The 56,419-nt window shown below is 62.0% G+C and carries 53 protein-coding genes (1 of these 53 cut by a window edge); 28 read left to right on the top strand and 25 right to left on the bottom strand.

What is annotated here, in order from left to right:
• Together G6N74_RS07095 and G6N74_RS07090 are read right to left on the bottom strand one after the other, a co-directional pair.
• Positions 1 to 491, bottom strand: the 5' portion of a protein-coding gene (locus G6N74_RS07095) for a creatininase family protein (protein ID WP_165115810.1). The gene continues 313 nt to the left of window position 1, outside the view; the window shows 491 of its 804 coding nt (coding positions 1-491); its start codon is at positions 489 to 491; its stop codon lies off the left edge, out of view.
• A gap of 199 nt (positions 492 to 690) precedes the next feature.
• Positions 691 to 1,074: a RidA family protein gene (locus G6N74_RS07090; protein WP_165115808.1), complete on the bottom strand. Its 384-nt coding sequence runs from the start codon at positions 1,072 to 1,074 to the stop codon at positions 691 to 693.
• Between the two features lie 246 nt (positions 1,075 to 1,320).
• On the opposite strand from G6N74_RS07090, the gene G6N74_RS07085 reads away from it, so the two are divergent.
• The 7 genes from G6N74_RS07085 to G6N74_RS07055 all read left to right on the top strand — a co-directional run bounded on the left by G6N74_RS07085 (position 1,321) and on the right by G6N74_RS07055 (position 8,140).
• Positions 1,321 to 2,325, top strand: coding sequence for an ABC transporter substrate-binding protein (locus tag G6N74_RS07085; protein ID WP_165115806.1), 1,005 nt, complete (start codon positions 1,321 to 1,323; stop codon positions 2,323 to 2,325).
• Positions 2,326 to 2,341: 16 nt separating this feature from the next.
• A complete protein-coding gene (locus G6N74_RS07080; protein ID WP_165115804.1) occupies positions 2,342 to 3,151 on the top strand; it encodes an ABC transporter ATP-binding protein in 810 nt (269 codons plus the stop codon).
• Positions 3,148 to 3,999: an ABC transporter permease gene (locus G6N74_RS07075; RefSeq protein WP_165115802.1), complete on the top strand. Its 852-nt coding sequence runs from the start codon at positions 3,148 to 3,150 to the stop codon at positions 3,997 to 3,999. Before G6N74_RS07080 ends, G6N74_RS07075 begins: the two co-directional genes overlap by 4 nt.
• A 253-nt stretch (positions 4,000 to 4,252) precedes the next feature.
• Positions 4,253 to 5,557 carry a cytosine deaminase gene (locus G6N74_RS07070; protein ID WP_165115800.1) on the top strand — a complete coding sequence of 435 codons (1,305 nt, stop codon included), beginning with the start codon at positions 4,253 to 4,255 and terminating at the stop codon, positions 5,555 to 5,557.
• Entirely contained in the window at positions 5,557 to 6,960 is a 1,404-nt protein-coding gene (locus G6N74_RS07065) for an FAD-binding oxidoreductase (protein WP_165115798.1), read from the top strand. The genes G6N74_RS07070 and G6N74_RS07065 overlap by 1 nt, the downstream gene beginning before the upstream one ends.
• 11 nt (positions 6,961 to 6,971) lie before the next feature.
• The gene (locus tag G6N74_RS07060) at positions 6,972 to 7,553 is read left to right on the top strand and encodes an NAD(P)H-dependent oxidoreductase (RefSeq protein ID WP_165115796.1); all 582 of its coding nucleotides are present in this window, start codon (positions 6,972 to 6,974) and stop codon (positions 7,551 to 7,553) included.
• Complete coding sequence (locus G6N74_RS07055; protein ID WP_165115794.1) at positions 7,553 to 8,140, top strand: NAD(P)H-dependent oxidoreductase; 588 nt, start codon at positions 7,553 to 7,555, stop codon at positions 8,138 to 8,140. The genes G6N74_RS07060 and G6N74_RS07055 overlap by 1 nt, the downstream gene beginning before the upstream one ends.
• Before the next feature lie 163 nt (positions 8,141 to 8,303).
• Here G6N74_RS07055 and G6N74_RS07050 read toward each other — a convergent pair whose 3' ends face one another.
• The 4 genes from G6N74_RS07050 to G6N74_RS07035 are packed head-to-tail and all read right to left on the bottom strand — an operon-like array spanning position 8,304 to position 15,020.
• Positions 8,304 to 10,748: a GcvT family protein gene (locus tag G6N74_RS07050; protein ID WP_165115792.1), complete on the bottom strand. Its 2,445-nt coding sequence runs from the start codon at positions 10,746 to 10,748 to the stop codon at positions 8,304 to 8,306.
• Positions 10,745 to 11,938 (bottom strand): pyridoxal phosphate-dependent aminotransferase, encoded by a 1,194-nt coding sequence (locus G6N74_RS07045; RefSeq protein WP_165115790.1) that lies wholly within the window; start codon positions 11,936 to 11,938, stop codon positions 10,745 to 10,747. The genes G6N74_RS07050 and G6N74_RS07045 overlap by 4 nt, the downstream gene beginning before the upstream one ends.
• A 1-nt stretch (position 11,939) precedes the next feature.
• Positions 11,940 to 14,390 (bottom strand): GcvT family protein, encoded by a 2,451-nt coding sequence (locus G6N74_RS07040; RefSeq protein ID WP_165115788.1) that lies wholly within the window; start codon positions 14,388 to 14,390, stop codon positions 11,940 to 11,942.
• Between the two features lie 24 nt (positions 14,391 to 14,414).
• On the bottom strand, positions 14,415 to 15,020 hold the full coding sequence (locus tag G6N74_RS07035; RefSeq protein ID WP_205826571.1) for a helix-turn-helix domain-containing protein: 606 nt from the start codon (positions 15,018 to 15,020) through the stop codon (positions 14,415 to 14,417).
• 172 nt (positions 15,021 to 15,192) lie between these two features.
• Here G6N74_RS07035 and G6N74_RS07030 point away from each other — a divergent pair, with 172 nt between their 5' ends.
• Entirely contained in the window at positions 15,193 to 15,903 is a 711-nt protein-coding gene (locus G6N74_RS07030) for a nitroreductase (protein WP_165116777.1), read from the top strand.
• 41 nt (positions 15,904 to 15,944) lie between these two features.
• Here G6N74_RS07030 and G6N74_RS07025 read toward each other — a convergent pair whose 3' ends face one another.
• The 5 genes from G6N74_RS07025 to G6N74_RS07005 are packed head-to-tail and all read right to left on the bottom strand — an operon-like array spanning position 15,945 to position 21,579.
• Complete coding sequence (locus tag G6N74_RS07025) at positions 15,945 to 16,385, bottom strand: MarR family winged helix-turn-helix transcriptional regulator (protein ID WP_165115786.1); 441 nt, start codon at positions 16,383 to 16,385, stop codon at positions 15,945 to 15,947.
• Between the two features lie 49 nt (positions 16,386 to 16,434).
• Entirely contained in the window at positions 16,435 to 17,022 is a 588-nt protein-coding gene (gene soxG, locus G6N74_RS07020) for a sarcosine oxidase subunit gamma family protein (RefSeq protein WP_165115784.1), read from the bottom strand.
• A complete protein-coding gene (locus G6N74_RS07015) occupies positions 17,015 to 20,011 on the bottom strand; it encodes a sarcosine oxidase subunit alpha (RefSeq protein WP_165115782.1) in 2,997 nt (998 codons plus the stop codon). Before G6N74_RS07015 ends, soxG begins: the two co-directional genes overlap by 8 nt.
• Entirely contained in the window at positions 20,008 to 20,310 is a 303-nt protein-coding gene (locus G6N74_RS07010; protein WP_119816934.1) for a sarcosine oxidase subunit delta family protein, read from the bottom strand. Before G6N74_RS07010 ends, G6N74_RS07015 begins: the two co-directional genes overlap by 4 nt.
• Positions 20,311 to 20,319: 9 nt before the next feature.
• Entirely contained in the window at positions 20,320 to 21,579 is a 1,260-nt protein-coding gene (locus G6N74_RS07005; protein WP_165115780.1) for a sarcosine oxidase subunit beta family protein, read from the bottom strand.
• Positions 21,580 to 21,756: 177 nt separating this feature from the next.
• Here G6N74_RS07005 and G6N74_RS07000 point away from each other — a divergent pair, with 177 nt between their 5' ends.
• The 13 genes from G6N74_RS07000 to G6N74_RS06940 all read left to right on the top strand — a co-directional run bounded on the left by G6N74_RS07000 (position 21,757) and on the right by G6N74_RS06940 (position 37,861).
• Complete coding sequence (locus tag G6N74_RS07000; protein ID WP_312857847.1) at positions 21,757 to 24,273, top strand: mechanosensitive ion channel domain-containing protein; 2,517 nt, start codon at positions 21,757 to 21,759, stop codon at positions 24,271 to 24,273.
• Between the two features lie 134 nt (positions 24,274 to 24,407).
• Positions 24,408 to 24,671, top strand: coding sequence for a hypothetical protein (locus G6N74_RS06995; protein WP_165115778.1), 264 nt, complete (start codon positions 24,408 to 24,410; stop codon positions 24,669 to 24,671).
• 209 nt (positions 24,672 to 24,880) lie between these two features.
• Positions 24,881 to 26,320 carry a UbiA family prenyltransferase gene (locus tag G6N74_RS06990; RefSeq protein ID WP_165115776.1) on the top strand — a complete coding sequence of 480 codons (1,440 nt, stop codon included), beginning with the start codon at positions 24,881 to 24,883 and terminating at the stop codon, positions 26,318 to 26,320.
• Positions 26,317 to 27,669: an FAD-binding oxidoreductase gene (locus G6N74_RS06985; protein WP_165115774.1), complete on the top strand. Its 1,353-nt coding sequence runs from the start codon at positions 26,317 to 26,319 to the stop codon at positions 27,667 to 27,669. Before G6N74_RS06990 ends, G6N74_RS06985 begins: the two co-directional genes overlap by 4 nt.
• Before the next feature lie 117 nt (positions 27,670 to 27,786).
• Positions 27,787 to 28,215, top strand: a complete 429-nt coding sequence (locus tag G6N74_RS06980) for an EamA family transporter (protein WP_091915010.1) — start codon at positions 27,787 to 27,789, stop codon at positions 28,213 to 28,215.
• A complete protein-coding gene (locus G6N74_RS06975; protein WP_165115772.1) occupies positions 28,212 to 29,219 on the top strand; it encodes an NAD-dependent epimerase/dehydratase family protein in 1,008 nt (335 codons plus the stop codon). The genes G6N74_RS06980 and G6N74_RS06975 overlap by 4 nt, the downstream gene beginning before the upstream one ends.
• Before the next feature lie 9 nt (positions 29,220 to 29,228).
• Entirely contained in the window at positions 29,229 to 30,701 is a 1,473-nt protein-coding gene (locus G6N74_RS06970; protein ID WP_165115770.1) for an aspartate aminotransferase family protein, read from the top strand.
• Between the two features lie 24 nt (positions 30,702 to 30,725).
• Positions 30,726 to 31,916 (top strand): hypothetical protein, encoded by a 1,191-nt coding sequence (locus tag G6N74_RS06965; protein WP_165115768.1) that lies wholly within the window; start codon positions 30,726 to 30,728, stop codon positions 31,914 to 31,916.
• 2 nt (positions 31,917 to 31,918) lie between these two features.
• The gene (locus tag G6N74_RS06960; protein ID WP_246245674.1) at positions 31,919 to 32,689 is read left to right on the top strand and encodes an FkbM family methyltransferase; all 771 of its coding nucleotides are present in this window, start codon (positions 31,919 to 31,921) and stop codon (positions 32,687 to 32,689) included.
• Between the two features lie 115 nt (positions 32,690 to 32,804).
• On the top strand, positions 32,805 to 35,366 hold the full coding sequence (locus G6N74_RS06955; protein WP_165115766.1) for a GcvT family protein: 2,562 nt from the start codon (positions 32,805 to 32,807) through the stop codon (positions 35,364 to 35,366).
• A 245-nt stretch (positions 35,367 to 35,611) separates the two neighbouring features.
• Positions 35,612 to 36,454, top strand: a complete 843-nt coding sequence (locus G6N74_RS06950) for a DUF1194 domain-containing protein (RefSeq protein WP_165115764.1) — start codon at positions 35,612 to 35,614, stop codon at positions 36,452 to 36,454.
• A gap of 114 nt (positions 36,455 to 36,568) precedes the next feature.
• Positions 36,569 to 37,417, top strand: a complete 849-nt coding sequence (locus G6N74_RS06945; RefSeq protein ID WP_165115762.1) for a DUF1194 domain-containing protein — start codon at positions 36,569 to 36,571, stop codon at positions 37,415 to 37,417.
• A 99-nt stretch (positions 37,418 to 37,516) separates the two neighbouring features.
• A complete protein-coding gene (locus G6N74_RS06940; protein WP_165115760.1) occupies positions 37,517 to 37,861 on the top strand; it encodes a peptidase inhibitor family I36 protein in 345 nt (114 codons plus the stop codon).
• Positions 37,862 to 37,884: 23 nt separating this feature from the next.
• Here the strand turns inward: G6N74_RS06940 and G6N74_RS06935 are convergent, their stop codons facing one another.
• From G6N74_RS06935 to G6N74_RS06925, 3 genes are all read right to left on the bottom strand, one after another.
• The gene (locus G6N74_RS06935; protein WP_376767693.1) at positions 37,885 to 38,823 is read right to left on the bottom strand and encodes a GlxA family transcriptional regulator; all 939 of its coding nucleotides are present in this window, start codon (positions 38,821 to 38,823) and stop codon (positions 37,885 to 37,887) included.
• Positions 38,824 to 39,126: 303 nt separating this feature from the next.
• On the bottom strand, positions 39,127 to 39,270 hold the full coding sequence (locus G6N74_RS06930; protein ID WP_091915021.1) for a hypothetical protein: 144 nt from the start codon (positions 39,268 to 39,270) through the stop codon (positions 39,127 to 39,129).
• A gap of 349 nt (positions 39,271 to 39,619) precedes the next feature.
• Positions 39,620 to 39,805, bottom strand: coding sequence for a hypothetical protein (locus G6N74_RS06925; protein ID WP_165115756.1), 186 nt, complete (start codon positions 39,803 to 39,805; stop codon positions 39,620 to 39,622).
• Positions 39,806 to 39,987: 182 nt separating this feature from the next.
• On the opposite strand from G6N74_RS06925, the gene G6N74_RS06920 reads away from it, so the two are divergent.
• Positions 39,988 to 40,887: a LysR substrate-binding domain-containing protein gene (locus G6N74_RS06920; protein WP_165115754.1), complete on the top strand. Its 900-nt coding sequence runs from the start codon at positions 39,988 to 39,990 to the stop codon at positions 40,885 to 40,887.
• A 149-nt stretch (positions 40,888 to 41,036) separates the two neighbouring features.
• On the opposite strand, the gene G6N74_RS06915 is transcribed toward G6N74_RS06920, so the two are convergent.
• The 8 genes from G6N74_RS06915 to G6N74_RS06880 all read right to left on the bottom strand — a co-directional run bounded on the left by G6N74_RS06915 (position 41,037) and on the right by G6N74_RS06880 (position 48,500).
• On the bottom strand, positions 41,037 to 43,115 hold the full coding sequence (locus G6N74_RS06915; protein WP_165115752.1) for an ASKHA domain-containing protein: 2,079 nt from the start codon (positions 43,113 to 43,115) through the stop codon (positions 41,037 to 41,039).
• Positions 43,116 to 43,167: 52 nt separating this feature from the next.
• On the bottom strand, positions 43,168 to 44,142 hold the full coding sequence (locus G6N74_RS06910) for a methyltetrahydrofolate cobalamin methyltransferase (protein ID WP_165115750.1): 975 nt from the start codon (positions 44,140 to 44,142) through the stop codon (positions 43,168 to 43,170).
• A gap of 63 nt (positions 44,143 to 44,205) precedes the next feature.
• The gene (locus tag G6N74_RS06905) at positions 44,206 to 45,306 is read right to left on the bottom strand and encodes a methylenetetrahydrofolate reductase (RefSeq protein ID WP_165115748.1); all 1,101 of its coding nucleotides are present in this window, start codon (positions 45,304 to 45,306) and stop codon (positions 44,206 to 44,208) included.
• On the bottom strand, positions 45,303 to 45,893 hold the full coding sequence (locus tag G6N74_RS06900) for a methylenetetrahydrofolate reductase C-terminal domain-containing protein (RefSeq protein ID WP_165115746.1): 591 nt from the start codon (positions 45,891 to 45,893) through the stop codon (positions 45,303 to 45,305). The genes G6N74_RS06905 and G6N74_RS06900 overlap by 4 nt, the downstream gene beginning before the upstream one ends.
• A complete protein-coding gene (locus G6N74_RS06895) occupies positions 45,886 to 46,191 on the bottom strand; it encodes a virulence factor (RefSeq protein ID WP_165115744.1) in 306 nt (101 codons plus the stop codon). The genes G6N74_RS06900 and G6N74_RS06895 overlap by 8 nt, the downstream gene beginning before the upstream one ends.
• Before the next feature lie 144 nt (positions 46,192 to 46,335).
• On the bottom strand, positions 46,336 to 47,115 hold the full coding sequence (locus G6N74_RS06890; RefSeq protein ID WP_165115742.1) for a formyl transferase: 780 nt from the start codon (positions 47,113 to 47,115) through the stop codon (positions 46,336 to 46,338).
• Between the two features lie 123 nt (positions 47,116 to 47,238).
• The gene (locus G6N74_RS06885; protein WP_165115740.1) at positions 47,239 to 47,817 is read right to left on the bottom strand and encodes a DUF4893 domain-containing protein; all 579 of its coding nucleotides are present in this window, start codon (positions 47,815 to 47,817) and stop codon (positions 47,239 to 47,241) included.
• A gap of 50 nt (positions 47,818 to 47,867) precedes the next feature.
• Positions 47,868 to 48,500, bottom strand: coding sequence for a DUF1638 domain-containing protein (locus G6N74_RS06880; protein ID WP_165115738.1), 633 nt, complete (start codon positions 48,498 to 48,500; stop codon positions 47,868 to 47,870).
• 84 nt (positions 48,501 to 48,584) lie between these two features.
• Here G6N74_RS06880 and G6N74_RS06875 point away from each other — a divergent pair, with 84 nt between their 5' ends.
• Positions 48,585 to 48,722, top strand: coding sequence for an entericidin A/B family lipoprotein (locus G6N74_RS06875; RefSeq protein WP_091915040.1), 138 nt, complete (start codon positions 48,585 to 48,587; stop codon positions 48,720 to 48,722).
• A gap of 61 nt (positions 48,723 to 48,783) precedes the next feature.
• Here G6N74_RS06875 and G6N74_RS06870 read toward each other — a convergent pair whose 3' ends face one another.
• Positions 48,784 to 49,482, bottom strand: a complete 699-nt coding sequence (locus tag G6N74_RS06870; protein WP_165115736.1) for a cobalamin B12-binding domain-containing protein — start codon at positions 49,480 to 49,482, stop codon at positions 48,784 to 48,786.
• Between the two features lie 258 nt (positions 49,483 to 49,740).
• On the opposite strand from G6N74_RS06870, the gene G6N74_RS06865 reads away from it, so the two are divergent.
• A complete protein-coding gene (locus G6N74_RS06865) occupies positions 49,741 to 51,315 on the top strand; it encodes a trimethylamine methyltransferase family protein (protein WP_091915109.1) in 1,575 nt (524 codons plus the stop codon).
• Between the two features lie 379 nt (positions 51,316 to 51,694).
• Positions 51,695 to 52,375 (top strand): 4Fe-4S dicluster domain-containing protein, encoded by a 681-nt coding sequence (locus G6N74_RS06860; protein ID WP_165115734.1) that lies wholly within the window; start codon positions 51,695 to 51,697, stop codon positions 52,373 to 52,375.
• A 17-nt stretch (positions 52,376 to 52,392) separates the two neighbouring features.
• Here G6N74_RS06860 and G6N74_RS06855 read toward each other — a convergent pair whose 3' ends face one another.
• Entirely contained in the window at positions 52,393 to 52,770 is a 378-nt protein-coding gene (locus G6N74_RS06855) for a hypothetical protein (protein WP_165115732.1), read from the bottom strand.
• Between the two features lie 161 nt (positions 52,771 to 52,931).
• Between G6N74_RS06855 and G6N74_RS06850 the strand changes: the two genes are divergently transcribed.
• The 3 genes from G6N74_RS06850 (at position 52,932) to G6N74_RS06840 (ending at position 55,813) form a co-directional block, all read left to right on the top strand.
• Positions 52,932 to 53,663 (top strand): dienelactone hydrolase family protein, encoded by a 732-nt coding sequence (locus G6N74_RS06850; protein WP_165115731.1) that lies wholly within the window; start codon positions 52,932 to 52,934, stop codon positions 53,661 to 53,663.
• A gap of 168 nt (positions 53,664 to 53,831) precedes the next feature.
• Entirely contained in the window at positions 53,832 to 54,509 is a 678-nt protein-coding gene (locus G6N74_RS06845) for a FadR/GntR family transcriptional regulator (protein WP_165115729.1), read from the top strand.
• Positions 54,506 to 55,813, top strand: coding sequence for a CynX/NimT family MFS transporter (locus G6N74_RS06840; RefSeq protein ID WP_165115727.1), 1,308 nt, complete (start codon positions 54,506 to 54,508; stop codon positions 55,811 to 55,813). The genes G6N74_RS06845 and G6N74_RS06840 overlap by 4 nt, the downstream gene beginning before the upstream one ends.
• 310 nt (positions 55,814 to 56,123) lie before the next feature.
• On the opposite strand, the gene G6N74_RS30480 is transcribed toward G6N74_RS06840, so the two are convergent.
• Positions 56,124 to 56,419: hypothetical protein (locus G6N74_RS30480; protein WP_205826570.1), on the bottom strand; the 296-nt coding region annotated here is incomplete at its 5' end.

Here is a 56,419-nt window from a genome sequence, read left to right as displayed (position 1 = left end):
CGGTCTTCCAGTTCCGGGTACATGCCCTCGGGCCGGCCAAAGCGCTGCCAGCTCGTCTTCACCGCCAGCATGTCGAAGCGCACGCGCAGCTCGCGCGTGACGATGCCCATGATCTCCTCGTTGCCGCCATGCGAATTGACGACGACCAGCTTGCGCACGCCAGCCCGCGCGATGGAGACGCCGAGTTCGGTCCAGGCTTCGATCAGCGTTGTCGCCGGCAAGGTCAGCGTGCCGGGCGCATAGAGATGCTCGTTGGATTTGCCGACCGCCTGCACCGGCAGGATGCGGACGTCGAGATCGTCGGGCAGGCGCGCGATGACGGCGTCGAGCATGCCGTTCATGATGGTGGTGTCGGTGGAAACCGGCAGGTGTGGCCCATGCTGCTCGATTGCTGCGACCGGCAGCACGGCGATCGTCGCTTCGGGATCGATCGAAGCATATTCGGTGGTCTTGTAGTCGCCCCACCAGACGCGTCTTTTTGCTTGGGCCACTGGGCACTCCGAAGAACTTGATAATGGTTTGCGCTGCCCCTCACCCTTACCCTCTCCCCGTAAGGACGGGGAGAGGGGGTCGCCGGCGCTGGAGCTTCCTCCTTCTCCCCGTCACTATACGGGGAGAAGGTGCCGGCAGGCGGATGAGGGGCAGCGCCAATCTCTGGATCATTTAACGACAGTGCGAAGCGCTGTCGACTTATCCAGCCGCAACTACCTCGATCTCGACCTTGAACTCCGGGCGGGCAAATCCGGAAACGATCATCAGCGTCGAAGCGGGTGCAGGATCGGAAAACAGGCGGTCGCGTACGTCCATATAGGGTCGCAGATAGGCTCGGTCGGTGACGAAGGCGTTGATGCGCACGATATCCCTCAGCGTCAAGCCCGCTTCGCCGAGGATTGCCGCGATGTTGGCGAAGCAGAGTTCGGCCTGCGCGCCGGCATCCTCGGGGATAGTGTCATCCGGCCCAATGCCGAGCTGGCCGGAGCACAGAACGAGGCGCCTGCCAGCCGGAACTTCCACGCCGTGGCTGTAGCGCGCGAAGGGTGGTTTTATCGTTTTGGGGGTGAGGAATCTGAGCATGAAAATCTCCGGGTTGCCGTGACCCTAGATCGGTTGAGCATCCCGCTTCAAGCCGTTGTGCATGCTTTCCAACCATGATGGACAGACGCCCAGAAAATGGGCACGATGCCGGGTGAAACAGCACAAGCGCGCCGCTGGAATTGCACGATGGCGTCATCATCCCTGCAAACAGCCAATGGCATACGTCTTGCTTGAAGTCTTTATTGCCCGGCGACAATCGCGCGGGCCGAAACAGGGGTGTTGTCGATGAACAGGAAATTCTGCTTCTCCGTCGGCGTGATCGCGCTTCTTGGCGCTTCCGCATCGACCGCACTGGCAGCCGAAAAGATCACCTACATGACCAACTGGTTGGCCCAGGCCGAGCATGGCGGCTACTATCAGGCCGTGGCCGACGGCACCTATGCCGCCTGCGGGCTGGACGTCACCATCCAGCAGGGTGGCCCGCAGGTCAGCGGCCGGCCGCTGCTTCTGGCCGGCAAGATCGATTTCTACATGGGCGGCAACCTGTTGCAGGCGTTCGATGCCGTGCAGCAGAACATTCCGCTGCGCATCGTTGCCGCTTCCTTCCAGAAGGAGCCGCAGGTGGTGATGTCCCATCCGGGGCAGGGCCTCGACAAATGGGAAGACCTGAAGAACGCTGACCAGTACATCCTGGGTGACGAGGGCGCGCAGAGCTTCTTCCAGTGGATGATCACCGAATTCGGTTTCGATCCCGCAAAACGCGTGCCCTACACCTTCAATGCGGCACCCTTCATTGCCAACGCAAAGTCCATCCAGCAGGGTTATGTCACCTCGGAACCTTTCGCAGTCGAGAAGGAAGGCGGCTTCAAGCCCAACACTTTCCTGCTGGCTGATTACGGTTTCAGCACCTACGCGACCACGATCGAGGCGATGCAGGAGACGATCGACAAGCGGCCGGAAGTGGTAAAATGCTTCGTCGATGGCTCGGCCAAGGGCTGGTACAATTATCTCTACGGCGACAACAAGGCCGCCAACGAGGCGATCAAGAAGGACAATCCCGACATCACCGACGAGCAGATCGCCTTTTCGATCGAGCAGATGAAGAAGTTCGGCATCGTTGATTCAGGCGATGCGGAAAAGCTCGGCATCGGTGCCATGACCGACGAGCATATCGCAGGGTTCTACGACAAGATGGTCAAGGCCAAGGTCATTCCAGAGGGCCTCGATATCAAGAAGGCCTACACGCTTGATTTCGTCAACAAGGGCGTGGGGCTCGACCTGAAGAAGTGAGTCCGGCTCCGACGTAATGGTTCCATCGACAACAGTACCGGGCATGGAAGGCAGCGGAAAACCGCTGCTTTCGCTGCGCGCCGTCGGAAAGACCTTTTCCAACGGCGTGACCGCGCTCAGCAATGTCGACATGACGATCCGGGAGGGCGATTTCCTCAGCCTGCTCGGCCCGTCAGGCTGTGGCAAGTCGACGGCGCTGCGCATCATCGCCGGCCTGACGGCGCCGACCACCGGCACGCTGGACTGGTCGCGCAAGCCCGGCGAGGAGAGTTCCGTCGGTTTCGTCTTTCAGGAGCCGACGCTGCTGCCCTGGGCCAGCGTGTTCGATAATGTGTGGCTGCCGCTGCGGCTGAAGGGCGTTTCACGAAGCGATGCTGCACCGGCGGTTTCGCAGCTTCTTGAGCGCGTCCACCTCTCCGGCTTCGAAAACGCGGTGCCGCGCGAGCTTTCCGGCGGCATGAAGATGCGCGTGTCGATCGCGCGTGCGCTGGTGACCAAGCCGCGCGTGCTGCTCATGGACGAGCCGTTTGCGGCGCTCGACGAAATCACGCGCTTCAAGCTCAACAACGACCTGCTGGAGCTCTGGCAGGATGAGCGCTTCACCGTCGTCTTCGTCACGCACAGCGTCTTCGAAAGCGTCTTTCTCTCCAACCGCATCGTCGTCATGGCGGCACGGCCGGGCAGGGTGTTTCAGGAGGTCGAGGTTGACGCGCCCTATCCGCGCGACGAGGCGTTCCGCACATCGCCCGCTTATGCCGCCTTGTGCCGGCAGGCCTCGGACGTGCTGGTGAGCGCCATCAACTCCACACACGGAGCGGCGGCATGACCGCTGTCGAAAGCTCCGTGGCAACGCTCGATCCCGAGGAAGCGCGGCGCCTGCGGCGGGAACGGCTGGAGCGCATCGGCAGCTGGGTGCTGCCGCTGGCGATCATGGTGCTGGCGATCTGGCTGTGGGACCGCATCTGCGTCTGGAACGAGATCCCGCAATATATCCTGCCGCGTCCCGGCGTGGTGCTGCAGACGCTGTATAACGACGCCGCCCTGCTGTTCGGCTCGCTGCTGGTGACGCTGCGCATCACCTTTCTCGGCCTGCTCCTGGCGGTCGTCGGCGGCGTAGGGCTCGCCGTGCTGTTCGCGCAGTCGAAATGGGTGGAGATGTCGTTCTTTCCATTCGCCATCGTGCTGCAGGTCACGCCGATCGTCGCGATCTTTCCGCTGATCAACATCTATGTCGACAACCAGACGGCCAAGCTCCTGCTCTGCGCCTGGATCGTCGCCTTCTTCCCGATCTTGTCCAACACGACGCTCGGGCTGAACTCGGTAGACCGCAATTTGCGCGACCTGTTCCGCCTCAATGGCGCGACGCGCTGGCAGGAGCTCTGGCATCTGCGCCTGCCGGCGGCGATGCCCTATTTCCTCGGTGGCTTGAAAATCGCCGGCGGCCTGTCGCTCATCGGCGCGGTGGTTGCCGAGTTCGTCGCGGGTGCTTCCGGGCAATCGTCGGGGCTCGCCTCGCGCATCATCGAGGCGGGCTACCGGCTAAACGCACCGAGGCTGTTTGCGGCGCTGATCCTGATCTCGCTTGCCGGCATCGTCATCTTCCTCGTGCTTTCGCTCGTGTCGCATCTCATCCTGCGGCGCTGGCACGAAAGCGCGCTGAAGCAGGAGCGGTGAGGGTGGCTGTGCGGGTTGCAGAAAGAATGGGACTGTCTGCGCGCTACGTTGCCCCCCTCTGGCCTGCCGGCCATCTCCCCCTCAAGGGGGGAGATCAGCTTTCACAACTGCTTTCGCCAATCTTCATAGCTGTTGAGCAGGCGGCAGCGTTGATACTGCTAATCTCCCCCCTTGAGGGGGAGATGGCCGGCAGGCCAGAGGGGGGTGCGAAGGAACGAGGCGTTGCTGCTCATTCGCCGAGGTGGGCGGTGCAATGACGGCGATCCAGTTCCCCACATCCGGCAACTACACCCTCACCAACACCCGCGTGCATTCCTCGCTGACACCCGGCCTTGCCGCCTCCTTCGACACTGATGGCTTCGCGCTCGCCAACGTCACTGTCGCGGCCGGCAGGATTTCGAGCATTGCGCCCGCTTCACCAGCCGCCAACGCCATCGACCTCAAAGGCCGCATCATCCTGCCGTGTTTCGTCGATTGCCACACCCACATCGACAAGGGCCATATCTGGCCGCGAACGCCGAACCCGGACGGTTCCTTTCCCGGTGCGCTCATCGCGACAGGAAACGACCGCGCCGCGCGCTGGACTGCCGAGGATGTCGCCCGGCGCATGGATTTCTCCCTGCGCTCGGCCTATGCGCACGGCACCAAGGCGCTGCGCACCCATATCGACAGCGTGCCGCCGCAGGAAGAAATCTCCTGGCCGGTTTTTGAGGAAATGCGCGAGCGCTGGCGTGGCCGCATCGAGTTGCAGGGGGCCTGCCTGCTCGGCATTGATGGCGTGCGCGATGCGGCATGGTTTGAACGGTTGGCGAAGCAGGTGGCGGCTGCCAATGGCGTGCTCGGCGCTGTCGCCTATATGGTGCCCGACCTCGACGAACTGCTCGACCGCATGTTCCGCACCGCGATTGATCACGGCCTCGACCTCGATTTCCATGCCGATGAAACTGCCGATATCTCCGCAGTCGGTCTGAGGAAAATCGCCGAAGCCGCCTTGCGTCATAGCTTCGCGGGAAAAATCCTCGTTGGCCATTGCTGCTCGCTGGCGCGCCAGCCGGATGCTGACGTGCTGGATACGCTCGACAAGGTCGCGCGTGCTGGCATTGCGGTGGTGTCGCTGCCGATGTGCAATCTCTACCTTCAGGACCGGCGCCATGACGGCACCACGCCGCGCTGGCGTGGCGTGACGCTGCTGCATGAGATGAAGGCGCGCGGCATTCCGGTTTCGGTCGCCTCCGACAACACCCGCGACCCGTTTTATGCCTATGGCGATCTCGACATGCTGGAAGTCTATCGCATGGCGACACGCATCCTGCATTTAGATCACCCGGTGAGCGACTGGCCGAAGTCGGTTGCGTCGTCGCCGGCGGAGGTGATGCGGCTCGACGGAGCGGACAGCATAAGCGCCGGCGACGCCGCCGACTTCGTCATTTTCAAGGGTCGGAGCTGGACCGAGCTTCTGTCGCGGCCGGAATCGGATCGCATCGTCGTCCGCGATGGCAAGGCGATTGCGCGCGAACTGCCCGACTATGCCGAACTCGACGACCTTATGGTGAAATGATGAACATTTCGGCGCTTAAGCGCGAACTCGACGGCATGAAGATCGAAGACAATCCGGCGATTGCGCAGCAGAAGAGCCGCGATTTCTACTGGTACAGCCCTGTCCTCAAGCGCCAGCTCGAAAACGTCACCGCCGATCTCGTTGTCTCGCCCAAGAACCAGGCCGAGGTCGTGCGCGTGCTCGCCGCCTGTCACCGCCTCGGCATTCCGGTAACGCCGCGCGGCGCCGGCACCGGCAATTATGGTCAAGCCATGCCATTGTCGGGCGGTGTGGTGCTGTCGCTAGCCGAGATGAGCGAGATCACCACGATCGCGTCGGGGCGCGTCATTTGTGGGCCGGGCGCCATCCTTGCCGATATCGACCGGGCGACGCGCACGCATTCAGGCCAGGAACTGCGCCTGCACCCTTCCACCTACAACACCGCTTCCATCGGCGGTTTTATTGCCGGCGGGTCGGGCGGCGTCGGCTCGATCAATTTCGGGGGTTTGCGCGATTTCGGCAACGTCATTCGCCTGCGCGTCGTCACCATGGAGGCCGAGCCTAAGGTTCTGGACCTCACCGGTGAGGACCTGCACAAGGTCACCCACGCCTACGGCACCAACGGCATCATCGTCGAAGTCGAGATGCCGTTGACGGCGTCCTACGATTGGATCGACGTGATCGTCGGCTTCGACAGTTTCATGGGCGCGGCGCGCTACGGCAATGCGCTTGGCTGCCAGGACGGGTTGCTGACCAAGCTCATCACGCCGATCGCGGCACCTGTGCCGCAGGATTATTTCAAGCGCCACCAGCGTTTTTTCCGGTCGGGGCAGAGCATCTGCCTGGTGATGGTCGCGCCGCATTCGCTCGACGCATTTCTTGCTTTCACGCGTCGCGAGGGCGGCGAAGTCGTGATGAACGCTGCCAGCATGTCCGAGGAGGAGAAAAAGGGCCTGCCGCCGACCTTCGAGCTTGCCTGGAACCATACGACCTTGCGGGCGCTGCGCGTCGATCCCGCGATGACCTATCTCCAATCGCTATACCCATTCCCGAACCAGTTGGCTCTGGTCGAGAAGATGGACGCGATGTTTCCGGGCGAGGTGTTTTCCCATCTCGAATTCGTGCGCTTCGACGGCAACATCACCTGTTTCGGCCTGCCGTTGGTGAAATTCACCACCGAAGAGCGGCTCGATGAGATCATTCGCTTGCATGAGGAGAATGGCTGTCCGATCTTCAACCCGCACCGCTACACGCTGGAGGAGGGCGGCATGAAGCAGACGGACGATATTCAGTTGGCCTTCAAGCGAGAGGCCGACCCCCAAGGCCTGCTCAATCCCGGCAAGATGATCGCCTGGGAAAATCCCGACTACGACTACCGGTCGGGCAAGACGTTCCTATTCAAGGGTTTGCAGCGGGCGGGTTGACGGGAGCAGGCATGAACATCCTCGTCCTCTACGCCAATCCGGTGGAGACAAGCTTCGGCGCGGCAGTTCACAGCCTGATCGTCGAACGGTTGAGGACGAAGGGCCATAGCGTCGACGACTGCGACCTCTATGCCGAAGACTTCGATCCGCGCCTCACGCGCGCCGAGCGCATCGGCTATCACGATAGTCCCGCCAATATCGAAAGCGTGCGCAGCTATGTCGAGCGGCTACAGCGCGCGGACGCGCTGGTGCTTTCCTTTCCTGTGTGGAACTATGGCTATCCCGCTATCCTGAAAGGCTTTTTCGATCGCGTCTTCTTGCCCGGCGTGTCGTTCAAGCTGGTCGCTGGCCGCACGGTGCCGACGCTTCACAATGTCAAAAAGGTCGCGGCCGTCACCACCTATGGCGGCAGCCGGCTCGCTGCGTTGCTGGTTGGCGATCCGCCGCGAAAGATCATCACGCGGGTGTTGCGCGCGACGGTGAAACCGGGAGCGCCGGTTTCCTATCTGGCGCACTATTCCATGAACCTTTCGACACCCGCCTCGCGCGAAAAATTCATGGCGAAGGTCACGGCGCAGATGGACTCGTTCTGATGCGGGTGCTGGTTGTCTATTGCCATCCCGTGCCTGAAAGCTTCTGCGCGGCGGTGCGCGACGCGGCAATCGAGGCGATCAACGCCAAGGGCTGCGAAGCGCGCCTCGTCGATCTCTATGCGGAAAACTTCGACCCCGTCATGCGCGACGACGAGCGGCGATTCTACAATGACCGCCGGCCGGTGGACCCAGCACTTGAGGCGCATATCGAGCACCTGAAATGGGCGCAGGCAATCGTCTTCATCTACCCGACATGGTGGTATGGCCTGCCGGCCATGCTGAAAGGCTGGCTCGACCGGGTGTGGGCGACCGAGGTCGCTTTCGAACTGCCCAAGGGCAAGGGCGCGATCAGGCCGCTGATGACGCATGTGTCGAAGATCGCCGTCATCACCACCTGCGGTGCGCCGCGCTGGTGGTCGCATGTCGTCGGCCATCCCGGCCGCAAGACCATCTTGCGCGGCATCCGCGCGCTCTGCGCCCGGCGCTGCCGCACGATGTTCCTGGCGCATTACATGATGGACACCTCGACGCCGAAAAGCCGCGATGCGTTTCTGGGGCAGGTGAGGCGCAAGCTGGCGGCTTTTTGAGAGTGGACGTTGCGGCAGTCCTTCTTCTCCCCGTCTCTATACGGGGAGAAGATGCCGGCAGGCAGATGAGGGGCGGAGCCAGCTTTGCAAACTTTGGCGCTGCCCTCATCCGACCCTTCGGGCCACCTTCTCCCCGTATAGAGTCGGGGAGAAGGAAGAGGCGCTACATCCTGACCCGTTCCGATTTCGGATCATACATCGGCTTCAGCGACATCTCCGCCTTGAAGCGTTCGCCCGCGATTTCGATCTCGTAGGATGAGCCAAGCACATCGGCCTCGCTCTCGCCTTTCGCCGGTACATAGCCGAGCCCGATGGCGCCGCCGAGATGATGGCCGTAACCGCCTGAGGTGATGGGGCCGACGATCTTGCCGTCGCGCACGATCGCCTCGTTGTGGAACAGCAACGGCTCCGGGTCGGTGAGGCGGAATTGGACCAGCCGGCGCGACAGGCCGGCATCCTTCTTTGCCAGCACTGCGTCGCGGCCGATGAATTCGCCCTTGCCGGTCTTCACGGCAAAGCCGAGGCCGGCTTCCAGCACGTGGTCCTCGTCGGTGATGTCATGGCCGAAATGGCGGAAGGCTTTTTCGATGCGGCAGGAATCCAGCGTGTGCAGGCCGCAGAGTTTCAGGTCGAACTCCCGACCGGCTTCCTCCAGCGCCTCGAAGACATGGGCTGTCTGGTCGGTCGAGACATAGAGTTCCCAGCCGAGTTCGCCGACATAGGTGACGCGGTGGGCGCGCGCCAGCCCCATGCCGATCTCGATTTCCCGGAAGGTGCCGAACGGGTTGGTCTCATTGGAGAAATCGTTGGGGCTGATTTTCTGGATCAACTCGCGCGAGCGCGGGCCCATCAGGCAGAGCACGCTTTCCGAGGCCGTCACATCGGTGATGACGACGAACTCGTCGCGCAGATGCTTGCGCAACCATGCCAGATCGCGCTGCAAGGTCGCGCCGGGCACGACTGCGAAGAAGGCCGTCTCGGAAAGCCGCGAGACGGTGAGATCGCTCTCGATGCCGCCGCGATTGTTCAGCATCTGCGTGTAGACGATCTTGCCGGGAGCGACGTCGAGGTCGTTGGCGCACATGCGCTGCAGGAAGGCCAGCGCATCGCGGCCCTCGATCCTGATCTTGCCGAAGGAGGTCATGTCGAACAGGCCGACATTGCTGCGCACGGCAAGGTGCTCGTCGCGCTGGTTGTCGAACCAGTTCTGCCGTTTCCAGGAATATTTGTATTCGCGCTCCTGACCCTCGCGGGCGAACCAGTTGGGGCGTTCCCAGCCGGCGACTTCGCCGAACACAGCGCCGCGCGCCTTGAGATGCTCGTGGATCGGCGAGCGGCGCACGCCGCGCGAGGTCGCCATCTGGCGGTAGGGGAAATGGTCCGCATAGAGCAGGCCGAGCGTCTCGGACACGCGCTCCTTGAGATAGGCGCGGTTCTTCTGGAATGGCTGGGCGCGGCGGATGTCGACTTCCCACAGGTCGAAGGGCGCTTCGCCGTCATTGATCCATTGCGCCAGCGCCATGCCGGCACCGCCGGACGAGACGATACCGATGGAATTGTAGCCTGCCGCCACCCAATAGCCGCCGAGTTCGGGCGCTTCGCCGAGATAGTAGCGGTCGTCGGGCGTAAAACTTTCCGGCCCGTTGAAGAAGGTGTGGATGCCGGCGGTGCCGAGCATCGGCATGCGGTTCACGCCCATTTCGAGGATTGGCTCGAAATGCTCGAAATCCTCCGGCAACTGGTCGAAGCAGAAATCCTCCGAAATGCCGTTCATGCCCCAGGGCTTGGCGACCGGCTCGAAGGCGCCGAGCATCATCTTGCCGGCGTCTTCCTTGTAGTAGGCGCATTCGTCCGGCACGCGCAGGACGGGGAGGCGGCCGAGGCCCTGGATGGCTTCGGTGACGAGGTAAAAATGCTCGCAGGCGTGCAGCGGCACGGTCACGCCCGACATGGCGCCAAGCTCGCGCGCCCACATGCCGGCGCAGTTTATCACCACGTCGCTCTCGATCGTGCCTTGCTCGTCGCCCTTGGCCCATGAAACGCCGGTGACGCGGCCGTTCTTCTGGTGCACGGCGGTGACTTTTACCCCCTCGACGATCTTGGCGCCGCGCTGGCGTGCGCCCTTGGCCAGTGCCATGGCGATGTTGGCGGGATCGCATTGGCCGTCGAGCGGCAGGTGCACCGCGCCGACCACGTCCGACACGTTGAGATGCGGGTACATCTCCTTGACTTCGTTGGGTGAAATCTCGCGGACATCGACATCGAAGGCGCGGGCAAGCGAGGCCTGGCGGTAGATTTCGTGCTTGCGCTCCTCTGTTAGTGCGACGGTGATGGAGCCGACCTGGCGCATGCCGGTGGCGACTTCGGTTTCTTCTTCCAGCTTGACGTAGAGGTCGGCGGAGTATTTGGCGAGCCGCGTCATGTTCTGCGAAGCGCGCAACTGGCCGATAAGCCCCGCGGCATGCCAAGTCGTGCCGGAGGTGAGCTGCTTGCGCTCCAGAAGCACGATGTCGGTCCAGCCGAGCTTGGCGAGGTGATAGGCAACCGAACAGCCGGATACGCCGCCGCCGATGATGACGGCGCGGGCTTTTTGCGGCAGAGAACTCATGCTTGCTTGCTTTCCTTGGATGGGCTGTAGGTGGTAGCGAAGCGCTTCAGGCGCGCTGCTGCTTCAAGAAGAATTTCCTCCGGCTGGCAGAGGCTGATGCGGATATGGCCGGCGGCGGCGTCGCCGAAGCTGACGCCCGGCATGACGGCGACCTTTTCGGCGTTGAGGAACGCCCAGGCGAAGCTTTCGCAATCCGGCTCGATGGCGCTGATGTCGAGCATGACATACATGCCGCCTTCGGAACCGCGCACGGTGACATTGTTCAGCCCGCGCACCGCGTCGAGGAAAACGGCGCGTCGTGCCGTATAGCGTTCGGCGATCTCCTTGACGCCATAGGCGTTTTCCATCGCCTCGACCGCTGCGCGGCTGACGAAATCGGTCAGCCCGTAGGTGGTGACGAGATTGAGGCTGATGAGCAGGCTGACCAGTTCCTTCGGAGCAGTCAGCCAGCCGATGCGCCAGCCGGTCATGCCGTGGCTTTTCGACATGGAATTGATGACCAGCGTCCGTTCGGCCATGCCGGGCAGCGAGCGCGGCGAGACATGCTCGCCGCCGCCCAGCGTCCAGTAGACCTCGTCGGAAAACAGCCAAAGATCGTGCTTGCGGCAGATTTCCGCGATGCCTTCCAGGCTTTTGCGGGAGTAGACCGCACCCGTCGGATTGTTGGGCGTGTTGATGAGGATGGCCTTGGTGCGCGGCTGCAAAGCTGCGGCGATATCCTCGGCGCGGGGCTGGAAACCGTCCTCGGCCCGGGTCTCGACGATGGTGAATTCAGCGCCTGCCGCCCGGAAAGTTGGCGGGTAGGTGGCATAGTAGGGCGCAACGACGATGGCGTGGTCGCCTGGATCAAGTGCGGCTTGAGCGGCGGCAAATAGCGCGAGCTGCCCGCCGGGTGTGGCAATCACCTCGTCGGCGGTGGTGGGCACGCCGGTGCATTGCGTGGAGAGTTTCGCCATGGCCGCGCGCAGGCGCGGTATGCCGGGAAGCTGCGTATAATGGTGATAGCCGGCGCGCACGGCGGTGACGCAGGCTTCGACCGTTTCGGCGGGCGTGTCGAAATCGTGGTCGCCGACCGAAAGCATGATGATGTCTTCGCCTGCCTCCTTGCGGTTCATGGCGGCGAAATGGACTTCCCAGCCGTCCTTGCCGGACGGCGTGATACCGGAAATGCGGGATGAGGGTTTGGGCATCTTACGCTCTCAATCTCTCGTTCTTCGGGTCCCACAGGGGCTGGTCTTCCTGCACCACCGCGGGGAAATTCTCGCCAAAGATCTCCACCTGCACTTTCGTGCCGGGCACTGCCAGATCGGCGCGGATCGTGCCGAGCGCTATCGACTTGCCGACGCGGTAGCCCCAGCCGCCGGAGGTGGTTTCGCCGACGATCCTGCCTTCATAGAGGACGGTCGACATGTAGGGCGCATCGTGGTCGCCGGCCTCGACCACCAGCGTGACGAAGCGCTTCTTCACGCCCTGCTGCCGCTCGCTCAGAAGTGCGGCCTTGCCCTTGAAATCCGGCTTGTCCCATTTGACGAAGCGCTCGAGCCCGCCTTGCAGAACGGTGTAGTCGGTGGAGAGATCGCCCTTCCAGGCGCGGTAGCCCTTTTCCAGACGCAGCGAATCCAGTGCGAACATGCCGAAGGGTTTCAGGCCGTGCTTTTGCCCGGCAGTCCAGACGGCGTCGAAGATCGCCGCCGTGTCCTCCACCTTGCTGTGGATTTCCCAGCCGAGTTCTCCGGCAAAGGAAACGCGCACGAGCTGGCACCAATGGCCGGCGATCTGCACGGACTGATGCGACAGCCATGGCAGTGACAGGTCTGCGTCCGTCACGCTGGCCAGTATTTTTCGCGCGTTCGGCCCGGAAAGAATCTGGCACGAAAAAGCGTCGGTCATGTTTTTGAGTGAGATTTGAGTCGCTTGCGGCAGATGCTTCTGAAGCCACTCGAAATCGTGCCATTCGGCAACGGCAGCCGTGATCAGGAAGAAAAAGTCCTCCCCAAGCGCCATGATCGACATCTCGGTGACGATGCGGCCCTTGTCGTCGGCGAAATAGGCGAGCCCGATGCGCCCCGGTTTCGGCACCACGCCGGTGATCAGCGACGACAACCAGTCGCGCGCGCCGGCGCCTTCGACGCGGAAGCGCGAGAAGCCGGGCAGGTCGAGAATGCCGGCTGTGTCGCGCACGGCAAGGCATTCCTCGCGAATGCGTTTCTCCCACGGGCCGGTGCGGGCGAAAGTCTGGGTGGATTCCTCCGATGTATCGTCGCCGGCCTGTGCGAACCAAGTCGCGCGCTCCCAGCCATTATAGGCGTTGAACTGCGCGCCGAGGGCGGCGATGCGGTCGTGGATCGGCGACAGTTTTTGTCCACGGCCAGACGGCCATGCATGGCGGGGGAAATGGATGGCATATTCGTGGCCGTAGATTTCCATGCCCTTGGCCACGGCATAGTCATGGTTGGCGGCGTATGAGGTGAAGCGGCGCGGGTCGCAGGACCACATGTCCCATTCGGTCTGGCCTTGCGTCACCCATTCGGCCAGCACTTTGCCAGCCCCGCCGGCCTGGGCGATGCCGAAGGTGAAGACGCAGGCCTCGAAGGCGTTGGGCACGCCCGGCATCGGGCCGATCAGCGGGTTGCCGTCAGGCGCATAGGGGATGGGGCCGTTGATGACCTTGGAAAGCCCGGCAGTGCCGAGGATCGGCACGCGGGCGATGGCATCATTGAGATACCATTCCAGCCGCTCCAGATCGTCGGGATAGAGCTGGAAGGAAAAATCGTCGGGCATCGGATCATCGGCGGTTGCCCAGTGGGCACGGCAGTTGCGCTCATAGGGGCCGAGATTCATGCCGTTCTTTTCCTGCCGCAGGTAATACGAGCTGTCGACGTCGCGCAGCAGTGGCAGCTTGTGTCCGGCCTCCCTCGACCATGCGGCGAGTTCGGGGATTTCCTCGAACAGGATATATTGATGGCTCATCACCATCATCGGCACATCGCGGCCGAACATCTTTCCAACCTCCTGCGCGCGGTAGCCGGCGGCGTTGACGACATATTCGCAGCGGATTTCGCCTTGCGGCGTCGAGACGATCCACTCACCCTTCTCGCGGCGCACGCCGCTGACCGGGCAGAAGCGGACGATCTTCGCGCCCATGTCGCGCGCGCCCTTGGCCAGTGCCTGGGTAAGCTGTGCCGGATCGATGTCGCCATCGCTCGGATCGTAGAGCGCGCCTTGCAGCTCATGCGTTTCGATGAAGGGATAGCGCGCCTTGATCTCGTCGGTTCCGACCACCTCGATATCCATGCCCTGATAGCGGCCCATGCCCCGGGCGCGCTGGAATTCCTGCATGCGCTCCTTCGAGTGGGCAAGCCGCAGCGAGCCGGTGACATGGTAGTTCATCGGGTAATCGACTTCCGCCGCCAGCCCCCGATAGAGCTCGGTCGAATAGCGCTGCATGTTCATCAGCGACCATGACGAGGAAAAGGTCGGCACGTTGCCGGCCGCATGCCAGGTCGAGCCGGAGGTCAGCTCGTTCTTTTCGAGCAGCACGCAATCGGTCCAGCCAGCCTTGGCCAGATGATAGAGCGCAGAGACGCCGACAGCCCCGCCACCGATGATGACCACGCGCGCCGACGTTGGAAAATCAGCCATCGAACCCTTCTCCTCCTCAATTCCTCAATAGACCGGCGGCGAGATCACCCATATGACCACCGCCGGTTCTTCGCCTGAGTTTTTCCATCGGAACGGCTTGCCGTCGAACCTGAAACTGTCGCCTTCTGCGAGGCTGTGCCAGTTGCCGTCGATCTCGATGTCGAAGCGGCCTGAGACGAGATAGCCGGCTTCCTCGGTCGGCCGATGCGCCGGCGTCTTCAATTCTGCGCCGGGTGCGAATTCGGATCGCAGCATTTCGAAGCTTCCGCCAAGGTCCGGCGAAAGAAGCTCTTCCACCAGGCCGGAATCGCTTGTGCCAAGCGAGCGGCGGCGGCCCGCGCGCACGATCACGCCGCGCTCGGCCTCTTCCGGTACGTCGTGGCCGAAGAACAGGCTGACCGGCACGCCGAACAGATCGGCGAAGGCGCGCAGGTCACCAATCGAAGGCGTCGACAGGCCGCGCTCGACCTGGCTCAGCCAGCCGACCGAACGCCCAAGTTTCAGCGCAATCTCGGACAATGTAAGGCCTCGCGCCTTTCGCAGCGCGCGCAGATCCCGCGCCAGCAGCGCATTTGCTCCATCTGGAAAGGGTTTGTCCGCCGCGATGTGCCGGGATTTTTGAAGTGACATGAAAATTCCTCAAGAAATTTCATCAGATGTCATTTCGTGAAAAATTCAAGCAGAATTTCATGAGGCGCAGGTAGTGCTTGCGAGAGTTAAGAGGCTGGTGCAAATGCAGGTTTCGCGAAAGGATGATGACGAGCGTTCTTTGGATCGCAGCCGCATCGAGAAGGAATTGTTCATGCTGGCACGTGGGGCCGCAGCCAACGCCAAGGACGAAACCGCAATCGTCGACGAGGCCATCGTGTCGCGTCGTTCGGTGCGCGCTTTCCTGCCGACGCCGGTCGATGACGCCGTGATCCGGGAAATCCTGGATGTCGCCGCGCGCGCGCCGTCGGGCACGAATATGCAGCCGTGGAAGGTCTACGTCACCAAGGGCGAGAGCAAGCAGCGCATCACCGACGCCATCCTCAACTCGGGCATTCGCGCGGAAAAGGCGAACTGGGACGAGTACAAATATTATCCCGACCAGTTCTTCGAGCCTTATCTGGCACGCCGCCGTGCCAACGGCTTCGGCCTCTACAGCGTGCTTGGCATCGGCCGGCGCGAGGTCGAGCGCATGCGCGCCCAGCACGACCGCAACTTCGTCTTCTTCGACGCGCCGGTCGGCATGATCTTCACCATCGACCGCCGGCTCAACCAGGGCTCGTGGATCGACTACGGCATGTTCCTGCAGAACATCATGATCGCGGCGCGAGGCAGGGGCTTGCACACCTGCCCGCAGGCAGCATTTGCGCCCTATCACAACCAGATCAGGCCGGTTCTTGATATTCCGGATGAGGAAATCGTCGTCTGCGGCATGGCACTCGGCCATGAGGACACGACCAAGCCGGAAAGCACCTTCCGCACCGACCGTGCACCACAGGAAGAGTGGGTGACGTTTCGCGAGTGATCCTGCCGCGTCTGTGACGGACGGCTAGCGGAGCGTCATAGCTACTCGCCCAATTCCTTTTCCAGATTTGCGGTAACGCCGCGCAGCATTGCCAGATATGCCTGTGCGTCTTTTTCCCCGAGGCCGTTGAGCGCAGCCGCATTGACCGCGGCGATCGCTTCGCGCACGCCGGGTATCTTTTCCATGGCTTTTGGCGTCAGCGAGTAGAGGGCGCTCCTGCCATCGTCCGGATTGGGCGCGCGGGCGACAAGTCCATCGCGTTCCATGCGCGACAACGTTGCGGCCATGGTCGGCTGCTCGATCGCGGCTATTTCGGTCAGGGCCTTCTGCGATAGCGCGCCACCATCGCCAAGGGCGAAGAAGACGGGCAACTGGCCGGATGACAGGCCGAGTTCCTTCAATCGTCGGTCGATGGCTTTCGCAAACAGGCGCGCCGCCCAGTTGGTGAGATAGCCGGCTGATTTTTCGCGCGAAAACTTCATCTGCATAGCTTGCGATTTATATCGCATGCCACGTTCGCCGCAAGCCGCGCTACTTCACCTCGTAGCCGACCTCTTCCGAGGCATGGCACAGCGCCGTCCAGAACGACCGCGCGAAAGAGCGGAAGACATAGACGTCGAACTGCGTCGGCGCGCTGCGCTGGATCTGCGCGAAGATGTCGTGATGCACGGTCGAGCGTCCGGCGCCGACTGGAAAAGCCGTCAGCGAAAAGTCGATGGCGAAGAATTTTGCCAGCACCCATTCCGCCTTCGGGCCTGTGATGCGGATCGCGGTGCGGCCATGCGAAAGGTCGGTGACTGTTCCCGTCTCCGTCTTGACGGATTTCGCGAAGGCCGCGACCAGTCCTTCCTGCTCGTCGACGACGAGGAATTTTCCGGGTGCAAAGCCGAAAGCAGCCTTGGTGCCGGTTGCCGCCCCGCCGCCAGCGCCGTCCGGCAGCGTCAGGCCGGCGACCTTCTTGATGGCCGCAATGATCGCCTTTTCCTCACCATGCCATGCCGCAAGCTGAACGATCGAGCCCGGTGCGGTCTCCGACAGATAGACGCCGACACCGTCGGAAAAATTGCCGCGCGTACCCGGTTTCCACACCGGCTTCAGCGGTGATTCCTGCTCAACCATGCATGCGGCTCCCTTCAGGATCGAAGAAATGGTGGCTGACGATCTCGACCGGACCGAAGCGCTTGCGCAAGGGATCGGAGATGAAGGCGCGGGTGCCTTGCCGCGCCTTGCCGCCCTTGACCAGCGCCAGGCCGATATATTTGCCGAGCGACGGCGAATAGCAGGCGGCGGTGAGATGGCCGAGCGAGCCGTGCGGATTGGCCTCGTCCAGTTCCTCGACGATATGCGCGCCGCCGTTCAGTGGGCGGTTGTCGAGCGAGACGATGCCGACAAGCTGCAGCCGATCCTCGGCGACCAGCCCTTCGCGGTCCATCATCGCCGAGCCGATGAATGGCTTCTTCTTCGACAGCATCCAGTCGAGATGCAGGTCGCGCGCGGTTGTGCGGCCGTCGATCTCTGCGCCGGTGACATGGCCCTTCTCGATGCGCATGGTGCCCAGCGCTTCCAGCCCGTAGGGCACGATGGCGAAGGGCTCGCCGGCCTTAATCAGCGCTTGCCATACATGGGTGCCATGGCCTGCGCCGCTATAGACCTCATAGGCCAGTTCGCCGGAGAAGGAGAGGCGGCAGATCATCACCGGCGCGCCGTCGATCTCGCCGTAGACGATGCCCATGAAGGGCAGGGCGTCGTTGTCGACCTTGGTGCCGGTGACGCAGGCCGCCAGCACATCGCGCGATTTCGGCCCGGAGATTGCCGCACCCGCCCACTGGTCTGTCACGGAAGTGAGTTGCACCTTCAGCTCCGGCCAGACGACATCGAGCAGATATTCCAGATGTTGCATCACCTTGCCGGCATTGGCCGTGGTCGTGGTCATCAGGAAATCATGCTCGCCGAGCCGCCATGTCGTGCCGTCGTCGAGGACAAAACCGTCCTCGCGCAGCATCAGGCCGTAGCGCGCTTTGCCGATCGCAAGAGTGGAAAACATGTTGGTGTAGACGCGGTCGAGAAAGGCGCCGGCGTCGGGTCCCTGCACGGCGATCTTGCCGAGCGTCGAGACATCGACCAGCCCGACACCGCCGCGCACGGCTTTCGTTTCGCGCACATAGGCCTGCTCGACGCTCTCGCCCGACAGGCCGTAGATCATCGGGCGATGCCACAGGCCGGCGGCGTAGAATTCGGCACCGTTCTCGACGTGCCAGTCATACATCGGCGTCAGGCGCTCGGGCCGGATATCGCCATAGCGTTCGCCGGCCAGCGAGCCGACAGACACCGGCGCGAAAGGCGCGCGGAAGCGCGTCGTGCCGACATCCGGGATCGGCTTGCCCAGCGTTTCGGCCATGATGGCAAGGCCCGGAATGTTCGAGGTCTTGCCCTGGTCGGTCGCCATGCCAAGCGTGGTGTAGCGCTTGAGATGCTCGACCGAGACGAAACCCTCGCGATGAGCGAGGCGCACGTCGTCGGCCGTCACATCGTGCTGAAGATCGACGAAGGCCTTGCCCTTGGCCTTGATCTCGAAGACCGGCGCGGGGTTGGGGTCGAAGGCGTCGGCGTCGACCGAAGGCAGCTCGTCCGCCTTACCATCGGTGGCACCGGCAGCCGTGAGGCCAGCGGCATGGCCCTCGGAGATCGCTTTTTCAGTTGAAAAGCTGCCGTTGAACGCGCCTGCGCCGACCCAGTTCTGCGTCGGTTTCGGCGGCAGGAACGCCTGCAGATCATTGTCCCATTCGGGTTTGAGCCCGGCCTGGCTGGCGAGGTGGATGGTTGGGGACCAGCCGCCCGACACCAGCAGGCAATCGGCATGGATGCTGCGCGGATCGCCGGATAGCGCGCCCGTCGCGGCATTGATGCGCTGGACCTTGATGCCTGACACCTGCGCGCCGCCTTCGGTGGCGACCACGGCGTGGCCGGCAAGATATTCGCCGCCGACCTCGCGCGCGATCTCACGACCCGCGACCGACGTGTCGTCACGCACATCCACCATGGCGACGATCTCGGCACCGGCCTTTTTCAGGGCCTCAGCCGTGTGATAGGCGCTGTCGTTGTTGGTGAAGATCGCGATCTTCTGGCCCGGCAACACGCCATATTGGTTGACATAGCGAAGAGCCGCACCCGCCAGCATCACGCCCGGCCGGTCGTTGCCCGGAAACACCAGCGGTCGCTCGAAAGCGCCGGTCGCCAGCACCACTGATTGCGTGCGGATGGTCCAGTGGCGGTGACGCGGCTCGCCCTTGGCCGGCGTGTTCCTGTGGTCGGCCACGCGCTCGACTGCCGACAGCGTGTTGCCATCGTAATAGCCCCAGACGGTGGTGCGCGGCAGCACACGTACATTTTCGCGCGCCTTCAGGTCGCGTAGCGTCTCTGCCGCCCATTCGGCGGCTGGCAGGCCGTCGATCGTTTCGCCGGACCAGTTTGCCGAGCCGCCGGGCGTGGCATCAAGTTCGGCAAGCATCACGCGCGCGCCGCTGTCGCTTGCCGCCTTCGCCGCTATCAGCCCGGCGGGGCCGGAGCCGACCACCAGCACGTCGCAGAAGGCGTTCATGCGCTCGTAGCGCGACGGGTCCTTTTCCAGCCCGGCGCTGCCGAGGCCGGCGGCGCGGCGGATGAACCATTCGCAGAACATCCAGAAGCGCGTGCCTTTCAGCGGGCCGATCACCGGTCCCATGAAGGTCTTGTAGTAGAAGCCCGCGCCCAGCACCTTGCTGCCGAGCTGGTTCAGCGCGCCGACATCATAGGCGAGCGAGGGAAAGCGGTTCTGGCTGGCGACGTTCAGCCCGTCATAGATCTCGAGCATCGTTGCCGGAATATTGGGCTCGCGCACCGCGCCGCTCAGCACCGTCACCAGCGCATTGGGCTCGTCGATGCCGGCAGTGAGAACACCGCGCGGGCGGTGGTATTTGAACGAGCGGGCAAACAGCGTCACGCCATTGGCAAGTAGCGCCGAGGCAAGCGTGTCGCCGGCATGGCCGGTGAACGGTCGTCCGTCGAAGGTGAAGCGGATAGTGCGCAGGCGGTCGATCCGCCCGCCGGAAATGGCACGGCGCGGGCTCATGCCTTGGCTCCGGTCTTGCGGCGGCTGTCGGATTTCTTGTGGCCGGCGTCGCGGGCGAAGGAAACGCTGCTGACGACATGCGTCAGAGTGTTGCGCGTCACGGCAAGATGCGCGCGGCAGCCGCCGGAATGCTGCCAGATCTCATGGTGCTCGCCCGCCGGATTGAGCCGGTCATAGACATAGGCGTTCCAGACCTCCTGGTCGGTCGAGGCGGGATCCGGCCGGGTTCGGTTGCCGTCACCCTGATAGGTGTATTCGGAAACGTCGCGCGGGCCGCAATAGGGGCAGGTGATCAGCATCTGGGTTCTCTAATGCAGCCGCGGGGTCGAGCCCTGGCCCTTGTCGTCGATGATGGTGCCGCGTTGGAAACGGTCGAGCGTGAACGGCGCGTTGAATTCGTGCGGCTCGTCGCGGGCGATGGTGTGGGCAAAGCACCAGCCGGAGGCGGGCGTCGCCTTGAAGCCGCCATAGCACCAGCCGCAGTTCAGATACATGCCGGGTAGGGGGCCGGTGGTGATGATCGGCGAGCCGTCCATCGACATGTCGCAGACGCCACCCCAGGAGCGCAGCACGCGAACCCGCGCAAGGCTCGGGAACAGTGCCAGCATCTCGCTCATCACTTCCTCGACGATCGGCAGGTTTCCGCGTTGGGCATAGCTGTTGTAGCCGTCGAGGTCGCCGCCATAGACGAGACCGCCCTTGTCGGATTGCGAGGCATAGAAGTGCCCCATGCCGAAGGTGAGAACGGTGTGGAGAAAGGGCTTCAGCGATTCCGAGACGAAGGCCTGCAGCACATGGCTTTCGATCGGCATCGTGTCGATGCCGGCCATGCGCATGACGTGGCCGGTATGTCCGGCGACTGCGACGGCCACCTTTCCGGCGCGGATTTCGCCGCGCGTTGTATTCACTCCAACGACCCGGTCGCCGTCCTTGATGAAACCGGTGACTTCGCAATTCTCCAGAATATCGACGCCGCGGCGGTCCGCGCCGCGCGCATAGCCCCACGCCACAGCATCATGACGGGCCGTGCCGGCGCGCCGCTGCATAAGGCCACCGATGATCGGAAAGCGCGCCGAGGCGGAGACGTCGAGCCCCGGCACCAGCTTGGCGATCTGCGCCGGGGTCATCAGTTCGGCATCCACACCTTCGTGGCGCATGGCATTGCCGCGACGGGCATAGTCGTCGAGCTGGCCCGGCGTGTGGGCGAGGTTGAGGCAGCCGCGTTGTGAGAACATGACGTTGTAATTGAGTTCATGGGAGAGGTTCTCCCACAGCTTCATCGAGTGTTCGTAGAAGCGGACATTTTCCGGCAGGAGATAGTTGGAGCGCACGGCGGTGGTGTTGCGGCCGACATTGCCGGAGCCGAGATAGCCCTTTTCCAACACCGCGACATTGGTGATGCCGAATTCCTTGGCGAGATAATAGGCGGTTGAAAGGCCATGGCCACCGCCGCCGATGATGATCACGTCGTAGGCAGGCTTCGGCTCCGGCTTGCGCCAGGCCGGCTTCCAGTCCTGATTTCCGGTGAGCGCATTTTTCAGCAGCGCAAAGGCTGAGTATTCCGCCATTATGTCATTCGTCCAGTTAGGAAGGCGCAGACTATAGAGCAGGCGCGACCTGCAAGGCCAATATTGCGCCACGGGCTTTCGTATGGCCGACTTTGGCCTGCCGGATCAAGGCGGCTTGCCCCGCTGTCGCGCCATCTTTATCACTGTGCGACTTTTCACAACCGGTTCTGGAAGCTAGTGAGTCGCCCGATCAATCTCTTTTCCGCACTCTTGCGACGCTTTGCCGTCCTGATCCTGCTGGCCGTTCTGACGGCTGCCGGGCCCGTTGTCGCGGTCGCGCAGCCCTCTGACACGGTTGCCGATGCGGTGCCGGCTGCGATCGGGATCGTCGCCAGCCAGCGCGCGAAGATCGATACAATCACCAAGCAGGTCGACGATCTTGAAAAGAAGGTCGATGCCAGCGCCGACGACGATCTTGGTCTCGTCGAAATCCGCAGTGAACTGGAGCCGGTCGACAAGGCTCTGCTCGAAAGTGGCGTGGCCTTTCGCCCGCGCCTTGGCGAAATCAATGCCCGCATCGAGCAGCTTGGCGCGCCGCCTGCCGAGGGCCAGCCGCCTGAACCAGAAATGGTTTCCACCGAACGCCGCGCTTTGACAAACGAGAAAGCCGAAATAAACGTCCTGCTCGGCAAGGCGGAAGACCTGTCGGTTCGCGTCAACGGGCTGGCCAACAAGATCCAGACCATGCGCCGCGACCTGTTCGCCAACATGCTGACCAAGCGCTACCAGCTTAGCCAGGCATTCAGCGGGGAGGTCGGTCAGGAGATTCAGACCGAATTCTCGTCCTTCAACAGGTCGATTTCGTCCTGGCTGCGCTTCGCCTTCCAGTTCAAATTTCAGGCAATGGTCGGCGCGACCTTCTTTGCGCTGCTGGCTGCCGCCTTGTTGCAGTTCGTCGGCAAGCGGCTGGTCAGAAGGGTTATCGACCGCGATCCGACGATCGAGGATCCTTCCTATCTTGCGAGGTTGACGGTCGCATTCTGGTCGACGCTGCTGCCGAGCGTTGCGCTCTCGGTTTTCCTAAGTTCGACGATAGGGCTGTTCAACTATTTCAACGTCTTGCGCGGCGATATCGGTAGTTATCTCAACGGCCTTGTCGGCGTCATCTTCCTGACCTTCTTCGTCTACCGCCTGAGCCATGCGGCCTTGTCGCCGGACATGCCCAACTGGCGGCTTATCCCGATCGAATCGCGGCCTGCCCGTGTTCTGGTCTGGCTGATGACGGCGATGGCGCTCGTCGTCGGCCTCGACTATTTCATGGGGCTTATCAGCGAAACGCTCAGCTCGCCGCTTTCCGTCACCATCCTGAAAAGCCTTATCGCCGCCGTGATCGTCGGCGTGCTACTGGTTCTCATCGGCAGTGTCAGGCCGTTCGTCGATGTGCAGGGCGCGCGGCGGCGCTGGCCGGCGACCTTGCGTTTCCTGCTCTATTTTCTCGGCGCTGCCACGGTTGTTGCCGCACTGCTCGGCTATATCAGCTTCGCCCAGTTCATCTCGCAGCAGATCGTCGTCACCGGCGCGATGCTGGCGACGGCCTATATAGGCTTCCTTGCCGCGCGTGCGGTTTCGGAAGAGGGCAGCTTCAGCAACACCTTCATCGGAAGGCGCCTCAAAGCTCGCTTCGAGACCGAAGACACGACACTCGACCAGCTCGGCCTTGCGGCCAGCGTCTGCATTAACATCCTGATCGTCATCGTTTTCCTGCCGCTGGTTCTGTTCCAGTGGGGATTCCAGCCGGGCGACATCGCGACATGGCTCAACAAGTTGGCGACCGGCTTTCAGATCGGCACCTTCTCGTTCTCGCCATTCGCCATCGTTACGGGTCTAGTCGTCTTTGCGATCGGCTATTTCATCACACGCTGGTTCCAGAGCTGGCTCGACGATTCAGTCATGGCGCGCGGCAAGGTCGACACCGGCGTGCGCAACTCCATCCGCACGGTGGTCGGCTATGCCGGTCTGGCGCTTGCAGCACTGATCGGCATCTCAGCAGCCGGCATCAATCTCTCCAGCTTTGCCCTTGTCGCCGGCGGTCTGTCCCTCGGCATCGGTTTTGGCCTGCAGAATATCGTGCAGAATTTCGTCTCGGGTCTGATCCTTCTGGCCGAACGTCCGTTCAAGGCCGGTGACTGGATCGTCGCAGGCGCCACTTCGGGCACGGTCAAGAAAATCAGCGTGCGCGCCACCGAGATCGAGACGTTCCAGCGCCAGACCGTCATTCTCCCCAATTCGGAGCTGATCAACAGCGCGGTCGGCAACTGGACGCATCGCAACAAGCTCGGCCGCATCGAGATCAAGGTCGGCGTGGCCTATGGCTTCGATGCCAAGCGCGCGCATGAGATACTGCTTGAGATCACGCGCAACCATCCGCTCGTGCTCAAGAACCCGGAACCCTTCGTTTTGTTTGCCAATTTCGGCGCTGCCGCACTCGAGTTTGAGGTCCGTGCCTTCCTCGCCGATATCAACAATGGCAGCATTGTCCAGAACGATATCCGTTTCGCCATCCTTGACGCCTTCGGCAAGGAAGGCATTCCCATTCCGTCCACGGCGCGCTTCATCGAGCCGCCACCGGAGGAAAACTGGCCGATCGACGACGACAAGCTGGAGGCCGAGCACTATGAAAAGGAACAGGTCAAGGCCAAGGCAGCGGTCGAACGGGCGACCAAACGCAGGCCCAAGCGGCCCGATCCGGATTGAGATTGCGGCGCGGCCAATTGTGGCATGAACGTGTCATTCAGTTGCTGTTCAGGTTGGAATTCCTATAAGGTTGCTGCAAGGGGCAGGTGCGCCTTGCAAATGGCAACAGGGGCGGTGGAAACACCGACAATGCAATGATGAAATCTCTTCTTGCGGCCACGGTGCTTCTTGGCTTGGGCAGCGCTGCCTTTGGCGCGAGTGCCGTCAACAAGGATGCCGAGCCCCGCACGCTGATCGTGACGGAAGGCGGCAGCAAGTCCGAATTGTCGCTTGCCGGCGGCGAGACCGTGGAATTCTGCTCGAGCGGCTGCTTCGTCACCATGCCGAATGGCGATCGCGAGGCGCTGACCGGCAGCGAGACGATCGAAATCTCGGGCGGAGTCGCTCGCATCAAGTAATCGCTCCTCAAAGGGCGAAGGCGGAAGGCCGGGCGATCTGCCCGGCCTTTTATCGTCCGAGGTAGCGCAATCTTAACGATGACAGGCGAAATCACTGCCCTTTGGCGGCCTGAAACCTGCCCGTTTAACCTTCCGTAGCGCTATGCTAGTTATACCCCGCCCAAAACGCCCACAAATGGCGTAATGCGGAAACGGGCGGGCTACGCAAAATGGATGCGCGATCGGACAACAATGCGATACCGCTTGCAGTCGACCTCGACGGTACGCTGATCGCCGGTGACCTGCTCTGGGAGGGGCTGTTTCTCCTCATCCGCAAGAACCCGCTCTATCTCTTCTGCATTCCGTTCTGGCTGTCCAAGGGACCGGCCGGCCTGAAGCAGGCGATCGCGGCGCGTATCGACATCGATCCGGCTTCGCTTGCCTATCGTGACGTGCTCGTTTCACGTCTGCGCGAGGAACGCGCGAACGGGCGCAAGATCGTTCTTGCGACAGGCACACCGCGCAAGTTCGCCGACGCCGTCGCGGCGCATCTAGGGCTCTTCGATGCCGTGCTTGCGACCGATGGCCTCGAAAACCTGACTTCGGGGCGCAAGCGCGCTGCACTTGTCGCGGCCTATGGCGATGCGGGCTTCGACTATGTCGGCAACAGCCGGCACGACCTCAAGGTTTTCGACGCATCGCGCGAGGCGATCGTCGTCGCACCGGACCGTCACGCAGCGCGCTGGCAGGCAGCGCATGGCTGCGAGATCGTCGAGACGCCGAAGCCGACGCTGAAAACCATCCTGAAGATGCTGCGCGTGCATCAGTGGCTGAAGAATTCGCTGATCGCGGTGCCGATGGTGCTGTCGCATGAGTATTTCAACGAGGATATGCTGCTCGCCTGCGTGCTCGCCTTCATCTCGTTCAGTGCGGCGGCATCGGCCATCTATATCATCAATGATTTCTTCGATCTGGCGCTGGATCGACGTCATCCGACCAAGCGCAATCGGCCTTTCGCCAGCGGCCTGCTTTCGATCCCGTTCGGCCTTGCGTCGGCCGCGATCCTGCTTGCGATCAGTTTAGGTGCGGCCGTGTTCCTGCCGATCGAGTTTGCCGGCGTCCTGGCGCTCTATCTGGTTGCCACGACGGCCTATTCGCTTGCCGTCAAGCGCATGCTGCTGATCGACGTTCTGATGCTCGCCGGGCTCTACACCGTGCGCATTCTGGCGGGTGCTGCCGCCACCGGCGTCGACGTCTCGTTCTGGCTTCTGGCTTTCTCGATCTTCTTCTTCCTGTCGCTGGCGCTGGTGAAGCGTTACGTGGAACTGCGTTCCTCTGTGCTTTCGCCGGGCGAGCGCATCGCCGGCCGCGGCTACCGCACCGAGGATCAGGAAATCATCGCGCAGGCCGGCATGGCTTCGGCCTTCTCGGCAGCGCTCGTTCTGGCGCTTTATATCGACAGCGCCGCTGTGCGCGAACTCTATCCGCATCCCTGGATGGTATGGCCGCTGGCCCCGACGGTGCTCTATCTGACGATGCGCGTCTGGATTCTGGCGCGCCGCGACGAGATGCACGACGATCCCGTCGTCTTTATCATCCGCGACTGGCGCAGCCAGGTCGTGGCGGTTACCGGCGCGGCCCTCCTCTTTCTGGCGGGGTGGATCGGATGACGGCTGCCTATAACAGTTTCGGCCGGACGACAGCGCCGGCGCGGTGGGCGATGCCTGCTGCCGAGGGTATCGCGCTGCTCAAGAGCGGCGCGGCCAACCCGGCGTCTCTCCTTGCCTTCGGCAATGGCCGTTCCTATGGCGACAGCTGCCAGACCGAGACCGGAAGTCTCGTCGACATGCGCTCGATGAAGCGCATCCTCTCTTTCAATGCCGAGACTGGCGTTGTCGAGGCGGAGGCGGGTGCGCTGCTTTCGGATATTATCGCCTATGCAGCACCGCACGGCTTCTTTCCGGCTGTTGTTCCGGGCACGCAGTTCGTCACGCTCGGTGGCGCGATCGCCAACGATGTTCATGGCAAGAACCACCACCGGCGCGGCACATTTGGCTGCCATGTCGAGACCTTCGAGTTGCTGCGATCGGACGGCAAGACATACAACTGCTCCGAAACCAGCAACGCGCGCCTGTTCTGGGCGACCATCGGCGGCATGGGCCTGACCGGCATCATCCTGTCAGCCTCCATCAGGCTGATGCGCGTGCCTTCGATCGACATTCTGGAACAGGTCACGCCCTTCGCCAATCTCACTGAGTATTTCGATCTCGCCGAGGAAGCCGACGCGGCGAACGAATATGCGGTTGCCTGGATCGACCAGCTTGCCGGCGGCAAGGGAAGCGGACGCGGGCTGCTGATGACAGGCAACCATGCCAGGCATGGCGCACGGGTTTCGGCTCCAGCAAGTTCCCGGCTGTCCGTGCCGTTCCAGCCGCCGCTCAACGTGCTCAACCGGCCGTTCCTGAAAGCCTTCAACGCTGCCTATCGCTGGCGCAAAGGCAGCAACACGGCCGAACATCACGTGCCCTATCAAGGGTTTTTCTTTCCGCTGGACGGGGTGCGCGACTGGAACCGCCTGTACGGCCCGCGCGGGCTGTTCCAGCACCAGAGCGTGGTGCCGGAGGCCGTCGCGCGCGAAGCGATACCGGCAATGCTTGCCGCTGCGCGGCAGGCCGGGCAGGGGTCCTTCCTCACCGTGCTCAAGCGTTTCGGAGCGATCCGCTCGCCGGGCATCCTGTCTTTCCCGCGACCGGGCTACACGCTGACGCTGGATTTCCCCAACCGCGGCCGGTCGACGCTGTCGCTGCTCCAGCGACTCGACGACATCACCATTGAGGCAGGCGGTGCCGTGAACCCCTACAAGGATGCCCGCATGGGCGCCGATATTTTCGGGGCATCATTCCCGGAATGGCAGCGGCTGGAAGTGCTGCGCGATCCGGCCTTCACGTCCAGCTTCTGGGAGCGCACGGCGCGGCGGCTCCATGCCCGTCAATGCGGGCATGTCGAAGCCGCTGAATAATTAAATTGTGAGCAAATCATAGTAAACGTTTCATTATTATCGAACTTTTCAAATCGTTCTTCTGTTTCACGAAATGTTTTGAGTTTTGTTTTATAGAGCGTGACGGGTGGGTAGGACATGAAATACATCGCATTCATACTTTTCACGGTCATGACCAATGCGGCGGCGCAGTTGATGCTGAAGCACGGCATGATGACGCTTGGGCCGATCACCTTTGCCGGGGTCAATCCCATCCTGAAGATACTTCAGATCGTGTTCAGCCCATGGGTATTCGCCGGGCTCGCCACTTTCGTCATCTCCATGGCCTCGCATCTCTACGTGCTGTCGAAGGTAGAGCTTTCCTTCGCCTATCCTTTCCTCAGCCTGGCCTATGTCGCGGTCGCAGTATTCGCCTATTTTGTCTTCCGTGAAGACCTCAATGCGTGGCGCATCGCCGGCATCGGCTTCATCTGTGTCGGCACCATACTGATTGCCCAGGGCGGCAGCGGACACGAAGAAGCGGGCGATCTTTCGAAACCTGTTCAGACAAGCGAGCTTGCACAATGAGACACATCATTTTTGGAGGCGACGGCTTCGTCGGCCGCCATCTTGCGCCAAAGCTTCTGGCCGACGGACAGGAAGTCATCGTCGCCGACATCGTCAAGAGCGACCTGCCGCACTACCGTAACGCCGGCTTTGTCCAGTGCGACGTGACCGAGCCGGCATCCGTGGACGCTGTTGGCATCAAGGCCGACGACATGGTCTACAATCTGTCGGCCAAGATGCTGTCGCCGATCCAGGTTCGGGCCAAGCGCCATGATTTCTTCTTTCCGGTGAACCTTCACGGCACCGAGCACATCATGCAGGCGATGGACAGGGCAGGGGCTTCTCGCCTTGTGCACTTCACCACCGACATGATCTACGGCCACACCGTGACCTATCCGATGACCGAGGAACACCCGGTTTCACCGCTCGGCGAATATGGCTGGTCCAAGCTGAAGACCGAGGAACTGGCCGTCGAATGGCGCAAGCGTGGCATGGCGATCTCGCTGTTCCGCCCGCGCCTCATCATCGGCCCCGGCCGCCTCGGCATCCTCGAAAAGCTGTTCAAGCTTATCGACTGGAACCTTCCGGTGCCGATGATCGGCTCGGGCAAGAACCCGTATCAGTTCATCTCGGTGTTCGACTGCGCGGAAGCTGCGCGCGCCGCCTGGAAGGCCGGCGTGCCGAACGAGGCGTATAATCTCGGCTCGCTCAACCCGCCGCCGGTGCGCAAGCTACTCGGCGATCTGGTCAAGCATGCCGGTTCGAAGTCGATCCTGATCCCGACGCCAGGCTGGGCGGTCAAGCGCACGCTCGACCTGCTCGACCTGATGAACATGCCGATCATGGACCCGGAGCAGTATCTGATCGCCGACGAGGAATGCGTTCTGGACGTTTCCAAAGGCGAACGGCAGCTCGGCTGGGTGCCGCAGTATCGCGACGAGGACATGCTGATCGCCGCCTACAAGGAATATCGCGCCAAGAAAGACGGTCCTGTTGTGGCCGCGAAACACGTTCCGGCCGAATAGGGGATATCGATGACCGTCATGACCAAGCCGAACACCAATGATGCCCGTGCCGTCTTAGCTGCGCCAAGCCTTTCGCCGGTGACGATCGCCAAGCCCGATCTCATCAGCGTCGAACAGGCCAAGGCGATGGACGTCGCCCGCATGACCGACCTGTTCAAGGCGCATCTCAATCCCGGCCAGCTTCATTTCATGAAGCTGCTCGGCTTCCACAAGATCAAGATCGAGAGCGCCGAAGGCATGTACTATGTCGACCAGAACGGCCGGCGCATCCTCGATTTCTTCGGTGGTTTCGGCTCGCTGGCGCTGGGTCACAATCACCCGCGCATAATCGAGGCGCGCAAGAAATTCCAGGACGAGAAGCGCCAGGAAATCGCCATCGCCTTCATGTCGCAATATGCGGCAGCCCTTGCGCACAATCTGGCGCAGATTTCTCCGGGCGACCTCGATATGGTCTTCCTCGGCTCCTCCGGCTCCGAAGCGATGGAAGCGGCAATCAAGATCGCCGAGCGTGCCGCCGGCCCGAAGCGGTCCAAGGTCGTCTATGCTGAAAACTCTTTCCATGGAAAGACCAAGGGCGTGCTGGCCATCACTGACGGCCAGCTTTATCGCGGCGAGTTCAAGCTGGTCGACAACACCGTGCGCGTGCCCTTCGGCGATATCGACGCGATCGAGCGGGCGTTCAAGTCCGATCCCGAAATCGGCGTCATCATCCTTGAAACCATTCAGGGCGGTGGCGGCATCGTGCAGGCGCCCGCGGAGTTCTGGCAGAAGCTGCGTGCGCTGTGCGACAAGCATGGCGTCATCTGGGTTGCCGACGAGGTCCAGTGCGGCGTCGGCCGTTCCGGCCGCTTCTATGCCTTCGAGCATTATGGCGTCGTGCCGGATGTGACGGCGGTGGCAAAGTCGCTCGGCGGCGGCAAGTCGGCGATGGCTGCGATGATCGCCAAGCGCGACATCTACATGAAGGCCTACGGCACGCCGAAGACGGCGATGATCCATGCCGCGGCCACTTTTGGTGGCATCGGCGAGGCCTCGATCACGGCAATCGAGACGCTGAATGTGCTCTATGACGAAGGTCTGATCGAGAACGCCGCCGTCACCGGTGACTACCTGTTGGAACGGCTCCAGGCGCTTCAGGCGAAATATCCGAAGATCATCAAGGACGTTCGCGGCAAGGGTTTCATGGTCGGCCTCGAATTCCACGACTTCTCGCAGACGCTGCCGATGGTGCTGCGTCCGGTCGTCAGCGTGCTCGACGAAAAGCTCAAGGGCTCGCTGTCGGGCTTCGTCGGCGCGCTGCTGCTGCGGGACTATGACGTGCTGGTGGCGTTCACCGAATATAACCGCAACGTCATCCGCCTGCTGCCGCCGCTGATCTGCCAGCGCGAGCATGTCGATAAGCTCGTGGATTCGATGGACGATCTCCTGTCACGCGGCATCGTGTCGATCGTGAAGGACTTCGTGAAATCGCAGATGAAATAAGCGCAATCAGGGTAGGGGCAGGGCATGGCACAGTCGCAAGGCACAGCCATTGATTGGGCGATGGGGACCGGGGCTGCCGAAGCGCTCGGGCGTGCAGCGTCGAACCGGACGCTGCTCGACCGGATTGCTGCTGTCTTCTTTCTCGCCACGTTCCTGTTCGTCGGCGCCTATACCTGGGTGCGGCCCGACTATAACTGGGACATGGTTGCCTATGTCGCGACCGCGCTCGAAAACCGCACCGAAAGCCCCGAACAACTCCACGCCGAAACCTGGAAAGCGATCGGCGAAGGCGCGCGCGAGTCGCAGCTCTACAATCTGCAATACGGCAACCCCTACAATCGTCATCAGTGGGAGAATCCTGCCGATTTCGAATCGCAGCTTTCCATGTACCGCGTGAAGATAGGCTACATCGAACTATTGCGCGTTCTGGGACCGGTCACCGGTATCGTGACGGCGGCCATCCTGTCGTCCGTCCTGCCGCTGCTCGGCGTCGGGCTCATCTGCCTGCTATGGCTCAGGCAGGAGAACGCGTTGCAAGGTGCAATCTTCCTTGCACCTCTGCTGGTCGTTGCCGACCTCTTTCACATGACGACGGCGGTGACGCCGGACATGCTTCTGGCGGTGGTTTCGATGGGGGCCATCTACCTGCTTGCCAGGAAACAGGACATAGCCGCCTGCCTGCTGTTGTTCCTGTCTGTGTTCGTACGGCCCGACAACATCATCCTCATTTTCGCGCTGCTCCTGACGGCGATAGCCTTCGGCTGGCGCATCCTGCCGATAGCGGTCACTTTCGTTGCCTCCTTCGCAGCCTGCATGCTCATCGCGAAATTCGGCGGGCATCCGGGCTGGTGGGCGCATTTCTATTTCTCCTGCGTCGAGATCCAGAACTCGATGGCGAATTTCCATCCGGATTTCTCGCTGGCCGCCTTCGTCAGGGGCTATGCGCGTGGGGTGACGGTGGCGCTCATCGATAATGACTGGCCGCCGCTTTTCCTGGCCATACTGGCTGGCTGGGCGCTGCTGTGGCGCGCGGGCAGGACCGGAACGGGCCGCGAGAACGCGCTGATGTTTGCGCTGGCCATCGGCACGCTCGGCAAGTTCGCCAGCTTCCCGCTGCCCGACGACCGTTTTTACTTCGTATTCCTCGCAGGCATGGCGATGCTGCTCGTCGTCATGTGGAAGCCGCGTTTCGATATCGCACCTGGAAAGGCCTGATCATGGACGGAGCCGAAGCCTCGGTCTTCATGGAATTCGTTCGCGTCGTTTTGGCGCTGGGCGTTCCTGTCGGCATCCTCAATCGCGGTGCCCCGCTCAGGGGCACCCGGTTTCTCGCATGGGCGGCACTCAATGCCCGCTTCGGGCGCGGACGCCCGTTTCAGATGGTCAATGTCGGGGCCTGCGACGGCGCGTTGTTCGACGACGTGACGCCGTGGCTGCATCGCATTCCGAATGCTCGTGCCGTGCTTGTCGAGCCGATCCCCTACAACCAGCAGCGCCTGCGCAAGAACTATCCCGATACGGAACGCTTCAGGATCGAGCCGCTGGCAATCACCCGAAAACCCGGCTCGATAACGGTGAAGACTTTCGATGCGGCAGCCCTGGAAGCCGGCACGCTGCCGATCGAGTTCATCGGCTGCTCCTCCATCACCGACACCAACCTGATGTCGGGCAAGAACGCCTGGGGCGAAGCGGATATCGATTTCAAGAAATTCGCGCCCTATCTGAGGGACATTGAGGTTCCCTCCGACACGCTGCAATCCGTCCTCGACCGCAATCAGGTCGAGCATATCGACGCTTTCCTCGTCGATTGCGAGGGCGCCGACTGGATCGTCTTCGATCAGCTCGACCTCGAGCGCTATCGTCCGGGCATGATCAAGGTGGAGATCGGTGCGCTGCCGGCGGCAGAAATCGGCAATGTCGTCGTCAAGCTCAAGACCGCCGGCTACCACGTCGGCATCTACGCCGAGGACGTCTGGGCATTCGCTTAATAGGTTGCGGAGGCTGCCCGTCGCTCGGCTTTTTTGGAATGTCGCAAACAGGCTGCAATCACGCGCCCGCATCGCCCTATAGTCTCGCCGCATTACCACTTTGGAGTCGCGGGCGATGGCAGGGTTTCCGGCAAAGGCGAAGGTCGTCATCATCGGGTTGGGCGGGATCGTCGGCGCCTCGATCGCCCATCACCTGATCGAGCGCGGATGGGACGATATCGTCGGCATCGACAAGTCCGGCATCCCGACAGACATCGGCTCAACGGCGCATGCTTCCGACTTCTGCTACACGACCAGCCACGACTATCTTTCGGTCTGGACCACGCAGTATTCCATCGATTTCTACGAGAAGATGGGCCACTACGCCCGCATCGGCGGCCTGGAAGTCGCGCGCACAGGCGACGATACCTGGATGGAAGAGATCAAGCGCAAGCTTTCCTCCGCCAAGGCTTTCGGCACCCGCGCGCACTATGTTTCTCCGGCTGAAATCAAGAAGATGTTCCCGCTGATCGAGGAAGATCAGGTCATGGGCGGCATGTTCGATCCCGATGCCGGCCTCGTCATCCCACGCTCGCAGACGGTTGCCGGCAAGCTGGTTGATACCGCCGAAAAATCCGGCAAGCTCAAGGTATTCGGCAACACGCCGGCGACCTCGCTCCTCGTCGAGAATGGCCGCATCAAGGGCGTCGTCACGCACCGGGGCACGATCATGGCGGATCATGTTATCGTCTGCGCCGGCATCTGGGGTCGCCTGATCGCCGAAATGGTCGGCGAGGACCTGCCGGTGATGCCGGTCGACCATCCGCTGACCTTCTTTGGTCCGTACAACGAGTTCGAAGGGACGGGCAAGGAGATCGGCTATCCGCTGCTGCGCGACCAGGGCAACTCCGCCTATATGCGCGATACCGGCGACCCGAAGACCACCGAAGGCGGCCAGATCGAGTGGGGCTACTACGAGACCACCAATCCACGGCTTTGCCATCCGCGCGACATTCTCGAGAAGCATCAGGCGCGTCTTTCGCCCTCGCAGCGCGACCTCGACATGGAGCAGATCCTCGAGCCGCTCGAAAAGGCCATGGAACTGACGCCGATCCTCGGCGAACTCGGTTACAATGAAAGCCACTCCTTCAACGGCTTGCTTCAGGTTTCCGCCGCGGGCGGCGCCTCCTGCGGCGAGAGCCAGAAGGTGCGTGGCCTGTGGTACTGCGTCGCCATCTGGGTGAAGGACGGTCCCGGCTACGGCAAGCTGATCGCCGACTGGATGACGGACGGTCGTACCGAGATCGACCACAACTCAATCGACTACGCGCGCTTCTATCCGCACCAGCTCGAGGAAAAATTCATCGAGGGTCGCACCTACGAGGCTGCCCAGAAGATTTACTTCCCGGCCGTGCACACCCGCGAGCCCTACGGCACCGGCCGCAACGTCAAGCGTTCGCCCTTCTACGAGCGCGAGGTCGAGCTTGGCGGCTATTTCATGGAACTCGGCGGCTGGGAACGTGCGCATGGCTACAAGGCCAATGAGCACCTTCTGGAAAAATACGGCAACCGCGTGCCGGTGCGCGAGAACGAATGGGACAACCGCCACTTCTGGCGGGTTTCCAACGCCGAGCATCTGGCGATGAGCGAGGATTGCGGCATCGTCAACCTCTCGCACTTCCATATGGTGGATATCGAAGGGCCGGACCATGTCGAGCTGCTCGAATGGCTCTGCGCCGCCAAGATCGGCGGTGACGGCAATATCGGCAAGGGCGTCTACACCCACTTCCTCGACGACGAGGGCATGGTGCGCGCCGACTTCACCGTCTTCCGCATGGCCGACCGCTGCCGCCTCGTCAACGGTGCGGATGCTGGCCCGCGCGACTTCCACTACATGAAGCGCGTTGCCGAAGATCGTGGCCTCGACGTCACCATCACCGACGTCTCGGAAAAGTTCATCACCATCGGCATCTGGGGACCGAATGCCCGCGACACGCTGAAAAAGGTGGTCGCCGACCCTGCCGGGCTCGATATCGAAAACTTCGCCTTCGCCGCGATCAAGCCGATCGAGATCGCCGGCAGGCCAGTCACCGCCTTCCGCATCTCCTATGTCGGCGAGCAGGGCTGGGAACTTCACATGAAGTACGAGGACGGCCTTGCTGTCTGGGATGCACTGCGCGCGACGGGCGTCATGGCCTTCGGCGTCGAGACTTACGCGAATTCGCGCCGCATGGAAAAAAGCCTGCGCCTGCAGAACGGCGATCTCCTGACCCAGTACAACCTGATCGAGGCCGATCTTGCCCGCCCGAAGGTCAAGGAAGCGGATTTCCGCGGCAAGGCCAAGCATCTGGAATACAAGGCGCGCGAGCACCAGCCCGCCATGCTGTGCACGCTCGTCATGACGGAGAACACCGACAGCAAGGGCGTGAAGCGCTATCCCGTCGGCAGCATGCCGGTCATGGATGCGGACACCGGCGCAGTGCTGGTCGACGACCTCGGCCGCCGCTCCTACACGACTTCCATCGCTTACGGCCCCACCATCGGCAAGAACATCGCGCTCGCCTACCTGCCGCACGCCTATTGCCAGGAAGGCCGCAAGCTCGCTGTCGAATACTTTGGCGAGACCTATCCGGTCGAAGTGGCCGCCGTTGGCTACAAGCCGCTGTATGACCCGGAGAACCTCAAGCCGCGGAGCTGAGGGTGCTTGGTGGTATCGCGAGAGTAGGGCGCTGACCGGTATAGGTTGGTGCTGCCCCTCATCCCGCTGCCGCGACCTTCTCCCCGTATAGTGACGGGGAGAAGGAGGAAGCTCCAACGATGACGCCTCCCTCTCCCCGTTCTTCACGGGGAGAGGGTAAGGGTGAGGGGCAGCGCCGACTCTCATTACTAAGACGAACATCCTCCGGTCTTCTCAACCGTTGGTTTTCATGTACCTTGCAATTCATGTCTCGTTTGCCACGCATCAGACATGTCCTTGCAGCCAGTGCAGCTGTTGCGCTGACGTTTCTTTGCGCGCCACAAGGTTTGGCCGCCGAACAGGTTGATATCGAGCTGGTGCTGGCCGTTGACGTGTCGCTGTCGATGTCGCCCGACGAGATGGAGATCCAGCGTCGTGGCTATGCGACGGCGCTGACGGACCCGCGCGTTCTGGAGGCGATTGCCGACGGCGCGCATGGCAAAATCGCGCTCACCTATTTCGAGTGGGCGGGCAGCACTTCGCAGCATGTCATCGTGCCCTGGACTGTGATCGCCAGCCGCGAGGACGCCGAACGGGTCGCGCAGCGCATTTCCGCCGTGCCGCCACGCCAGTCGCGGCGAACCTCGATTTCGGGCGCGCTGCATTTCGCCGCCGATCTGTTTGCCGAGAGCGGCTTCCAGAGCTTCAAGCGCGTCATCGACATTTCCGGCGACGGGCCGAACAATGAGGGACGCCCGGCGGATGCGGCGCGGGATGCCGTCGTTCAGCAGAAGATCGCCATCAATGGCCTGCCGGTGATGGCGGCAGGAACGGAATTGCTACCCTATGAGGTCGAGGAACTCGACACTTATTACAGCGAGTGCGTGATTGGCGGGCCTGGCTCATTCGTCATGCCGGTCAATGGCTGGGAGCAGTTTCCGGAGGCAATCCGCCGCAAACTTCTGCTGGAGCTGGCCAGTCGACCGCCACGGTCGCACGAGGAGAAAGTGCCTGTCATACTTGCGCAAGCCAAGCCGCCATATGACTGCCTGATCGGCGAAAAACTCTGGCAGGGAGACCGCGGGCGGCAACGGATGTACGATCCTTAAGCAGGCGGCTTCTTGCGAAATTCGATTCAAGCAATCGCGAAAATGTGAATGGAAAAGGCCCGGCAAAAAACCGGGCTTTCTTTTCAACCGCAGATTTTCGCGTACCTTCGATGCATGTCTCGTTTGCTTCGCATCAGACATGTTCTTGCAGGCGGCGCAGCCCTTGCGCTGACACTTCTCTTCGCGCCACAGGGTTTTGCCGCCGAACAGGTCGATATCGAACTGGTGCTCGCGGTCGATGTCTCGCTGTCGATGTCGCCCGACGAGCTTGAAATCCAGCGCCACGGCTATGCCGCGGCACTTACCCACAACGATGTGCTGCAGGCGATTGCCGATGGCGTTCATGGCAAGATCGCGGTGACCTTTTTCGAATGGGCAGGCGCTACGACCCAGCATGTCATCGTACCGTGGACTGTCATCGCAAGCCGCGAGGATGCCGAACGGGTCGCTGCACAGCTTTCGGCCAGTCCACCCAACAGCGCCCGCAGAACCTCTATTTCGGGTGCGCTGGAATTCGGTGGCGACCTTTTCGCAGAAAGCGGTTTTACCAGCATGAAACGCGTCATCGACGTTTCCGGCGACGGGCCGAACAACCAGGGCGCGCCCGTGCAGGGCATTCGCGATGCGCTTGTCCGGCAGGGCATAACCATCAACGGCCTGCCCTTGATGACCAATGGCGGGCTCGCCAGCGCCTATGACGTCGCCGAACTCGACAAATACTACAGTGACTGCGTCATTGGCGGGCCGGGGGCCTTCATGATCCCGGTCAATGACTGGGAACAGTTCCCGGAAGCGATCCGCCGCAAGCTGGTGCTGGAATTGGCCGGCCCGTGGTCTCAGCCATGGCGCGCCGAGGTGGAGCAGGGGCTTCCGGTCGTGCTGGCGCAGGCCACAGCACCGTATGACTGCATGGTCGGCGAAAAGCTGTGGCGCGACCGTTCCTGGATGTGGGAAAGCCGGTAGACTGGCGGTGTTCATCCTCCGCGACTCGCTGCCAAAGTTTGGCCACGAGGATCGCATCTCTAAGTTTTGGGGACACAGCCTGAGAGGGAAATGAGAATCATGAAACGTGTTGCAGCTATTGCGGCGTTCGCCTCGGTGGTGATGGTCGGCAGTGCCAGCGCCCAGTACTATAACGAATATCGCGACGTCGCATGCGTGATGTATGAGGACAGCAATTATAGCGGGCGCGCGTTGCGGATGCAGCCGGATCAGGCGGTCAGCTTTCGCAGCGGCCAATTCTGGAACGACCGCGTTTCGTCGATTCGCGTCGCGCGCGGCTGTTCGCTGGTGGTGTACGAAGATACCCGCATGGGCGGCAGGTCGCAGGAGTTCCGCCGCAACGATCGCCATGTTGGCGACTGGAACGACGAGATCTCATCTGCCGAATGCTACTGCGACGGTTAGCGAGTGCGCGGCGCTGTTCGACCTCAGGCAGCCAGCAGCTGCTTACGGTCGACGCGTTCCTGCTGGGGCGAGCGCGCGTAAAGCTCGCGGTAGCATTTCGAAAAATGCGAGGCCGAGACGAAGCCGCAGGCGACCGCCACTTCCACCACCGGCATCGACGACTGGATCAGCAGGTGCCGCGCGCGGTCGAGCCTGATCTCGAGATAGTAGCGCGCCGGCGAGCGGCCCATTTCGGTGCGGAAAAGGCGCTCGATCTGGCGGCGTGACAGGCCGACATGATCGGCGATCTCGATCAGCGACAGCGGCTCGGCAAGGTTGGCCTCCATCAGCTCGATGATGGTCAGCACCTTGGAGTTCTGGACGCCGAGGCGCGCGCGCAGCGGAAGGCGCTGGCGGTCCGTCGGGCTGCGCACGCGGTCGGTCAGCACCTGCTCGCAGACGCGGTTGACGAGATTGTCGTCGAAATCGTCGCCGATCAGCTTCAGCATCATGTCGAGCGCGGCAGTGCCGCCGGCGCAGGTGTAGATGTTCTGATCGACCTCAAAAAGGTCGGCAAAGACATTGGCCTTGGGGAAGGCTTCCGAAAAGCCGGGCAGGTTTTCCCAGTGAATTGCGCAGCGCTTGTTGGACAACAGCCCCGCCGCCGCCAACACATGCGCGCCGGTGCACAGGCCGCCGATGGCGACGCCGCGATTGTACTCCTCGCGCAGCCAGGCGAAGGCCGACTTGTTCTGGTATCTTTCGACATTGATGCCGCTGCACACCACCACCATGGAGGGGCGGTCGGGGCCGGCCATCTTCTTGCGCTCTTCCTCCAGCGAGGTGTTGACCGCGCACTGCACGCCGTTCGAGGCGCTGACGGGCTTTCCGTCGATGCTGGCAAGCCGCCACTTATAGGCCTCGTAGCCGAGCATACGGTTGGCCGAGCGTAGCGGATCGAGCGCTGTCGCGAAGGCAATCATCGTGAAATCAGGCACGAGGAAGAAGACAAGCGACCGTTTGATCGGATGTTTTACGGCGTTCAAGGAACCCTCACGCAGACCGAAGATGGCACGAACCTGATGTCGCGAACAGCAAAGCGTCATCAGGAAAAACCATTGCTGTCAATGGGGTAGAGGGCTCGCCGAAAACTAAATTTGCGACATCGACTTGTTTGCATCACCTTACGTAAGGCTGATGCTTCCAAAGAAAAAGCCGCGCGGCCTGTTTTGGCCGGCGCGGCTGCTGGAAGTCGGGCCCTGTATCCAGAGCCAGAGATATTCTAATTAGCGGATCAGGAAGCCGAGGCGGGCGGCGGCAACGGCGCCGGACTGGCCAGGCATCGTCCTGTCGAGACGCTGGCGCTCAAGCGCAGTCGTCAGGTTCATTTCGCGGCGGCTGCCCTTCAGGAAACGGGAAAAAAACTTCATGACACTTCTCCATGCGTAGTGGTTACACGGGGTGCCTTCGCTTGATGGAGTGGGGCAGCTCGTTTGATGCCGCTCATATAGATGGTCTGTTGCGGAAGTTAAGTGGAGAAAACGAACTACTTGATGCGAAAAGCGACATCATTTGCGACGTTTTTGTGCGTGGGATGCCGATAAAATAAGCAAATACAGGTATTTAACTATGAAATTAACCGGCTATGCGACTGCTTCATATGCGTCATGCGTGCGGCGCATGGCTGCCATGTCTACTTTGTGGCAAGCCCAAGGCAAAGAAAAAGCCTGCCGGTCTTCTTTAAGAGGGTCCGGCAGGCCATGTTCTGGCTATGCATGATTACTTGCTTCCGGCCCACGCCCCAAGTGACGAGCGAGTAACGTCGCGCCGCGTGTAACTATCCGGCCAGCCGATATCCTTCTGGATTTCGAAAGGAAGCGAGCGAACCTGGCGCTCCGTCAGATAGCGGTTGCGGGCGGCAGAGTATTCGGCGGCAAAGCGGCCGATCGACGACAAAATAGACATTTCATTCTCCTCTCGGTTGCACCACGGAAAAGATATCGCTGTGGGCCTTCGCATCTCGAGGTCGATCCTGGTGTCTGTACCCGTCGGCCTCTCTTCACGGTCTTGACTATCCTCCTGTTGTGATGTTCAATCAAACGAAATGAAATGATGCCTTGGATCAGAAAAATTGAAGGGTTAGAGCGATGACAGCCCCACTCAATCATCCGCTGCCGGTGCTTGATCTTGATGTGTTGCGCACATTCGTGGCGATTGCCGAGACGGGCAGTTTCACCACCGCGGCCAATGCCGTCTTCCGCACGCCTTCTGCCGTTTCGATGCAGATCAAGAAGCTTGAAGACGTGCTCGGGCGCTCGGTTTTCTCGCGCGACGCGCGGTCGGTGACATTGACCAATGACGGCGAAGTCCTGCTCGGCTATGCGCGGCGGCTCCTGTCGATCAACCGCGAGGCGGTGTCGAAGTTCATCATTCCCGATATCGTCGGTGTCGTGCGCCTCGGTTCACCGGACGACTACGGCGAACGCATCCTGCCGCATGTGCTGAAGCGCTTTGCCCAGTCGCATCCGTCGATCGCTGTCGACGTGACGATCGACCAAAGCAAGCATTTGTGGCGGCGCATGGATGACCGCACCCTCGACATCACGCTCATCACTAATTCCTACAAAACGAACATGGCTGGCGCCGAAGTGCTTTTGACCGAGCCGATCGTCTGGGCTGGCGCAAAGGGCGGATGTGCGCATCTGCGCGAGCCATTGCCGGTATCATTGTGGGAAGAAGGCTGTGCCTGGCGGGCAGGCGCGGTTGAAGCGCTTGGCCGGGAAGGGCGCAACTACCGCGTCGCCTATATGAGCGCCCATACGGCGGGCCAGCGCGCTGCGATCCTCGCCGATCTGGCCGTGGCACCGCTGCCGCGCTCCTTCATAGGCGGCGATCTGATGGAACTCAGCTCAAAGGACGGCATGCCGGATATCGGCACCTACAGCCTGGCTATGGTGGTGGCATCTGATGCCAGCGCACCAGTGCGCGCCGTCGCCGACCATATCCGCTCCGCCTTTGAACTATTCCGCGAAACCGGCAAGTTCTGAGAGACTGCTCGCTAACTCTACCCTGCCGGTCATCTGACGCAGTTTTCTGCGCTTCCGGTGCTCACGTACTTTAAGTACGCTCCGCTCCGGTTCTCGAAAACCACGCCATTTGCCTCGGCAGGGCGAGTTATCAAAACAGTCTCTAACAGCTAATCCCGGTTGCGCCGCGCCGCACGTTCTTCGCGTGAGCGTCGGCGCGGGGTTGTGTCACCCGCGATACCATCCTCGCTCACCGTCTTGCGTGGCGGCAGTTTGACTGCGGCCGACAGTTTCGGAAACGGATCGACCTTGTTGGGCAGCGCCATCGCGTCGATGAAAAGCTGCTGGAAATTCGGTTCCAGCGCTGTTTCGATCTTCTCGATCAGGCCTACTTCCTTTTCGATCTCGCGGCGGTGGTTGCGGTTGAGCAGCGCCATCAGCGCGCCGGTGCCGGCTGCGTTGCCGACCGCCTTCACTTCGTCGAGGTCGCAATCGGGGATCAGGCCGAGCACCATCGCGTATTTCGGGTCGATGAAGGAGCCGAAGGCGCCGGCGAAGCGGATCGTGTCGACGGTTTCCACGCCCTGTTTTTCCATCAAGAGCTTCACGCCGGCATAGAGAGCAGCCTTGGCAAGCTGGATAGCGCGGACGTCATTCTGCGTTACCGTCAGGCGCGGTTCGCCCTGACGGCCTTCGCGCAGCAGATAGGAGAAGGTGCGGCCGTTCTGGATGATACGCGGGGAGGTCGCGGCGAGCGAGCCGTCGACCACGCCGTCTTCCGAGATGATGCCCGCCAGGTACATTTCGGCGACGACCTCGATGATCGCCGAGCCGCAGATGCCCGTCACACCGGTTGCCCAGGAGGCTTCCTCGAAGCCTTCTTCGTCGGACCATTGTTCGACACCGATGACGCGGTATTTCGGCTCCAGCGTCAGCGGGTCTATGCGCACGCGCTCGATCGCGCCGGGGGCGGCGCGCTGGCCGGACGAAATCTCCGCACCTTCGAAGGCCGGGCCGGTCGGCGAGGAGGCGGCAACCACGCGCTGACGGTTGCCAAGGATGATCTCGGCATTGGTGCCGACATCGACCAGCAGCATCATCTTGTCCTGGCGGTACGGGCCTTCCGACAGTGTCGCGCCGGCAGCATCTGCGCCGACATGGCCGGCGATGCAAGGCAGCGTGTAGAGCCGCGCGCCGCGATTGACGTCGATGTCGATCTCATGCGCCCAGAATTGCAGCGCGCCCGACACGGCGAGCGCGAACGGCGCCTGGCCGAGTTCGGTCGGGTCGATGCCGAGGAACAGATGGTGCATGATCGGGTTGGCGACGAAGACGCAGTCGAAGATGTCGTGACGGTCGACGCCGCCTTCCTCGCAGACCTTGCCGATCAGCGTGTTGACGGCCTCGCGTACGGCCTTGGTCATCGCCTCGCGCCCGTCCGGGTTCATCATCACATAGGAAACACGGCTCATCAGATCTTCGCCGAAGCGGATCTGCGGGTTCGACGTGCCGGAGGACGCGACGATGCGGCCCGACAGCAGCGACACCAAATGCATGGCGATGGTGGTCGAGCCGATGTCGCAGGCGATGCCATAGGCCTCGTTCTTCAGGCCGGGGAAAAGCCCGATGATAAAGGGCCGCGACGAATCCATATCGCGGTGGATGGCAGCGGTGACGCCCCAATTGCCCTTGCGCAAAATGCCCTGAACCTGCGGGATCAAATGAGGGGCGATCAGCAGATCCTTCCAGCCCCAGTCCTTTTCCAGCATCACCTTCAGCCGGTCGAGGTCGCCAAGCGGCTTGTGCATGTCGGGCTCGTCGACCTCGACATAGCACATCTGCACCGCCGCATTGCGCTCGATGACGCGGTCGCTGGCAGCCTTGCGCACCACCTGCGCGTTGATGACGGTGTCCTGCGGTACGTCGATGACGAGATCGCCCTGGACGGTGGCCGAGCAGGAGAGGCGGCGGCCTTCGGGAAGGCCGCGCACCTTTTCATAGCGCTGCTCCTTGGCGCCCTTGGGCGAGATGTGGTCGTTGGATGAGACGATCTTATGCTTGGCGAAATTGCCTTCCTGCACCTCGATCTGGCAGCGCCCGCACGTCGCCCGCCCGCCGCACACGCTCTCGACATAGACGCCGAGCGTGCGCGCGGCATCAAGGATCGGCGTGCCGACCGGAAACCGCCCGCGCTTGCCCGACGGCATGAACAGCACGAGCGGATCGGTGATGTTGGCGGGAGAGTTCATGGTATGCTGCTTTCCGGCCAGCCCTTGCTGACCGCGTTCGTCTATTTCTACTCTAACCCCGCGCCATCCGAGCTTCACGCCCGCCGCGCCGCCGCCCGCCATTGGCGGTGCCTTCGCCCGGCGCGTTGACTGCTGTCGGAGCCGCAACCGCTTGGCCGCCCTCGGCCGGCTTGTAGTCCTTGTATGTCTTGATCCAGTTGGTGCAGTTGGCGTCGGTGCCGTTGAGCACGTTGGCGGCGCGCACGGCTTCCATTTCCTGCGGCCGCACCGGGTTCATGATGGCGCTGGTCATGCCGGCGCCGATGACCATCGGGATGAAGCCGGCATTGATGCCGTGGCGGTGCGGCAGGCCGAAGGAGATGTTGGAAAGGCCGCAGGTGGTGTTGACCTTGAGTTCCTCACGCAGGCGGCGCAGCAGCGCAAAAACCTGGCGGCCGGCATCGCCCAGCGCGCCGATCGGCATGACCAGCGGGTCGACCACCACGTCATGTGCCGGAATGCCGAAATCAGCGCAGCGCTCGACGATCTTCTTGGCAACGGCGAAACGCACGTCGGGGTCCATGGAGATGCCGGTCTCGTCGTTGGAGATGGCGACGACCGGGACATTGTATTTCTTGATCAGTGGCAGGATCGCTTCGAGCTTTTCTTCCTCACCGGTGACGGAATTGACCAGCGGGCGGCCCTTGGCGACCTTCAGCGCGGCCTCGATCGCAGCCGAAACCGAGCTGTCGATGGAAAGCGGCAGGTCGACCAGGCCCTGCACGATCTCCAGCGTCTGCACCAACAGTGCCGGCTCCGTCGCGTTCGGGTCAACCGCTGTCACGCCGGCATTGACGTCGAGCATGGTGGCACCGCAGGCGGCCTGTTCGAGCGCATCCTTGATCACCGTCTCGAAATTGCCGGCGATCATCTCGGCGGCCAATTTCTTGCGGCCGGTCGGGTTGATGCGTTCGCCGATCACGCAGAAGGGCTGGTCGAAGCCGATGATGATTTCTCGGGTCGCCGAGGCGACGATCGTGCGGGTCATGAACTTCTCCGTAAGGATATAAAGACTTCTTTATATCGTTTCTCGTTTCGATCAAGCAGGCGCTCAGTGGGCGGTCTTTACCATGTCCACCTGGGTTTCGGTCACGTTGTCATGCAGCAGGTGGTCGAGCCGATCGGCGACAAGCTGGTCGTCGCGGCGCACTTCGCGCTTCCACGGCTGGCGGCCCTTCAGCACGCCCGATTCGTCGACGATCTCGGCGACATATTCCTCCTGGCGATAGGCCATCACATGGATGCCTGAAACGCCGGGGATTTCCTTCACCTCGTTGATGATATCGATGGCAAGCTGCTTGCCTTCCTTCTTCTGGTCCTGCGCGCCTTCCAGCCGCGCAATGATGGAATCAGGAATATGGATGCCCGGCACGTTGGAGCGGATCCACTTGGCGGTCTTGGCTGAGGCCAGCGGCCCGACGCCGCACAGGACGAAAACCTTGTCGGTCAGGCCAAGATCGCGGGCGCGCTCCATGAAGGTTCGGAACATCGGCACGTCGAAGCAATATTGCGTCTGCACGAACTGCGCGCCGGCGGCGATCTTCTTGCCGAGGTGGATTGGCCGGAAATCGAAAGGCGGCGCGAAGGGATTGACCGCAGCACCCAGGAAAAGCTGCGGCGGCGTGGACAGCTTGCGGCCCGACAGGAATTTTCCGTTGTCGCGCATGATGCGGATGGTTTCCAGCAGCGACATCGAGTCGAGGTCGAAGACGGGCTTGGCGCCCGGCTGGTCGCCGGCCTGCACGCCGTCGCCAGTGAGGCAGAGCATGTTGGCGACGCCCATGGCGGCTCCGCCGAGCACATCGCCCTGAATGGCGATGCGGTTCTTGTCGCGGCAGGCGATCTGCATGATCGGGGCATAGCCCATGCGCGTCAGCAGCGCGCAGATGCCGACCGACGACATATGGCAGTTGGCGCCCGAAGCATCGACGGCATTGATGGCGTCGACCCAGCCGTCGAAAATCTTCGCGCGGTTGTAGACGTCTTCCGGGTCGGCGCTGTCAGGGGGGTTGAGTTCGGTCGTTACCGCGAACTCGCCGCGGCGCAGCACGCGTTCCAGCCGGCCACGCGAGGAATGGCCGGGCAGGCGGTCGAGCGGCAGGTCGATGCCGGCCGGGTTCTCGTCGATTTGTGGCGGGCGCGGCGGGTTCATGCCGAGGCTCCCGGGGTCTTGGCCGCTTCGCGCGCCATGGCGGCCTGAGCGGTAACGCGCAGCCAGGCCGAGGTTTCGCGAAGCGACTGGTCGACCGGCTTCTGCACGTTCAGGATGGCATCCCCATTGACCATGTTGCGCGAGCCTTCCCAGGCCTTGACCCAGACGCAGGGCATGTCCGGCTCGACCTCGCAATTGCCGTTGGCGCGCACACCGCCGCAGGGGCCGTTGCGCAACTGCTTGGGGCAGTTCATCGGGCACGACATGCCGGTGGAGGACAGGATGCACTGGCCGCACATGCGGCAGTCGAACATGAAGCCTTTCGCGCGCTTCTCGATGAACTTCACCGGCGCTTCGACGCGGCCGTAGCCGATGCCCTTCCACAGGGGATGGAGCAGCAGGAACGTGTCGGCGAAGCGGGCATAAAACCATTCGAGCAGCCGCGAATGGCGGATCGACCACAGCCTTATCGCATAGGAGCGCTGGACGCGCCGCTGTGGCGACACGTCGGCGGGCTTGTAGTCGCTTTTCGGCGCTGCCTTCTTGACCAATGTGGCCTGGGTAACCGCCGGCTGGTTTTCAGACATTTTCTTCTGTCCCGCCTGCTTTCGCCAAAGCTACGAGCCGCTCGCGGGTGTAGTCGCTGTCAATCGTGGCAACGGCCTTGTCCGCCTCGGCTTCAAGATCGTCGCCGACCGGCAGAGGGTCCGCCTTGCGCCATTCGGCGAGATAGGCGTCGGTTTCGGCAGCACCCGACCGCATCGCGGCCATGTCGATGGCCTCGGTGAAACGCAATGGCAATTCGCGCTTTGCGTTGGTGCGACCCTTCTTGACGATGACCTGGGCGGGGATGTCGCGCCAGTAGACGATAATCAAATCGGCCATTGAAATCTCGCTTTCCTCTTGGCATTCAGCATTGCCGCAACCGTTGGGGTGCTGCTTGTTATGGGACGACGCGCGCGCATTCAAAAGCGACGCATAGCGATGTCGCAAAGAAACAGAGCGAAAAGGAGATATAAGGGGCGACGATTACCAGACGCCGCGCCGGATGCCGTTCCAGAGATAAGTCCAGATCGGCGGATGATACCACTGCATCGAAGGCAGGCCGGTATCGACCGGTTTCAGACGCCCAGCGAGCGCATCGCCGACCGCCTGCACGCAGATTTCGCGCGAAAGCGAGGCGAGCCGCAGCGCATAGGACATTAGATTGTCGCCGGGGCCGGGCTTGCCGCGCACTTGATACAGCACGTCGCCGGTGTCGACGCCTTCGTCGACAATATGCACCGTGGAGCCGAAATTTTCTCCGTCACCCGTGGCCAGCGCCCAATAGGCGCCGTTCATGCCGCGATATTTCGGGTTGATCGCTGCATGGTAGTTCAGCACCGGGCATTTTATCGCAGCGAGCGTCTTCTTCGACAGAAGCCGGCAGCCGGCGAGGAAAACCACGGCCGGCTCGATTTCCGCGATCGCGGCGAGAAATTCCGGCGAATTGGCCGACGGAACATGGATGATCTTCTGCCCTGGGCGGGGCTCGGTTTCGAGCTTTGCGTCGGCAATCAGGCGATCGGCATGTCCGGAAAAGAAACGCTTGCCCAGCCGATTGACGATCATCGTCGCGACCTGGCCGCCGACCGAAATCCAGCCCTGCTTGCGCGCCCGGCGCTTGAGGAGTGCGGCCTTCGATTCCGGTGTTTCGAGAATGACCGTGATGGGCCCGAAGGCGTTCGCCACGGCATTGATGATCGCCCAGATGTGAGGACCACCCTCGGTCACCATGACGATCGATTTGTTGTCTGCCTGGGCTGTCATTCTATTCGGTCACGGTGATTTCTGCAGGCCCATGCCAAGGCGGCAAAGGCCCGCGGGACAATCGCACGGTCAGCTTACCGCCGGCTTAACCGGAGTGACAAATTTGCCGCCGTGAACCGCAGTTCAGCGCTTGAATTCGAGGATGTCGAGTTTGGATTCGAAGCGTGGTGCCGGAAATTCGATACGCCATTCGCTCGGTCCCGTGCGGAATGTATAGCCGGCCTGGTCGCTGTCGGGATTGGCCGGGTAGCGCTTGGGCGTGTCGCCGGCGACGAAGAACGAGCCGAGATAGGTGAGGCGGGTGTCGCTGTCGGTGAAGAAGCGGCCCTTGGTGCGCTGCGAGCCGCTCAGCTTCTCCAGCGTCCAGCCCGAGCCGTCGTCGGTGACGCGGCATTTGAACCAGCCATAGACGACCAGCGGCAGGTTGCCGCCGACCTTGATGGTGCGGCACTGCCAGTTGCCGGTCATGTCGAAATCGGTGAAGGAAACGGGCTGCTTGGCAAGGATTGCGTCGAGCGTCGCCACATCTGCGGCTGCGCCACCCTTCTTGGCCTCGTCGATCGCTTCCGTGCGGGTGGCATCGTATTTTTCCAACCGGGCGCGGTCAGCTGGAGTGATCAGGCTTTCGATCTCGCCGGTTGCAAGCGCCTGCGAGGCGGGCAGGACCAGCAGGAGAGAAAAAAGCGCTTTGCGAAATGCCATCGTCGGCTCCTTGTTTCCGAAGGGAGCCGGTGATTCCGGCAGCATCGTGATCAAGCCGTGATTAAAGCCGCCTTGGCAAGGGAGGATGAGAGGTCGCCATAGCCGGTGAAGCGGCGCTCATAGGCGAGACCGAGCAGCTTGGCGGCATCCTCCGCCACCTTGTCCAAGGCAGGATCGTTGGTCTGGGCGAGATAGACGACCTTCTCGTAATTGCCGAAATAGTCGGCGATCAGTTCCGGATGCCGGTCCAGCCCGAGCGGCTTGATGAAGAAAGCATCGAACTGCCGACACAGGAAGTCGGTCATGTAGAAGGACATCATGTCGCCGTCTTCGATCGCCCGAAACGCCTCCATGCCCTGATAGAAAGCAAAACAGTGCGGTCCGTCCATGCGCTCGACGCCATGCTTCTCGCAAATGCGGTCGACCATGCCGCCGCTGCCGCAATCGGCATAGCCGACAAAGATCTGGCCGTAGCCGTCCGCCTTTGCCTTGACGATCGCCTTGTCGAGCGCCGGCGCAATCCGGTCGGGATAGTAGTGGAATTCGGCGGGCAGGCATGTCAGGTCGAGATGGTCGAGCCCAAGCTGCTCTTTTACGGCGAGTATTTCGCGCGCAAGCATGCCGCAGCCGATCACCAGCAGCTTGCCGTCTTGCGTTTTTGCGTGCTTCGATGCGGTCGCCATGGAACCACTTAGGCTCAAACCCGTTTCCGATCGCGTACTAACGTCTGAACGCTATTTATTTAGTCAACGAGGGAGACACAGTCCATGAAACTGTCACGTATTGCATCGCTCGCGGCCATTCTGGCCTGCGCCCTGGCGGTATCGGCCTGCGCCAACACAGTTCGCGGCGTCGGCAAGGACGTCAAGTCAACGGCAAATGCCGTCGAGGATACCGTCGAATAATCCTCGATCCGGATTTCCGTCGCAGGGAAATGGCCGCACCTTTGAGTGCGGCCTTTTTCATTTAGGCCGAAGCGCGGATGTTGTGCTTGCGCTTCATGTAATCCTTGGCAGTTTCGACCGCCACAGCCGCATCGCGGCAATAGGCGTCGGCGCCGACGGCTTTGCCAAATTCCTCGTTGAGCGGTGCGCCGCCGACGAGCACGACATAGTCGTCGCGGATGCCCTTTTCCTTCATCGTGTCGATCACGACCTTCATATAGGGCATGGTCGTGGTCAGCAGGGCCGACATGCCAATGATGTCGGGTTGATGTTCTTCGATCGCCGCGAGATACTTTTCGACCGGATTGTTGATGCCGAGGTCGATCACGTCGAAGCCAGCGCCTTCCATCATCATGCCGACCAGGTTCTTGCCGATGTCGTGGATGTCGCCCTTGACCGTGCCGATGACCATCTTGCCCTGCTTGGGCGCGCCGGTGGCGGCCAGAAGCGGGCGCAGGATGAACATGCCGGCCTTCATGGCATTTGCCGACAAAAGCACTTCCGGCACGAACAGGATGCCGTCGCGGAAATCTTCGCCGACGATGCGCATGCCTTCGACCAGCGCTTCGGTCAGAACCCTGTAGGGCACCCAGCCGCGTTCGAGCAGGATGTTGGTGCCTTCCTCGATTTCCTCCTTGAGGCCATCGTAAAGGTCGTCATGCATCTGCTGCACGAGTTCGTCGTCGGAAAGCTCGGACAGGATGATTTCGTCGTCGGACATTTTCAGGCTCCTCGTGGCCGCAGGCACCCATCCAGCGCGGCGCGCAATTTCGCTTCAATACCTATCCCGCAAGCAGTACAAATCCATAGCTGATTTGCGACTTCCTGCAAAAGGAAAGCGACCGCCAACTTATCGGTTTTCTTGTCGATTTTGCGACAGGTCTTGGCGCTGGCGGGCCGTTTCGCTAAGGGGGCATGGCTACGATCCGGAGCAAGGGTGCAAAAAGCGCTCCATGTCAGATTTCTAGGGATGACTTCGATGGAAGATAACCTCTTGTCCGAGCAGGAAGCCTCCAACGCACGGCGCGGACGCGGCGCCAGCGGCGGAGCGGCAGCGCGGCGCGCGGCGCGTTCGGGCGGCGGCCCCGGCGTGCAGCAGACCTATATCAACCGCAAGATCAAGGTTTACGAGGTGCTTGATGAAGAGGGCCTCGCGCTGATCGAGAAGAATGCCGACACCGTTCTGGAAGAAATCGGCATTGAATTCCGCGACGACGCCGAGGCGCTGGCGCTGTGGAAGGAAGCCGGCGCGGACGTAAAAGGCGAACGCGTGCACTTTCCCAAGGGCCTGCCGCGTTCGCTGCTCAAGACCGCGCCTTCGATGTACACGCAGCATGCGCGCAATTCGGCACGTTCCGTGCAGATCGGTGGCAATGCGACAGTCTTCGCGCCGGTCTACGGTCCGCCCTTCGTGCGCGACCTCGATGGCAACCGGCGCTATGCGACGATCGAGGATTTCCGCAATTTCGTGAAACTCGCCTATATGGCGCCATCGATCCACCATTCAGGCGGCACGGTGTGCGAGCCGGTCGATGTGCCGGTCAACAAGCGCCATCTCGACATGATCTACAGCCACATCAAATATTCCGACAAGCCATTCATGGGCTCTGTCACCGCGCCGGAGCGCGCCGAAGACACGATCGCGATGGCCAAGATCGTTTTCGGCGACGATTTCGTCGACCAGAACACGGTGCTGACCAGCCTGATCAACGCCAATTCGCCGATGGTCTTCGACGAAACCATGCTCGGCGCGCTAAAAGTCTATGCCCGCAACAACCAGGCCTGCATCGTCACGCCGTTCATTCTCGCTGGCGCGATGAGCCCGGTGACGGTGGCCGGCACACTGACGCAGGTTCTGGCCGAGGTACTGGCTGGCGCATCGTTTACCCAGCTTATCCGCCCCGGCGCGCCGGTGCTGTTCGGCACCTTTGCCTCGTCCATCTCGATGCAGTCGGGCGCGCCGACCTTTGGCACGCCGGAGCCGTCACTGGTGTCTTATGGCGCAGCACAGCTCGCCCGCCGTCTCGGCCTGCCGTTCCGCACCGGCGGCTCGCTCTGCGCCTCCAAGGTTCCCGATGCACAGGCGGCCTATGAAAGCGCCAACACGCTGAACTCGACGCTGCTTGCCGGCACCAATTTCGTCCTGCATGCGGCCGGCTGGCTCGAAGGCGGTCTCGCCTCCTGCTACGAGAAGTTCATGATGGACATCGACCAGCTCGGCATGAGCCAAAAATTCGCCGACGGCGTCGATCTGTCGGAAAACGGCCAGGCGATGGATGCGATCCGCCAGGTTGGTCCGGGCAGCCATTATCTCGGCTGCGACCATACCCAGGCGAATTTCCAGACGGCGTTCTACCGTTCCTCGATCGCCGACAACAATTCCTACGAGCAGTGGCTGGCCGAGGGCCAGAAGACCGCGCCGCAGCGCGCCAACGACCTCGCGCGGCGCTGGCTCGAAACCTACGAAGCGCCGGCGCTCGACCAGGGCATCGACGACGGGCTGATCGATTTCATTGCCAAGAAGAAGGAATCGATGCCCGACGCCTTCACTTGAAAGGAGCCCGATTCAGGCGGGGCTAAAGTCGCCAACATCATTCACAAGGAAGTCTGGCGGAGCGCTTTCTCCGAACCGGACAAGGGGTGAGGCTTGTGCTTTTAGACGGCTGTTTTCTGGACCGTCTCATTCGGCCGCAATTCTCAGGCATGGATCCCCGGGTTCTCCGCACGTCGCTTTGCTCGTGCTGCGACCCGAGGATGACGACGGGAGAACCGTTTCGGCTAGTCACCAGCGTTTGCGATTTGCGGCGAACGTCAAGGAATTCGTCATCCTCGGGTCGGAGATTGAGCGAAGCGAAGATCGGAGAACCCGGGGATCCATGCCTGAACGTTGAAGCTCGCGCAGGCGGTCCAAATTCGCCGATTAGACTGTGGCCATGAGCAACCCTCTTGCCGATATTTCCACCGCCCTGACTGCCCATGGCCTTATCCCGCGCGGCGGCTTCAACTTCAGCGCTGGCGAGGAAGCGCCCACCGGTCTCTCGAATGTCCCCGCGAAATCCGTCCTCCTCATCGGGCAGGCAGGCTCAGCACCCTGGCCGCATTTTCTGCGCTGGCACGAGAAACAACCACGCCACCTGAAAAACCCGCTCGACACATGGTCGCGCGAGGTCATCGGCGCGGTGGCGGAGGAATTCGGCGCGCGGGCCGTCTCGCCGTCAGACCGGCCGTTTCTGCCGTTCCAGCAATGGGCGATGCGGGTTGAGGGACTAAAACCGTCGCCGCTCGGTATTCTCATGCATCCCGAATACGGCCTCTGGCACGCCTATCGCGGGGCGCTTCTGTTCGATCATCAGATTCCGATTCAAGCGCCTGAGAATCCGATTCATCTTTGCGACGCATGTATCGGAAAACCTTGCCTGAATTCCTGTCCGGTCGGAGCATATTCCGCCGATGGATTTGCCTATGAGACATGTCTGTCGCATGTGCGCGGGCCGAATGGCGCACCTTGCCGCGATACCGGCTGCATCGCCCGCAACGCCTGTCCCTATGGGACGGAATATCGCTATGCGGCTGAGGTGCAGGCCTTTCACATGAAGGCTTTTGCCGGATTGTAGCCGAGCGAGGCGCGCGGTCAGTTGGTGTAGCGCGTGTCGTCGGCCGAGGGGTCGCGAGGGGCGTCGCAGGTTGTCACATTGCCGACCGTGCGGCAGGCGCTGGCGACGGGCTTCGGCGCGCAACCGTCCGGGTCCGGGCAAGGCGGCGGGCTGGGAAACCCGACAACCGAATTGGCATCTTCTGGCTGTGCGGCTGCTGGCGCAGGCATCGCGTTTGCGGGTGACGGTGCCGCGAGGCTGGGAGCCGGGAGGTTTTCGGAAGCGGCGTTTATCTGCGATGTCGAAGCAGCCGCAGGCGAATAGCCGAGATCCTGCGGTTCGGAGGATGTGCAGCCGGCAAGAAAAATGGCGGAGATTACCGGGCAAAACAGCGCCGGCAGCAGTCGATTTTTCATGTGTGACCTCATCTTGCCGTGCCATGTTCCAGAGATGGGGCGGCTATACAAGGCGAGCGGCGCCTTCTCCCCGCACGAATTATTGAACGATGCAATCCGGCGCTGCCTTGGCCCTATGGGGGCAGACGGCTATGTATCGAACCGGAGCAAAGGAGCAGCCAATGACCATGCGCGACATCGAGATCAAGACCGAAGACGGCACCGCCAAGGCGGCTCTGATCCTGCCCTCAGCGACTTCGAAGGCCGGCGTCATCCTCTATATGGACGCTTTCGGGCCGCGCGCAGCACTTTACGAAATGGCCGAGCGCCTAGCGGGCGAGGGCTATGCGGTTCTGGTACCCGATCTCTTCTACCGTTTCGGCGCTTACGGTCCCTATGATGCCAGGACAGCCTTCAGCGACGAGAAACTGCGCGCCGAACTCATGGGCATGGTCGGCGGTACCACGCAGGAGATGACGCAGCGCGACACGGCGGCGTTTCTCGAAGCCTTGTCGGAAAATGGCGCGACCGGGCCGATCGGCGCCGTCGGCTACTGCATGGGCGGCGGCCGCGCGCTGAATGCCGCCGCAGCCTATCCCGGCCGCATTGTCGCCGCAGCCAGTTTTCACGGCGGACGGCTCGCAAGCGACGCTCCCGATAGCCCGCACAACAATGCAGCCAGTATCAAGGCACGCGTCTATGTCGGTACCGCCGGCGTCGATGGCAGCTTTCCGCCGGAGCAGTCCGGCCGCCTTGCCGAGGCGCTGCGCACGGCCGGCGTCGATCACATCATCGAAAACTATATCGGCGCGGACCATGGATGGTGCGTTCCCGACAATGGTGCTTACAACGAAAAGGGTGCCGAGCGTCATTGGCAACACCTGACCACATTCTTCGCCGAAACGCTGCGCTGAAGCGGAGACGTTCGTGTAAACAGCCAGAACGATTGCTGTGGCTTCTCACAAACTGATTCAGTTTGACCGCCTATCCATCGGAAAATCCTGCCTGAATCCGTTCGAGTTGACGGCTGGTGGCCAGAGGCGTATTCATCAAGTCATCCGATGACTTGATGAATACTTGCCATGCAACCAGCCGTCCGCACCAATCTCACCGAAAGTGCCGCCGAAAGCGTGCGGCTCGAAATCGTCAATGGCCGCTGGGCCATCGGCGAGCGCATCCCCAACGAAGCCACGCTGACCGAAATGCTCTCCGTCAGCCGCGGCACGGTGCGCGAGGCGGTGCGGGCGCTGGTATCGCAAGGATTTCTCGAAACCCGGCAAGGCTCCGGCACCTATGTGCGTTCCGCCGTCGACACCGCCGGTACGCTGAGCCGGGTAAAGCGAGCTGGCCTGCGCGACCAGTGGGAGGCGCGGGCAGCACTCGACATCGAAGCGGCGCGGCTTGCCGCCATCCGCCACACGCCCGCCGATATCGCACTGATGCGCCGGTTGCTGGCGCAGCGCGGTACGCCTGCCGATGGTGGGCGCGAGGCCTTTGCCCGCCGCGACATCGCCTTTCACAAGGCGGTCGTTGCCGCGTCAGGCAACCGGGCGATGGTCGAGATCTACGATTTCTTCTCTGCGGCGATTATCGAGACGATCCAGTCGACGCTCGCCGGCGATGTGTCCGAGCCCGATGCCAAGGCGCATGAGGCCATTGTCGATGGCGTCGCCTCGGGCGATCCCGACATTGCCGCCGCCGCCGTCCGCACCTTTATGGCGCCCGTTCTTCTCGAACTCGATCGGCTGCTTTCGCAATGAACCAGAACTTTCCCCGGCCGCAGGCGCAGGACAAGCCCGCCGCGATGGATGCCGCTGACAGCCAGCTCATTGATGCCGAAGAAGACAGCATTCCGCGTCCGCTACCGCCGCAGCTTCACAGCCGCGCGGCGCAGATAATGCTCGGCGCGAGCCTCGTGTTGATTGCCTTCAATCTGCGGCCGTTGTTTTCCAGCCTGTCGGTGCTGCTGCCGGAAGTCATCCAGGAAACCGGCCTGTCGACCGTCGGCGCCAGTATCCTGACGACGCTGCCGGTCCTCTGCCTGGGAGTCTTTGCGCCCTTTGCGCCCAAGCTTGCTCAGTGCTTCGGCGCAGAGCGCGTGCTGCTCGGCGCACTGCTGTTGCTGGCGATCGGAACGGCCCTGCGCGGGCTGGAAGCGGTACCGGTCCTGTTTGCTGGCACTTTCCTGGCTGGGGCTGCAATTGCCGTCAGCAATGTGCTGCTGCCGGGGCTGGTGAAGCGCGATTTTTCCAGCCACGCGGCGATCATGACCGGGCTCTACACCATGGCGCTCTGCGGCGGCGCCGCGGGTGCAGCGGGGCTGACGCTGCCCATCGAGCATGTCGTTGGCTCATGGTCGGGCGCGCTCGCCGCTTGGGCGGTGCCGGCGCTGGTCGTGATGCTGATCTTTGCGCCGCAGGCGCTGGCGCGGAAGGCGCAGGCCAGCCATTCAGGCTTTCGTGTCGTCGGCTTGTGGCGCGACCGGCTCGCCTGGCAGGTCACGTTGTTCATGGGGCTGCAATCGGCGCTGGCCTATTGCGTGTTCGGCTGGCTCGCGCCGATGCTGCGCGAACGCGGCTTCGATGCGGCGACTGCCGGCGGCATTGTTTCGCTTTCGGTGATGATGCAGGTCGTCACATGTCTAGCGGTGCCATCGCTGGCCGTCCGCTTCCGGGACCAGCGCGGAATCAACGTCGTGCTGGTCGCGGCCTCGGTCGTTGCACTGCTCGGCTTTCTGTTTGCGCCGCCCTCCACCGTGCTGTTCTGGGCGGTGCTGCAAGGCATCGGGCAGGGCGGGCTGATTGCGGCTGCGATGATGGTCATCGTGCTGCGTTCGCCCGATTCCCATGTCGCCGCGCATCTTTCCGGCATGGCGCAAGGCGTCGGCTACGTGCTGGCAGCAATCGGCCCATTGCTCGTCGGCCTTATCCGAAGCTGGACTGGCAGCTTTCATGCTGCCGCGTTTCTCTTTGTGGCGCTTGGCCTTGGTGCCGCAATCATGGGGCTGGGTGCGGGCAGGGCGCTGCATGTTGGCGCGCGGACGGTAAGGGTGGGGGAAGAGTGATGTTCATCTTGTCCGACGGATTTGTCTTCGCCGGCCAATCGTCACCAGTGCCAAGATGCTCAGAACACCATCGGTAACGATCAGTGCAGGCGGTACATGCAGTTCGTCATCCCGAAAACCGCAGCGAAGCGGAGGTTCTCCGGGATCTATTGGTCGCAGCATCGTCAAGCACGGCCCGGCCCCGATATTGACGCGCATTCTGTACCGTTGAAGCTCGTCTCAGTTCCGGCATGGATTCCCGACACTCTCCGCTCGTTCCTCGCTCACGAGGTCGAGAATGACGAATTGCATTTAGGGCTTGTCGTCAATCTCAGGCGTTGGCCGCTTGGCGTTGACGGTTTGGCGTTGACGGTTTGCGACGGCAGCAAATAACAAGCTCGTCATCCTCGGGGCCGGAGCCGAACGAAGTTCGGCGGAGGAACCCGGGGATCCATGCCGGAACATCGATGAAGCCGCTGCGGTACAGAACTGCCGTAGGTGAAACCGCTGAAAACTGTGGGAGATAGATGCACACAATTTCGGCGCAACCCATTGATTTCTTGTACATAAAATATTTTTCCACCCTCGATTTATCCCCGCCCCAAGACACCTCCGGCATAATCCCTT

Source organism: Mesorhizobium zhangyense (assembly GCF_011045115.1).
Taxonomy (GTDB): domain Bacteria; phylum Pseudomonadota; class Alphaproteobacteria; order Rhizobiales; family Rhizobiaceae; genus Mesorhizobium_M; species Mesorhizobium_M zhangyense.
Note: the sequence above shows the minus strand (reverse complement) of the source record. Positions and strands in the feature narration are given on the sequence as shown.

Excerpts from the sequence above, each read along its gene's own strand:
- G6N74_RS07090 (WP_165115808.1), bottom strand. The coding sequence starts at position 1,074 with ATGCTCAGATTCCTCACCCCCAAAACGATAAAACCACCCTTCGCGCGC.
- G6N74_RS07085 (WP_165115806.1), top strand. The coding sequence starts at position 1,321 with ATGAACAGGAAATTCTGCTTCTCCGTCGGCGTGATCGCGCTTCTTGGC.
- G6N74_RS07080 (WP_165115804.1), top strand. The coding sequence starts at position 2,342 with ATGGTTCCATCGACAACAGTACCGGGCATGGAAGGCAGCGGAAAACCG.
- G6N74_RS07075 (WP_165115802.1), top strand. The coding sequence starts at position 3,148 with ATGACCGCTGTCGAAAGCTCCGTGGCAACGCTCGATCCCGAGGAAGCG.
- G6N74_RS07070 (WP_165115800.1), top strand. The coding sequence starts at position 4,253 with ATGACGGCGATCCAGTTCCCCACATCCGGCAACTACACCCTCACCAAC.
- G6N74_RS07065 (WP_165115798.1), top strand. The coding sequence starts at position 5,557 with ATGAACATTTCGGCGCTTAAGCGCGAACTCGACGGCATGAAGATCGAA.
- G6N74_RS07060 (WP_165115796.1), top strand. The coding sequence starts at position 6,972 with ATGAACATCCTCGTCCTCTACGCCAATCCGGTGGAGACAAGCTTCGGC.
- G6N74_RS07055 (WP_165115794.1), top strand. The coding sequence starts at position 7,553 with ATGCGGGTGCTGGTTGTCTATTGCCATCCCGTGCCTGAAAGCTTCTGC.
- G6N74_RS07050 (WP_165115792.1), bottom strand. The coding sequence starts at position 10,748 with ATGAGTTCTCTGCCGCAAAAAGCCCGCGCCGTCATCATCGGCGGCGGC.
- G6N74_RS07045 (WP_165115790.1), bottom strand. The coding sequence starts at position 11,938 with ATGCCCAAACCCTCATCCCGCATTTCCGGTATCACGCCGTCCGGCAAG.
- G6N74_RS07040 (WP_165115788.1), bottom strand. The coding sequence starts at position 14,390 with ATGGCTGATTTTCCAACGTCGGCGCGCGTGGTCATCATCGGTGGCGGG.
- G6N74_RS07035 (WP_205826571.1), bottom strand. The coding sequence starts at position 15,020 with ATGTCACTTCAAAAATCCCGGCACATCGCGGCGGACAAACCCTTTCCA.
- G6N74_RS07030 (WP_165116777.1), top strand. The coding sequence starts at position 15,193 with ATGCTGGCACGTGGGGCCGCAGCCAACGCCAAGGACGAAACCGCAATC.
- G6N74_RS07025 (WP_165115786.1), bottom strand. The coding sequence starts at position 16,385 with ATGAAGTTTTCGCGCGAAAAATCAGCCGGCTATCTCACCAACTGGGCG.
- soxG (WP_165115784.1), bottom strand. The coding sequence starts at position 17,022 with ATGGTTGAGCAGGAATCACCGCTGAAGCCGGTGTGGAAACCGGGTACG.
- G6N74_RS07015 (WP_165115782.1), bottom strand. The coding sequence starts at position 20,011 with ATGAGCCCGCGCCGTGCCATTTCCGGCGGGCGGATCGACCGCCTGCGC.
- G6N74_RS07010 (WP_119816934.1), bottom strand. The coding sequence starts at position 20,310 with ATGCTGATCACCTGCCCCTATTGCGGCCCGCGCGACGTTTCCGAATAC.
- G6N74_RS07005 (WP_165115780.1), bottom strand. The coding sequence starts at position 21,579 with ATGGCGGAATACTCAGCCTTTGCGCTGCTGAAAAATGCGCTCACCGGA.
- G6N74_RS06995 (WP_165115778.1), top strand. The coding sequence starts at position 24,408 with ATGATGAAATCTCTTCTTGCGGCCACGGTGCTTCTTGGCTTGGGCAGC.
- G6N74_RS06990 (WP_165115776.1), top strand. The coding sequence starts at position 24,881 with ATGGATGCGCGATCGGACAACAATGCGATACCGCTTGCAGTCGACCTC.
- G6N74_RS06985 (WP_165115774.1), top strand. The coding sequence starts at position 26,317 with ATGACGGCTGCCTATAACAGTTTCGGCCGGACGACAGCGCCGGCGCGG.
- G6N74_RS06980 (WP_091915010.1), top strand. The coding sequence starts at position 27,787 with ATGAAATACATCGCATTCATACTTTTCACGGTCATGACCAATGCGGCG.
- G6N74_RS06975 (WP_165115772.1), top strand. The coding sequence starts at position 28,212 with ATGAGACACATCATTTTTGGAGGCGACGGCTTCGTCGGCCGCCATCTT.
- G6N74_RS06970 (WP_165115770.1), top strand. The coding sequence starts at position 29,229 with ATGACCGTCATGACCAAGCCGAACACCAATGATGCCCGTGCCGTCTTA.
- G6N74_RS06965 (WP_165115768.1), top strand. The coding sequence starts at position 30,726 with ATGGCACAGTCGCAAGGCACAGCCATTGATTGGGCGATGGGGACCGGG.
- G6N74_RS06960 (WP_246245674.1), top strand. The coding sequence starts at position 31,919 with ATGGACGGAGCCGAAGCCTCGGTCTTCATGGAATTCGTTCGCGTCGTT.
- G6N74_RS06955 (WP_165115766.1), top strand. The coding sequence starts at position 32,805 with ATGGCAGGGTTTCCGGCAAAGGCGAAGGTCGTCATCATCGGGTTGGGC.
- G6N74_RS06950 (WP_165115764.1), top strand. The coding sequence starts at position 35,612 with ATGTCTCGTTTGCCACGCATCAGACATGTCCTTGCAGCCAGTGCAGCT.
- G6N74_RS06945 (WP_165115762.1), top strand. The coding sequence starts at position 36,569 with ATGTCTCGTTTGCTTCGCATCAGACATGTTCTTGCAGGCGGCGCAGCC.
- G6N74_RS06940 (WP_165115760.1), top strand. The coding sequence starts at position 37,517 with ATGAAACGTGTTGCAGCTATTGCGGCGTTCGCCTCGGTGGTGATGGTC.
- G6N74_RS06935 (WP_376767693.1), bottom strand. The coding sequence starts at position 38,823 with ATGATTGCCTTCGCGACAGCGCTCGATCCGCTACGCTCGGCCAACCGT.
- G6N74_RS06930 (WP_091915021.1), bottom strand. The coding sequence starts at position 39,270 with ATGAAGTTTTTTTCCCGTTTCCTGAAGGGCAGCCGCCGCGAAATGAAC.
- G6N74_RS06925 (WP_165115756.1), bottom strand. The coding sequence starts at position 39,805 with ATGTCTATTTTGTCGTCGATCGGCCGCTTTGCCGCCGAATACTCTGCC.
- G6N74_RS06920 (WP_165115754.1), top strand. The coding sequence starts at position 39,988 with ATGACAGCCCCACTCAATCATCCGCTGCCGGTGCTTGATCTTGATGTG.
- G6N74_RS06915 (WP_165115752.1), bottom strand. The coding sequence starts at position 43,115 with ATGAACTCTCCCGCCAACATCACCGATCCGCTCGTGCTGTTCATGCCG.
- G6N74_RS06910 (WP_165115750.1), bottom strand. The coding sequence starts at position 44,142 with ATGACCCGCACGATCGTCGCCTCGGCGACCCGAGAAATCATCATCGGC.
- G6N74_RS06905 (WP_165115748.1), bottom strand. The coding sequence starts at position 45,306 with ATGAACCCGCCGCGCCCGCCACAAATCGACGAGAACCCGGCCGGCATC.
- G6N74_RS06900 (WP_165115746.1), bottom strand. The coding sequence starts at position 45,893 with ATGTCTGAAAACCAGCCGGCGGTTACCCAGGCCACATTGGTCAAGAAG.
- G6N74_RS06895 (WP_165115744.1), bottom strand. The coding sequence starts at position 46,191 with ATGGCCGATTTGATTATCGTCTACTGGCGCGACATCCCCGCCCAGGTC.
- G6N74_RS06890 (WP_165115742.1), bottom strand. The coding sequence starts at position 47,115 with ATGACAGCCCAGGCAGACAACAAATCGATCGTCATGGTGACCGAGGGT.
- G6N74_RS06885 (WP_165115740.1), bottom strand. The coding sequence starts at position 47,817 with ATGGCATTTCGCAAAGCGCTTTTTTCTCTCCTGCTGGTCCTGCCCGCC.
- G6N74_RS06880 (WP_165115738.1), bottom strand. The coding sequence starts at position 48,500 with ATGGCGACCGCATCGAAGCACGCAAAAACGCAAGACGGCAAGCTGCTG.
- G6N74_RS06875 (WP_091915040.1), top strand. The coding sequence starts at position 48,585 with ATGAAACTGTCACGTATTGCATCGCTCGCGGCCATTCTGGCCTGCGCC.
- G6N74_RS06870 (WP_165115736.1), bottom strand. The coding sequence starts at position 49,482 with ATGTCCGACGACGAAATCATCCTGTCCGAGCTTTCCGACGACGAACTC.
- G6N74_RS06865 (WP_091915109.1), top strand. The coding sequence starts at position 49,741 with ATGGAAGATAACCTCTTGTCCGAGCAGGAAGCCTCCAACGCACGGCGC.
- G6N74_RS06860 (WP_165115734.1), top strand. The coding sequence starts at position 51,695 with ATGAGCAACCCTCTTGCCGATATTTCCACCGCCCTGACTGCCCATGGC.
- G6N74_RS06855 (WP_165115732.1), bottom strand. The coding sequence starts at position 52,770 with ATGAAAAATCGACTGCTGCCGGCGCTGTTTTGCCCGGTAATCTCCGCC.
- G6N74_RS06850 (WP_165115731.1), top strand. The coding sequence starts at position 52,932 with ATGACCATGCGCGACATCGAGATCAAGACCGAAGACGGCACCGCCAAG.
- G6N74_RS06845 (WP_165115729.1), top strand. The coding sequence starts at position 53,832 with ATGCAACCAGCCGTCCGCACCAATCTCACCGAAAGTGCCGCCGAAAGC.
- G6N74_RS06840 (WP_165115727.1), top strand. The coding sequence starts at position 54,506 with ATGAACCAGAACTTTCCCCGGCCGCAGGCGCAGGACAAGCCCGCCGCG.